The 43,357-nt window shown below is 53.0% G+C and carries 46 protein-coding genes, 1 tRNA gene and 1 riboswitch; of the genes, 11 read left to right on the plus strand and 36 right to left on the minus strand.

Features of this window, described 5'->3' with window-relative positions; all coding sequences use genetic code 11:
* Positions 1-250: 250 nt before the first annotated feature.
* Positions 251-904 carry a 3,4-dihydroxy-2-butanone-4-phosphate synthase gene (ribB, locus tag BS639_RS18400; RefSeq protein WP_055782742.1) on the minus strand — a complete coding sequence of 218 codons (654 nt, stop codon included), beginning with the start codon at positions 902-904 and terminating at the stop codon, positions 251-253.
* Positions 905-1,040: 136 nt separating this feature from the next.
* Positions 1,041-1,225, minus strand: a riboswitch (FMN riboswitch).
* 156 nt (positions 1,226-1,381) lie between these two features.
* Between ribB and ubiK the strand changes: the two genes are divergently transcribed.
* Positions 1,382-1,714 (plus strand): ubiquinone biosynthesis accessory factor UbiK, encoded by a 333-nt coding sequence (gene ubiK, locus BS639_RS18405; protein WP_084983973.1) that lies wholly within the window; start codon positions 1,382-1,384, stop codon positions 1,712-1,714.
* Positions 1,715-1,815: 101 nt separating this feature from the next.
* Here the strand turns inward: ubiK and hldE are convergent, their stop codons facing one another.
* The 3 genes from hldE to BS639_RS18420 all read right to left on the minus strand — a co-directional run bounded on the left by hldE (position 1,816) and on the right by BS639_RS18420 (position 7,617).
* Positions 1,816-3,243 (minus strand): bifunctional D-glycero-beta-D-manno-heptose-7-phosphate kinase/D-glycero-beta-D-manno-heptose 1-phosphate adenylyltransferase HldE, encoded by a 1,428-nt coding sequence (gene hldE / locus BS639_RS18410; protein ID WP_055782735.1) that lies wholly within the window; start codon positions 3,241-3,243, stop codon positions 1,816-1,818.
* A gap of 158 nt (positions 3,244-3,401) precedes the next feature.
* A complete protein-coding gene (gene glnE, locus BS639_RS18415; RefSeq protein WP_084983975.1) occupies positions 3,402-6,254 on the minus strand; it encodes a bifunctional [glutamate--ammonia ligase]-adenylyl-L-tyrosine phosphorylase/[glutamate--ammonia-ligase] adenylyltransferase in 2,853 nt (950 codons plus the stop codon).
* Between the two features lie 55 nt (positions 6,255-6,309).
* Positions 6,310-7,617 (minus strand): CYTH domain-containing protein, encoded by a 1,308-nt coding sequence (locus BS639_RS18420; RefSeq protein ID WP_055782962.1) that lies wholly within the window; start codon positions 7,615-7,617, stop codon positions 6,310-6,312.
* Positions 7,618-7,851: 234 nt separating this feature from the next.
* Between BS639_RS18420 and BS639_RS18425 the strand changes: the two genes are divergently transcribed.
* Positions 7,852-8,472, plus strand: a complete 621-nt coding sequence (locus BS639_RS18425; protein ID WP_055782729.1) for a TIGR04211 family SH3 domain-containing protein — start codon at positions 7,852-7,854, stop codon at positions 8,470-8,472.
* 163 nt (positions 8,473-8,635) lie between these two features.
* Positions 8,636-9,874 (plus strand): multifunctional CCA addition/repair protein, encoded by a 1,239-nt coding sequence (locus BS639_RS18430; protein WP_084983978.1) that lies wholly within the window; start codon positions 8,636-8,638, stop codon positions 9,872-9,874.
* A 92-nt stretch (positions 9,875-9,966) separates the two neighbouring features.
* On the opposite strand, the gene bacA is transcribed toward BS639_RS18430, so the two are convergent.
* Both bacA and folB read right to left on the minus strand, forming a co-directional pair.
* Positions 9,967-10,794, minus strand: a complete 828-nt coding sequence (gene bacA / locus BS639_RS18435; RefSeq protein WP_055782723.1) for an undecaprenyl-diphosphate phosphatase — start codon at positions 10,792-10,794, stop codon at positions 9,967-9,969.
* A gap of 181 nt (positions 10,795-10,975) precedes the next feature.
* Positions 10,976-11,335 carry a bifunctional dihydroneopterin aldolase/7,8-dihydroneopterin epimerase gene (gene folB / locus BS639_RS18440; RefSeq protein WP_055782719.1) on the minus strand — a complete coding sequence of 120 codons (360 nt, stop codon included), beginning with the start codon at positions 11,333-11,335 and terminating at the stop codon, positions 10,976-10,978.
* A 108-nt stretch (positions 11,336-11,443) separates the two neighbouring features.
* On the opposite strand from folB, the gene plsY reads away from it, so the two are divergent.
* On the plus strand, positions 11,444-12,085 hold the full coding sequence (gene plsY, locus BS639_RS18445; RefSeq protein ID WP_055782715.1) for a glycerol-3-phosphate 1-O-acyltransferase PlsY: 642 nt from the start codon (positions 11,444-11,446) through the stop codon (positions 12,083-12,085).
* Between the two features lie 76 nt (positions 12,086-12,161).
* On the opposite strand, the gene tsaD is transcribed toward plsY, so the two are convergent.
* Positions 12,162-13,175 carry a tRNA (adenosine(37)-N6)-threonylcarbamoyltransferase complex transferase subunit TsaD gene (gene tsaD / locus BS639_RS18450; protein WP_055782712.1) on the minus strand — a complete coding sequence of 338 codons (1,014 nt, stop codon included), beginning with the start codon at positions 13,173-13,175 and terminating at the stop codon, positions 12,162-12,164.
* Between the two features lie 347 nt (positions 13,176-13,522).
* Between tsaD and rpsU the strand changes: the two genes are divergently transcribed.
* The 3 genes from rpsU to rpoD all read left to right on the plus strand — a co-directional run bounded on the left by rpsU (position 13,523) and on the right by rpoD (position 17,802).
* Entirely contained in the window at positions 13,523-13,738 is a 216-nt protein-coding gene (gene rpsU, locus BS639_RS18455) for a 30S ribosomal protein S21 (protein WP_001144069.1), read from the plus strand.
* A 259-nt stretch (positions 13,739-13,997) separates the two neighbouring features.
* Positions 13,998-15,743 carry a DNA primase gene (gene dnaG, locus BS639_RS18460; RefSeq protein ID WP_055782708.1) on the plus strand — a complete coding sequence of 582 codons (1,746 nt, stop codon included), beginning with the start codon at positions 13,998-14,000 and terminating at the stop codon, positions 15,741-15,743.
* A gap of 220 nt (positions 15,744-15,963) precedes the next feature.
* Positions 15,964-17,802, plus strand: a complete 1,839-nt coding sequence (gene rpoD / locus BS639_RS18465; protein WP_055782705.1) for an RNA polymerase sigma factor RpoD — start codon at positions 15,964-15,966, stop codon at positions 17,800-17,802.
* A 93-nt stretch (positions 17,803-17,895) separates the two neighbouring features.
* On the opposite strand, the gene mug is transcribed toward rpoD, so the two are convergent.
* Positions 17,896-18,396: a G/U mismatch-specific DNA glycosylase gene (gene mug, locus BS639_RS18470; RefSeq protein ID WP_084983980.1), complete on the minus strand. Its 501-nt coding sequence runs from the start codon at positions 18,394-18,396 to the stop codon at positions 17,896-17,898.
* A gap of 143 nt (positions 18,397-18,539) precedes the next feature.
* Between mug and BS639_RS18475 the strand changes: the two genes are divergently transcribed.
* A tRNA-Ile gene (locus BS639_RS18475) sits at positions 18,540-18,616 on the plus strand.
* Positions 18,617-18,764: 148 nt separating this feature from the next.
* On the opposite strand, the gene BS639_RS18480 is transcribed toward BS639_RS18475, so the two are convergent.
* The 16 genes from BS639_RS18480 to BS639_RS18555 all read right to left on the minus strand — a co-directional run bounded on the left by BS639_RS18480 (position 18,765) and on the right by BS639_RS18555 (position 32,684).
* Complete coding sequence (locus tag BS639_RS18480; protein WP_084983982.1) at positions 18,765-18,983, minus strand: DNA-binding transcriptional regulator; 219 nt, start codon at positions 18,981-18,983, stop codon at positions 18,765-18,767.
* Positions 18,984-19,070: 87 nt separating this feature from the next.
* On the minus strand, positions 19,071-20,219 hold the full coding sequence (locus BS639_RS18485; protein ID WP_084983984.1) for a phage late control D family protein: 1,149 nt from the start codon (positions 20,217-20,219) through the stop codon (positions 19,071-19,073).
* Positions 20,216-20,722, minus strand: coding sequence for a phage tail protein (locus BS639_RS18490; protein WP_055778609.1), 507 nt, complete (start codon positions 20,720-20,722; stop codon positions 20,216-20,218). Before BS639_RS18490 ends, BS639_RS18485 begins: the two co-directional genes overlap by 4 nt.
* Before the next feature lie 12 nt (positions 20,723-20,734).
* On the minus strand, positions 20,735-23,206 hold the full coding sequence (locus BS639_RS18495) for a phage tail tape measure protein (RefSeq protein WP_084983985.1): 2,472 nt from the start codon (positions 23,204-23,206) through the stop codon (positions 20,735-20,737).
* On the minus strand, positions 23,199-23,318 hold the full coding sequence (locus tag BS639_RS18500) for a GpE family phage tail protein (RefSeq protein WP_084983987.1): 120 nt from the start codon (positions 23,316-23,318) through the stop codon (positions 23,199-23,201). Before BS639_RS18500 ends, BS639_RS18495 begins: the two co-directional genes overlap by 8 nt.
* 32 nt (positions 23,319-23,350) lie before the next feature.
* Positions 23,351-23,629 carry a phage tail assembly protein gene (locus BS639_RS18505; RefSeq protein WP_055778598.1) on the minus strand — a complete coding sequence of 93 codons (279 nt, stop codon included), beginning with the start codon at positions 23,627-23,629 and terminating at the stop codon, positions 23,351-23,353.
* A 58-nt stretch (positions 23,630-23,687) separates the two neighbouring features.
* Positions 23,688-24,203, minus strand: coding sequence for a phage major tail tube protein (locus tag BS639_RS18510; RefSeq protein ID WP_084983988.1), 516 nt, complete (start codon positions 24,201-24,203; stop codon positions 23,688-23,690).
* 13 nt (positions 24,204-24,216) lie between these two features.
* Positions 24,217-25,389, minus strand: coding sequence for a phage tail sheath protein (locus tag BS639_RS18515; RefSeq protein ID WP_084983989.1), 1,173 nt, complete (start codon positions 25,387-25,389; stop codon positions 24,217-24,219).
* A 307-nt stretch (positions 25,390-25,696) separates the two neighbouring features.
* Positions 25,697-26,203 carry a hypothetical protein gene (locus BS639_RS18520; RefSeq protein ID WP_084983991.1) on the minus strand — a complete coding sequence of 169 codons (507 nt, stop codon included), beginning with the start codon at positions 26,201-26,203 and terminating at the stop codon, positions 25,697-25,699.
* A 177-nt stretch (positions 26,204-26,380) separates the two neighbouring features.
* Positions 26,381-27,460, minus strand: coding sequence for a phage tail protein (locus BS639_RS18525; protein ID WP_084983992.1), 1,080 nt, complete (start codon positions 27,458-27,460; stop codon positions 26,381-26,383).
* A 50-nt stretch (positions 27,461-27,510) separates the two neighbouring features.
* Entirely contained in the window at positions 27,511-28,356 is an 846-nt protein-coding gene (locus BS639_RS18530; protein ID WP_084983994.1) for a hypothetical protein, read from the minus strand.
* Between the two features lie 10 nt (positions 28,357-28,366).
* Positions 28,367-30,190 carry a hypothetical protein gene (locus BS639_RS18535; protein ID WP_084983996.1) on the minus strand — a complete coding sequence of 608 codons (1,824 nt, stop codon included), beginning with the start codon at positions 30,188-30,190 and terminating at the stop codon, positions 28,367-28,369.
* Positions 30,183-30,794 carry a phage tail protein I gene (locus BS639_RS18540; protein ID WP_084984013.1) on the minus strand — a complete coding sequence of 204 codons (612 nt, stop codon included), beginning with the start codon at positions 30,792-30,794 and terminating at the stop codon, positions 30,183-30,185. The genes BS639_RS18535 and BS639_RS18540 overlap by 8 nt, the downstream gene beginning before the upstream one ends.
* On the minus strand, positions 30,784-31,692 hold the full coding sequence (locus BS639_RS18545; RefSeq protein WP_084983998.1) for a baseplate assembly protein: 909 nt from the start codon (positions 31,690-31,692) through the stop codon (positions 30,784-30,786). Before BS639_RS18545 ends, BS639_RS18540 begins: the two co-directional genes overlap by 11 nt.
* A gap of 4 nt (positions 31,693-31,696) precedes the next feature.
* Complete coding sequence (locus BS639_RS18550) at positions 31,697-32,047, minus strand: GPW/gp25 family protein (RefSeq protein ID WP_084983999.1); 351 nt, start codon at positions 32,045-32,047, stop codon at positions 31,697-31,699.
* A complete protein-coding gene (locus BS639_RS18555) occupies positions 32,040-32,684 on the minus strand; it encodes a phage baseplate assembly protein V (protein ID WP_084984000.1) in 645 nt (214 codons plus the stop codon). Before BS639_RS18555 ends, BS639_RS18550 begins: the two co-directional genes overlap by 8 nt.
* 422 nt (positions 32,685-33,106) lie before the next feature.
* On the opposite strand from BS639_RS18555, the gene BS639_RS18565 reads away from it, so the two are divergent.
* The gene (locus BS639_RS18565) at positions 33,107-33,877 is read left to right on the plus strand and encodes a hypothetical protein (RefSeq protein WP_158086941.1); all 771 of its coding nucleotides are present in this window, start codon (positions 33,107-33,109) and stop codon (positions 33,875-33,877) included.
* Position 33,878: 1 nt separating this feature from the next.
* Here the strand turns inward: BS639_RS18565 and BS639_RS18570 are convergent, their stop codons facing one another.
* The 11 genes from BS639_RS18570 to BS639_RS18615 form a co-directional block, all read right to left on the minus strand.
* A complete protein-coding gene (locus tag BS639_RS18570) occupies positions 33,879-34,337 on the minus strand; it encodes a phage virion morphogenesis protein (protein ID WP_084984003.1) in 459 nt (152 codons plus the stop codon).
* Complete coding sequence (locus BS639_RS18575; RefSeq protein ID WP_084984004.1) at positions 34,330-34,797, minus strand: phage tail protein; 468 nt, start codon at positions 34,795-34,797, stop codon at positions 34,330-34,332. Before BS639_RS18575 ends, BS639_RS18570 begins: the two co-directional genes overlap by 8 nt.
* Positions 34,727-35,005 carry an Rz1-like lysis system protein LysC gene (lysC, locus tag BS639_RS25160; RefSeq protein ID WP_139804143.1) on the minus strand — a complete coding sequence of 93 codons (279 nt, stop codon included), beginning with the start codon at positions 35,003-35,005 and terminating at the stop codon, positions 34,727-34,729. The genes BS639_RS18575 and lysC overlap by 71 nt, the downstream gene beginning before the upstream one ends.
* Positions 34,905-35,318: an Rz-like lysis system protein LysB gene (lysB, locus tag BS639_RS18580; protein ID WP_084984005.1), complete on the minus strand. Its 414-nt coding sequence runs from the start codon at positions 35,316-35,318 to the stop codon at positions 34,905-34,907. The genes lysC and lysB overlap by 101 nt, the downstream gene beginning before the upstream one ends.
* Before the next feature lies 1 nt (position 35,319).
* Entirely contained in the window at positions 35,320-35,826 is a 507-nt protein-coding gene (locus BS639_RS18585; RefSeq protein ID WP_084984006.1) for a lysozyme, read from the minus strand.
* Positions 35,810-36,040: a hypothetical protein gene (locus BS639_RS18590; protein ID WP_055778558.1), complete on the minus strand. Its 231-nt coding sequence runs from the start codon at positions 36,038-36,040 to the stop codon at positions 35,810-35,812. Before BS639_RS18590 ends, BS639_RS18585 begins: the two co-directional genes overlap by 17 nt.
* Before the next feature lie 2 nt (positions 36,041-36,042).
* Positions 36,043-36,246 (minus strand): tail protein X, encoded by a 204-nt coding sequence (locus BS639_RS18595; RefSeq protein ID WP_055778555.1) that lies wholly within the window; start codon positions 36,244-36,246, stop codon positions 36,043-36,045.
* A complete protein-coding gene (locus tag BS639_RS18600) occupies positions 36,246-36,710 on the minus strand; it encodes a head completion/stabilization protein (protein ID WP_084984014.1) in 465 nt (154 codons plus the stop codon). The genes BS639_RS18595 and BS639_RS18600 overlap by 1 nt, the downstream gene beginning before the upstream one ends.
* 95 nt (positions 36,711-36,805) lie before the next feature.
* Positions 36,806-37,468 (minus strand): phage terminase small subunit, encoded by a 663-nt coding sequence (locus BS639_RS18605; RefSeq protein WP_084984007.1) that lies wholly within the window; start codon positions 37,466-37,468, stop codon positions 36,806-36,808.
* Positions 37,469-37,471: 3 nt separating this feature from the next.
* Positions 37,472-38,536 carry a phage major capsid protein, P2 family gene (locus tag BS639_RS18610; RefSeq protein ID WP_084984008.1) on the minus strand — a complete coding sequence of 355 codons (1,065 nt, stop codon included), beginning with the start codon at positions 38,534-38,536 and terminating at the stop codon, positions 37,472-37,474.
* A gap of 60 nt (positions 38,537-38,596) precedes the next feature.
* Positions 38,597-39,448, minus strand: coding sequence for a GPO family capsid scaffolding protein (locus tag BS639_RS18615; protein ID WP_206601170.1), 852 nt, complete (start codon positions 39,446-39,448; stop codon positions 38,597-38,599).
* 145 nt (positions 39,449-39,593) lie between these two features.
* Here BS639_RS18615 and BS639_RS18620 point away from each other — a divergent pair, with 145 nt between their 5' ends.
* Complete coding sequence (locus BS639_RS18620) at positions 39,594-41,357, plus strand: terminase ATPase subunit family protein (RefSeq protein ID WP_084984010.1); 1,764 nt, start codon at positions 39,594-39,596, stop codon at positions 41,355-41,357.
* A complete protein-coding gene (locus BS639_RS18625) occupies positions 41,357-42,385 on the plus strand; it encodes a phage portal protein (protein WP_084984011.1) in 1,029 nt (342 codons plus the stop codon). Before BS639_RS18620 ends, BS639_RS18625 begins: the two co-directional genes overlap by 1 nt.
* A 388-nt stretch (positions 42,386-42,773) precedes the next feature.
* On the opposite strand, the gene BS639_RS18630 is transcribed toward BS639_RS18625, so the two are convergent.
* Positions 42,774-42,962 (minus strand): hypothetical protein, encoded by a 189-nt coding sequence (locus BS639_RS18630; RefSeq protein WP_084984012.1) that lies wholly within the window; start codon positions 42,960-42,962, stop codon positions 42,774-42,776.
* Between the last annotated feature and the right edge of the window lie 395 nt (positions 42,963-43,357).

A 43,357-nucleotide genomic window follows, 5' to 3' on the forward strand; every position in this document is an offset into this window, starting at 1 on the left:
ATTAATACCAATGTAGCAACAAAATGATGCTACAAAGACTAAGGCCTAGCGAGTAAACCGTCTATAAACTCGTCCTTAAAAACAAACTAATTAATTATTATCAAAGTTAATAATGATTAATAATAATTGACTTGGCTATTAATAAAATCTAATAACCCTTAAAGCCCTTATTTAGCGTTGTTTAGGTGTAAAAAAACCGACATAACTCACGTCGGCTTTTTCTTATCACTATCTGAGTAACAATCGCAGATCAACTTGCCTGCTGAGACTGTACTTGGCGATACGCCACTAAGTCGTCAATGGTGACAACCGGCATCTTATGACCGTTAGCGAAGGCAATGGCTTCAGGTGCATGGGCCATGCTGCCGTCGTCGTTAGTCAGTTCACACAGTACGCCGTAAGGACCAAAACCGGCCAGTCTAACCAAGTCGATTGTCGCTTCGGTATGACCGCGACGCGTCAATACGCCACCGTCGCGCGCGCGCAGCGGAAACACGTGCCCGGGACGATTAAGATCGGCAGGCTTAGCGCCCTCGGCTATCGCGGCACGAATGGTGGTCAGGCGGTCAGACGCCGATACGCCGGTAGTCACGCCTTCAGCGGCTTCGATAGTTACCGTAAACGCGGTTTGATAAGCGCTCGAGTTATTCTCGACCATCATGGGAAGTTCAAGATGCTTGCGGTGTTCGTCGGTGATGCACAGGCACACAATGCCACTGCCGTGGCGAATAGTTAGCGCCATTTGTTCAACCGTCATAGTTTCTGCCGCGAAGATCATATCACCTTCATTTTCGCGGTTTTCGTCGTCCAGCACCATGACACCCTGGCCGTTGCGCAGCGCGGCGAGCGCACGTTCAACGCGTTCTGTTGGGGTACCGAATTCGGAAAGTAGAGTCTGATTCATGGTAAAATAACCTCATTAACACTATGAAAAATAAATGGATTACCAGAATCAGGGCGTCTTGCGGAGTAAGCATGGCCGTGCACATAGCAGGCTATCGCTATAAAATAACGTTGCGGGTATTCAAGCCCGATCATTTCGTTACTCTCTCCCATCCGGACTATAACCGTCGGCCCCGGAATTACACCGGATCTGCTGACCTTATATTTCCATAATTTAGAAACATAAGCGCTCGCGGGCTTCCACGATGATGAAAGAGTGTTTCATCAAGTTGTTCTGTGGTTTACCGCCGGTGGGGACTTGCACCCCGCCCTGAGAATAAGCAGGCCAACTATAGCGCCAAAAAAAGGCCGGAGCAATGCGCCCAATGAGCAATTGGAGCTGTGTTAAGTAAGATTAAAGCTGTCGCCAAAGGTTTATAGAATGACATTCTGGCATTACACTAGTAGAACGCCACTTTTCTGAAACAGGTTAACGACTATGATCGACACTAAAAAAATTGAACAAATTGCTCGTCAGGTGCATGAAGCGATGCCTAAAGGCATTCGTGAGTTTGGGGAAGACACAGAAAAGAAAGTGCGCCAGGTTCTTCAGGCTCAGTTCGGCCGTATGGATTTAGTTAACCGTGAAGAGTTTGACGTGCAGACCCAAGTATTGCTGCGCACACGTGAAAAGCTCACGCTACTGGAACAGCGGCTGGCAGACATTGAAAGCAAACTGGCTACGGCTAACAGCGCACCCGCTGCCGCTTCTGCTGCATCAGTTGCGACCGCACCTGCCTCAGCACCGAAAGCTGACAAACCGCAGGAATAAACATTCCCCGACGCTTCGTCGAGTATAAAAAGTAAAAGGCCCGCATTATGCAGGCCTTTTCTCTTTATCACGCGCCTAACCGCCGCGTCACTGCTGCTGGATTACTCCTGCGATTTAATCTGATTGATTATCTTGGTCGTTGATAATCCATCTTCAAAATTCAACACTTTGACTTCACCGCCGTTGGCCCACACTTCATCGCATCCGGCAATCTGGTGCGGCTGATAGTCGCCGCCCTTAACCAGCAGGTCTGGCAAAATACCGGCAATCAGGCGACGCGGGGTATCTTCTTCAAAATCAACCACCCAATCCACGGCACCCAGCGCAGCCAAAACAATCATTCGTTGCGACAGTGGATTAACTGGGCGAGTCTCGCCTTTCAAACGCTTGGTTGAGGCATCGCTGTTCACTGCCACAATCAGCCTGTCGCCAAGTTTGCGCGCATTCGCCAGATAAGAGACATGTCCGGCGTGCAAAATATCAAAAATGCCGTTGGTCATGACCACTTTCTCACCGCGTTGACGCGCCAGCGCTACGGCAGCTTTCAGCTCTGCTTCCGTCATTACGCCAAAACCCGTCTCTGAGCGGCCGTGCACGGCGTTTTCAAGCTCAACGGAAGAAACAGTCGAGGTGCCGAGCTTGGCAACCACCACGCCAGCGGCGGCGTTTGCCAGGAAACAGGCATCTTCAAGGCTGTTGCCCGCGGCCAGCACGGTAGCCAGCACGCCAATTACCGTGTCACCGGCACCGGTCACATCGAACACTTCCTGCGCCTGCGTCGGCAGATGCAGCGGCGCTTTGCCTGGCTGTAGCAGCGTCATACCCTGCTCGGAACGCGTGACCAACAGCGCTGAAAGCTCGAAATCAGCAATCAACTGCATGCCTTTTTCTACCAATTGCGCTTCATCTTTGCACGAACCGACGACGGCTTCGAACTCAGAAAGATTAGGCGTCAGCAGTGTTGCACCACGATAAGGCTCAAAATCAGCCCCTTTTGGATCGATAAGCACCGGCACGCCGGCCTCTTTAGCCAGGGCAATCATCGCCCGCACGTCTTTCAATGCACCTTTGGCATAGTCAGACAGCACCAGAGCCCCCGTGTGCGGCAAAGCTTGTCTGATTTTTTCCAACATCGGTTGCAGATCAATCCCCTCAAAACCTTCTTCAAAGTCGAGACGGATAAGCTGCTGATTGCGCGACAGTACGCGCAGTTTGGTAATCGTCGGATGTGTAGGCACAGCCAGAAAATCACAGCTGACGTTTACTTCGCTCAAACGTTCACTTAAAGCACGAGCCGCATCGTCAACGCCGGTCAGGCCAATCAGCCGAGAACGCGCACCGAGAGAGGCAATGTTCATCGCCACGTTTGCCGCACCGCCCGGCCGCTCTTCAATCGTATTCACCTTAACAACCGGCACCGGCGCTTCCGGTGATATGCGGCTAGTTGGGCCATACCAGTAGCGGTCAAGCATTACGTCACCGACCACCAGAACGCCGGCACGGTGAAACTCAGGCAAAGTCACTTTCATCCCACACTCCAATTACTTTGGATATAAACTTGGAAAACAGGCTATCTGAACAAATCGTAGCCAAAAAAAGAGTTAGTTGGTCGCTAAATCGTGTTGTCATCCCGAAAACAATGCGCGCGATAATATCACAAGCGAAAAAGGTTGGGGCTAAAACCCATTTAGCCCAGCCATCGCTGCCAGCTTGTCTTAATGTGTTCACGCTCGGTGACAAACATATCGACCGCAACTTTCCCATTATGTTCCTGTAATGCCAGATGATGAATCTCATCGCGCAGCGTGACATAGGCATGCGTGAGCTGCACGGCTTCATCCTGCGACATGATTTGATATTTCGCCATCAGCTCGAAAATGCGCACATTATCGGACCAGCGGGTTAAATCTGGCTCACTGCTGGCGTAGCGCAGGACCAGGTACTGAGCGATAAATTCTATATCGGTAATGCCACCAGGATCGGCTTTGAGATCAAACACCTCACCTTTTTTGGTCGCCAGATGGGCCACCATTTTTTCGCGCATTTCACGCACTTCTTTTTTCAACACCTCGCCATCGCGCGGCTGGCAGAGTATTTCACGGCGAATGCCGTTGATCTGTTGGGTCATTTCAGGGCTACCGTAGACCACGCGCGCGCGCACCAGTGCCTGATGTTCCCAAGTCCAAGCGCTTTCCTGCTGATAATCCCTGAAAGCGGCAATGGTACTGACCAGCATGCCTGACGCACCGGATGGCCGCAGGCGATCGTCGACTTCATACAGAATGCCGGAAGCAGTGCGAGTGCTGAAAAGATGCATGATGCGTTGGGCCAGACGCAGATAAAACTGACGTCCGTCGATGCTGCGCGGGCCGTCGGTCACCACGTCCATCGGGCAATCGTGCAGGAAAACCAAATCCATATCTGAGCTGTAGCCCAGCTCCCAGCCGCCCAACTTACCATAACCGATAACCGCAAAGCCGCGCCCAGCATGATGCTGCAAGTGTGACGGCTGACCGTAGCGCGTTAGCATATGGTCCCACGCCTGCTGAATCACCGCCGTCAAAATTGCTTCGGCGAGGTAGGTCAAATGATCGCTCACTTTCATCACCGGCAGCACACCGGCAATATCACCCGCCGCAATGCGCAGCTGCTGCGCCTGTTTAAACTGACGCAGTGCCTCAATTTGCTGCTCTTCGTCGTCGGACGGCACGCGCAGCAAATACTGGCGCAGCTCATCGGGATAGGACTCCGGCGCAATTGGCTGATACAACGTGTTCGGGTCGAGCAGTTCATCGAGCAATATCGGGTGACGCGCCAGCTGGTTGGCAACCATCGGCGAGGCGGCGCAGAGGCGAATAAGCTGTTTCAGCGCCCCCGGATATTCAACCAGCAGCTCGATATAGGTGGTTCGCGTAACGATATTGAGCAGCAAGAGTGTTAACCGTTGCAGCAAAATATCAGCCGTTTTGTAAGTGCACACTTTCGCCAGGATCCTTGGCATCAGCTGATCGAGCTGGTCACGTCCGCGTGGACCAATGGTGCGTTTATCAACATCCTGTCGAAAGTCATTGATGGTGCGCAGCAGGTTGGCGCGCGCCGATTCAGAAAGTTGCTCTGCCAATGGCTGGAGGTCACTGTCGTCGAGTTGGTCGGTCCACAGGCTGTTAAACGGCTCCTGCTGCGGATCATCTCCCGCATCGGGCGTATCGTCGCCAATCAGCTCGTCAAACACAGCGCGAACCGCCAGCATATGCTCGGTAACGTCTTGATTCAGCGCATCCCAATGGGTGTAGTTCATCCCCCACGCCAGCCTTGCGCGGTTGAGGTCATCAGTGGGCAGCGTTTGCGTTTGCTCATCGGCAATGGCCTGCAATAGATTTTCCAGACGACGCAAAAAAAGATAACTGTCAGTCAGTTGGCGAACCTGGGTCTCTGGCAGTAAATTCAGCGCCTCTACAGCCTGCAGGGTCGGTAACAGCGCGCGCTGCTGTAGGGAAGGCTCACGGCCACCGCGGATCAGCTGAAATACCTGCACAATAAACTCAATCTCGCGGATGCCACCGGCGCCGAGCTTAATATTGTCTTTCAAACCACGGCGGCGGACCTCTCGGGCAATCATGCCTTTCATGTTGCGCAGAGACTGGATCACACTGAAGTCGATATAGCGACGGAAAACGAACGGCTTCAGCATCTTGCGTATTTCCTGACTGCTGGCGTCTTCTGCGCCGCCCATCAGCTTGGCTTTGACCATGGCATAGCGCTCCCAGTCGCGGCCCTGCTCCTGGTAATAATCTTCTAACGCTGAAAAACTCATCACCAACGGTCCACTGTCGCCAAAAGGCCGCAGACGCATATCAACGCGATACACAAAGCCGTCGATAGTCGGCTGATCCAAGGCTTTAATCAGACGTTGGCCGAGACGAATAAAGAACTGCGCGTTTTCCAGCTGACGCCGTCCGCCCTGAGTCTGGCCGTTTTCCGGATAAGAAAAAATCAGATCAATATCAGAAGAAAAATTGAGTTCGCCGCCCCCCAGCTTACCCATGCCAAGAATCAACAGCCGCTGCGGGTCGCCTGCTGCGTTAACCGGCGTGCCCCATTCCCGACAACAGGTGTCGTAGAGCCAGTCGCGCGCGGCGACAATCAGCGTTTCTGCCAATACGCTCAGCTGTTGCAGCGTTTGTTCACAACTGCTGGTTTGCATCGCCTGAGACCAGCTGATGCGCAGCATTTTTTCCTTGCGGAACAGGCGCAGCGCCTTCATTAGCCCGGCTTCATCGTGAACCTGCGCTAGGGACGTTGCCAGCTCCGATGAATAATGTTGCCACTCATCCACTCGAGGCGGGTTGGCAGCAATCTCACGCCACCACTGCGGATGAACAATAAAGTTCTCACTGATAAAATCGCTGCTGGCCAGCACGCGCAGCGCGCCTTCGGTCAGTTCAGGCACATCGGAGAGCTGCTGTTGTTCGAGGCTTTGTTTAAAACGCAGATGCAGCTTTTCGGCCTGAGCTTCAAGCAGCGGGGTGAGAGGCAACATTCTTCGGGTTCCTTTCATCATGTCGGCCTGACGAGGCGTCAGGCCGGGCTGTCAGTTAACGAGGTTGTCCGTTTAACCAAAATGCTGGCTGCATCAAAGCATGTTGGCGCGCTGAGTCTTCCCAAGCGTGCTGCTGCTGCACAATGGCCTGCTGGAGTTCGGTCCAGACTGTAATATAAGCCATTGATTCCTCGAGAGGATAGGCGCCTGACAGTAAATGGAAAGAGATGATTTGGCGTTTGAGGCGCGCCAGTTGGTCACGAAAACCCTCTTCCGTCAGCGACTGTGCAAAAGCGTCTTTCAATTCAGCGGCGGTGCGCCCAAGCATGACATCGCAAAAACGCTTGAAGGAGCCGTCGAGTTTCTTCTGCGATTTATCATCTATGAAAGGTTTCCAGGCTTCGTTCGCTATCCATGAAGTAAGCGCTAACTTACACTCAAGATAACGGGCGCTCAGGCAGACTTCTTGGGCATCAAGCCCTTTTTGATCGAGCTTTTCCGCCAGTTCAGTCAGCAGTGCGCGAAGCTCGGTGGAGGCTTTACGCGGGATTAATCCGCCGTAGATAACCAGCGTCTGACGTACGGCCTCAACGCCCTGCAGCACGTTGATACGCACCGCTTTATCACCACGAACCCACAGCTCTTCATGATACTGCCAATGGGCAAGAGACAGCTCCAGCATACCGCTAAGTGCTTGTTCAACCGTTGCTTTCGGCGCAGCGTGGAATACTTTTAAGGGGCGAGGCTCACGCAAAACGTTGCCCTGAGCCAAGTGATAACCCCGCGCTGCCTTGCTCAAACCGCCGAGACGCAGCCCGCCGTTTTTACCCAGTAGCGCAGCCAACGCCAGCAGATCGGCGGTGTTGCCTTCTTTAATTTCCAGCTCAATTTCTGACAGTGACTCAGATAGCTCGCCGGCGGTTACATTGCCTTGGTCCAGGCCAAGTTCAATCTGGCTCTGCTGGTAAGTAATCACCCACTTCTCTCTCACGAAATCGGTACGAAACAGCGGAGCCAACTCGGCCTGTAGCGCACTCACGTCACAGCCCTGTGGCCAGATATCGGCCGGGAACAGGCTCAGGTCCAGTTCAGGCTTGGCGATGCTGACGTTATACTCAGGGCGCTGGTGCAGACCCGCCACCACTTTACCGGCAGTTTTAATGGTCATCTCATAGCTGTCGTCGAAACCACGAATGCGCAGACCCATGTCCAACTTACGCAGGCGGTTGTCCGCCGTCTCGTAATAAATGTTGGTGAGTTTCTGTGGCGCAGAATGTGTGCTGGTAAATGCAGCCAACTGCTCAGGAAGCTCGGCAATGGCCGCTGGGCTGGCAATAAATTTTAATTCGATTTCTAGGGTCATAAGTCTTTGCACCGCATCTTGGCTGATAAGAACGTCTTGAATGATAAAAAATGTTTTGCCAATTCTAACACACACGTCTCGCGCGAGCCGCATGTCGTGGGATTGTAAGATAGTTCCCATTCAGGTTTATGCGTTGCGTCGTCACACTGTTGCACTTACTATCGTTCAACATTTATGTCTATCGCCATATAGGGTACCGAATACCGGCCCGCAAACTACGAAGAATGAACAATAATGAATAAATTACGCCTTTTAGGTTTCGCTTTACTCACTTTAGGCATCACCTGTGGCGCTCACGCCGATGAGAAACGCTACATTTCCGACGATTTGATCACCTACATTCACAGTGGTCCAGGTAATCAGTTTCGCATCGTTGGCACCCTGAATTCAGGTGATGAAGTTACATTAAAAAGCGTCAATAACACCACTAATTACGGTGAAGTCGTTGATGCTAAAGGCCGTAACGCCTGGATCCCATTAGACCAGTTGAGTACCTCGCCTAGCCTGCGCACGCAGGTTCCTAACTTGCAACAGCAGGTTAAAACGCTGACTGACAAACTGACCAATATTGATAATAGCTGGAATCAGCGCACTGCCGAGATGCAGCAAAAAGTCTCTTCGAGTGATGGCATTATCAACGGCCTGAAGAAAGAGAATCAGGACCTTAAAAATCAGCTTATTGTCGCACAAAAGAAAGTTAGCGCGGTCAACGTTCAGCTTGATGACAAGCAAAGAACCATTATTCTTCAGTGGTTTATGTACGGTGGTGGCGTGGCAGGTATTGGTCTAATCCTCGGTCTGGTGCTTCCGCATCTTGTGCCTCGCCGCAAGAAGAAAGATCGCTGGATGAGCTGAGTTTTTACTCGCATCATTGAGGCTGAGTTAATGAAAAGGCACCGAGCGTGCCTTTTCGTGTTGCTGGTGCATAGCGCATTAGTCAGAAATTCCATTAACAAATTTGCTACAATGAAAGCCTGAAGCGCTTTTTATTTTGGTTATATTTCCCAGGAGTTAGCCCGTGAAAATCTATCTGGTCGGCGGTGCCGTCCGCGACAGTCTGTTAAACCTTGCCGTCAGTGAGCAGGATTGGGTGGTGGTCGGATCTACCCCTGAGGCTATGCTTGAGCTTGGCTATCAACAGGTTGGCAAAGATTTTCCGGTTTTTCTGCACCCCGTTAGCCGCGAGGAATACGCCCTCGCCCGCACTGAACGCAAATCAGGCGCGGGATATAACGGCTTCATCTGCTACTCCTCCCCGGACGTAACGCTGGAGCAGGACCTAATGCGCCGCGATTTAACCATTAATGCCATTGCCCGCAGCGCAGACGGTGAGCTTATCGATCCTTACAAAGGTCAGGGTGATATTGAAGCCCGCGTTTTACGCCACGTTTCCGATGCCTTTGGTGAAGATCCACTGCGCGTGCTGCGCCTTGCCCGCTTCGCCGCGCGCTTCGCCCATTTAAGCTTCACTATTGCCCCCGAAACACAGCAGCTGATTACACAAATGGCCGCCAGCGGTGAACTTGAAGCCTTAACACCTGAAAGAGTGTGGAAAGAGACAGAGAAGGCGTTGCAAACGGAAGATCCACAGGTTTATTTCCAAGTATTGCGCGACTGCAATGCACTGAAAGTGCTTTTCCCAGAAGTTGATGCACTATTTGGCGTGCCGGCTCCGGCTAAATGGCATCCTGAAATTGACACCGGCATTCATACCCTGATGACGCTTAAGATTGCTGCCGAGCTTAGCCAAGATGTCGATATACGCTTCTCGGCGCTGTGCCACGATCTGGGAAAAGGGCTAACGCCGCCTGAACACTGGCCAAGCCATCACGGCCACGGGCCTGCCGGGGTCAAGCTGGTTAAGCGACTTTGTGAACGGCTGCGCGTGCCGACCGCCATTCGTGATTTGGCCGTACTGGTTGCCGAGTTTCATGACCTTATTCATACGGTTGAACGACTTCGCCCCGAAACGTTGCTCAAACTGTTCGACAGCATTGACGTCTGGCGTAAACCACAGCGCCTTGAGCAGATGATCCTTACGAGTGAAGCCGACGCACGTGGCAGAACCGGATTCGAGCGTAATCCGTATCCACAGGGTGATTATTTGCGTGCGGCGTTTGCTGCCGCCAACGACGTGTCTGTTAAAGACGTGGTGGCGCTGGGATTACAGGGCATGGCAATACGCGAAGAGCTGGGCAAACAACGCATCGCTGCCATAGCACAATGGCGCTCCACGCAGAGCATAATGCCGCGCTAGCGACGTAACGTCATTACAAGAAAAGAGCGTTCTGCCAACAAAAAACCCGCCGAAGCGGGTTTTTTGTTGTTTATTGCACTTTCAATGGCGAACTAACTGATGAATACCCAGTAAACCAGCGCAGCCACCACGAAACGATAAATCGCGAAAGGAACAAACGAAATACGTTTAATGAGCGACAGGAAGGTTTTAATTGCAATCAGTGCCACAATAAAGGCAGTCACGAAGCCCACGGCAAACATCGGCAAATCTGACCAGCTCAGGATGGAGTGGTTCTTATAAAGATCGAGCGTACTGGCGCCTAACATCATCGGAACGGCAAGCAGGAACGAATATTCCGAAGCCGCGTAACGACTCACGCCCATCAGCAAACCGCCACCAATCGTTGCGCCAGAACGCGAGAAACCAGGCCACAGCGCCAGACATTGGAAACAGCCAATCATAAAGGCCTGCAGGTAGGTAATATCATCAATACCCACTGCTTTAGGAAACTTTGGCTTTACCCATTCAGCAACCAGAATATATATACCGCCAACCACCAGCGCATACATGACATATTTAGGTTCAAACAGCGCTTTAATATTGTGGCTAAACAGTAAACCGATCACGACGGCAGGGATCATACCAAGGAGAATATGCAGCAAAGTAAGGTGACCTTTACCCACGCCTTCGTGCTCGACTTTCTTACCAAAATGTATGCCAATCAGGCCGAAAAGGCGCCGCCAGAATACCACCACCACAGCCAAAATGGATCCTAACTGTATGATAACCTCGAAAACCTTCGACTTATCATCGGTAAAGCCCATTAAATGACCGGCGATGATCAAATGTCCGGTTGACGACACCGGCAAGAATTCCGTCAAGCCCTCAACGATACCTAAAATCAGCGCGATTAATAGCTGATGACCTTCAGTTACCATAATTTCCATGCCCTAAATAGAGTGTTCACTTAACAGCGCAATATGCTCTAACGTCTTAAGGCAAAATTAAGATTTTGCCTACTTCTACCCAATACCACCATCCCAGAGTAATAGTAGTAATGTGTTATTATGACAGCCGTTTTTCAATTTATACGTAATAAGCGCTAATTTAAATGAAAATTTATTTAATAAGCTTTCCACGCTCGATAATGACACCCACGTTGGCGGCATGTGCAACGGCGCCAGGCTTGCTAAGCTTAATTTTTACCCACGGCGTATTGAAGCGCGTCATGAGTAAACTGGCCACTTCTTCCGCCACACGTTCGACCAGCGCAAAGCTTTGCGACGTGACGTGTTCGATAACCGCATCACTGACGTCGGCGTAGCTTAAACAGTCATTAACGTCGTCGCTTTTGGCTGACTTACGATTGTCCCAGGCAAGTTCGATATCAAACACCAGCTTCTGCTGAATTGTTTGTTCCCACTCAAAGGCGCCTATGGTGGTGATTACATTCAGTTGCTCAATAAATACGATATCCATCACGCAGTCTCCTGTTTTTGGCCTTGCTGGATACCACTTCCAGCTGAAAGTGCGTATTATCCATAGAAGTAGTGATTTAAACGACCTCTAATAGACGGAATTGCTTTTATGAGTGCAACCGCGCTTGGAATGATTATTTTCGCCTACCTATGCGGCTCAATTTCCAGTGCTATTCTGGTTTGCCGCCTGGCGAGACTCCCCGACCCACGAACCCAAGGTTCTGGTAATCCGGGTGCCACCAACGTGCTGAGGATCGGCGGAAAAGCCGCTGCGGCTACGGTGCTCATTTTCGACGTGCTGAAAGGCATGTTGCCGGTATGGGTGGCGTACAAATTTAACGTGACACCGATGTATTTGGGACTGACGGCCATTGCGGCCTGCGTCGGCCACATCTATCCGGTATTCTTCCGCTTTAAGGGCGGCAAGGGCGTGGCGACGGCGTTGGGCGCGATTGCGCCGATCGGCTGGGATCTTACTGGATTAATGACCGGCACTTGGCTACTCACCGTATTGCTCAGTGGCTACTCGTCATTGGGTGCTATTGTCAGTGCGCTGATTGCGCCCTTTTATGTCTGGTGGTTTAAACCGCAGTTCACTTTCCCGGTAGCGATGCTCTCCTGCCTTATTCTTTTACGCCACCACGACAATATTCAGCGGCTGTGGCGAGGTCAGGAAACCAAAATCTGGACGCGGCTCAAGCAGAAGAAAGCCGCCAGAAAAGCCGCAGAAGCCGCGAAGAACAATAAATAGCAGGCATAAAAAAACGACCTTCTGAGGTCGTTTTTTATTTCTAGCGCTTTATCATCAGCCTGCGTGAGGCATTCAATTAAACGGGTGCCAGCTCATCGAGAGGCCAGCGCGGCCTAACGGAAATACTTAAGTCTGCGTTCGCGCTGGTTTTCAACCGCACCATGCCTGCATAGGCAATCATCGCGCCGTTATCGGTACAAAATTCGGGACGCGCATAGAACACTTCACCGCCGCGTTTTTCCATCACTTCAGCCAATTTGCTGCGCAATGTGCGGTTTGCACTGACGCCACCGGCCATGACCAGACGTTTGAATCCGGTATGATCCAGCGCGCGTCTGCACTTGATGGCCAACGTATCAACCACCGCATCTTCAAAAGCACGGGCGATATCGGCATGCGTTTGTGCGTCACTTTCATTGCCACGAATAGTGTTGGCAGCAAACGTTTTTAATCCTGAAAAACTGAAATCGAGGCCGGGACGGTCGGTCATTGGGCGTGGGAAGGTAAAACGCCCCGCGACACCCTGCTGCGCCATTTTCGACAGCAGCGGCCCGCCAGGGTAGTCAAGGCCCAGCAGTTTCGCCGTTTTATCAAAGGCTTCGCCGGCGGCATCGTCAACCGATTCGCCGAGCAGCGTGTATTCACCGATGCCGGTCACGCTGATAAGCTGCGTGTGCCCACCGGAGACCAACAGCGCCACAAAGGGGAATTCCGGCGGATTATCTTCAAGCATCGGCGCTAAAAGATGCCCTTCCATATGGTGCACGGCAACGGCCGGAACGTTCCAGGCAAACGCCAGCGATCGCCCGATGGTTGCCCCCACCAGCAGCGCGCCGACCAGTCCAGGACCGGCGGTATAAGCCACGCCGTCGATGTCCTGTGCCGTTAGATTTGCCTCTTTCAGTGCTTCCTGAATAAGCGGCAGCGTTTTACGCACGTGGTCACGTGACGCAAGTTCAGGCACAACGCCGCCGTAGTCAGCATGCAGTTTTACCTGACTATACAGTTGATTAGCTAACAACCCGTTTTCAGAGTCGTAAATTGCAATCCCGGTTTCATCGCAGGACGTTTCAATACCCAGTACTCGCATCACTCTTTCCATCATGTTTTTGCGCTAACTCGCGGCGCGTATTCTAGCATACAACCTCGCATCGGTATCGCTTACTCAAGGCCAAAACGCGGGGTTAATGAGCACAAACGCCAGCTTTTTGTGCAAAAAAGTGATTAATGTCGAGCAATTCGAATTGATTGGTATATAATCGCCGGCCGACGCAAAAGCGAGCGCACAGTCCATCATTGAAAGGATTGTAATGCGCCTGTTTCAATTTGCCATTGGGCTTTACAAGGCTAGGCGAATTGGAGTAAAATTCCGCACCATTTTGAAATGAGCTGGCACCACGCTAGCGAACAAACCGATTTTATCGAGGTGAGAGGCACATGCCTGTAATTAAAGTACGTGAAAACGAGCCGTTCGACGTAGCTCTGCGTCGCTTCAAGCGTTCCTGCGAAAAAGCAGGTGTTTTGGCAGAAGTTCGTCGTCGCGAATTCTATGAAAAACCGACTACCGAACGTAAACGCGCTAAAGCATCTGCAGTAAAACGCCACGCCAAGAAACTGGCTCGCGAAAACGCACGTCGCACTCGTCTGTATTAATTCTTCGGGGGCAACCCCACCCGCGTGATACTGTTTTTCTAAAACGCGCAGACCGAGTAGTTGCATACGAAGGCCGTGCTTTCCGAAAGGAATGCGCGGCTTGTTCTCGTTTATAGGCTATATCCAAAAGATTTCGTGATGCGGCAAGGCGGCAACCGAACGAACGCCCGGGAGCTTACCTCGGTAAGTGGCAGGGTTGAGCGAGGAGAGCCAGCGCAGCAGCAGTGCGAAAGATGAAGGGTAAGTGAGTAAGGGGCTTATGGCTGGGAGAATTCCGCGCGTATTTATCAATGACTTGCTGGCTCGCACCGACATCGTCGACTTAATCGATGCTCGTGTGAAGTTAAAAAAGCAAGGCAAGAATTACCACGCGTGCTGCCCATTTCACCATGAGAAAACACCCTCATTCACCGTAAACAGCGATAAGCAGTTTTATCATTGTTTCGGCTGTGGAGCACACGGCAACGCCGTCGACTTCCTGATGAACTACGACAGACTCGAATTTGTCGAATGCATCGAGGAACTGGCTACCATGCAAGGTTTGGAAGTGCCGTATGAAGTTGGCACCGGCCCGACCCCTATGGAACGCCACCAGCGTCAAAGTCTTTACCAGCTAATGGAACCGCTCAGCGAGTTCTACAAGCAGTCACTTAAGCAGCCTACCGGTGCTCCCGCTCGCGAGTATCTGACGCAACGCGGTTTAAGCGACGACGTTATCAACCATTTTGCCATTGGTTTCGCCCCTGCGGGCTGGGACAACGCGTTAAAACGCTTTGGCAAAACCGCCGACGACAGAACGTCTCTGACCGACGCGGGTATGTTGATTACTAACGAACAAGGACGCAGTTACGACCGTTTTCGCGAACGTGTCATGTTCCCTATCCGCGACAAACGCGGCCGGGTTATTGCGTTTGGTGGACGAGTATTGGGCGACGCACTCCCCAAGTATCTCAACTCCCCAGAAACAGAAATTTTCCATAAAGGCCGTCAACTGTATGGCCTTTATGAAGCACAGGTGAATCACCCGACACCCGCCCGACTTCTGGTGGTTGAAGGCTATATGGACGTCGTCGCGCTGGCGCAGTTTGGCATTGATTATGCCGTCGCCTCGCTGGGAACCTCGACCACGGCTGAACATATTCAGCTGTTGTTCCGCGCGACAGACACCGTAATTTGCTGCTATGACGGCGACCGTGCAGGACGAGAAGCAGCCTGGCGTGCGCTTGAGACTGCACTGCCCTATTTGCAGGACGGCCGACAGCTGCGGTTTATGTTTTTACCCGACGGCGAAGACCCTGACACATTGGTGCGTAAAGAAGGCAAGCAGGCGTTTGAACAACGTATGGAAGAGGCGCATTCAATCTCGACTTTTCTGTTTGATACGCTGATGCCGCAGGTAGATTTGAGCAGTCCCGAAGGGCGAACCAAACTGAGCATGCTCGCGCTGCCGCTGGTGAGTCAGGTACCGGGCGAGACGCTGCGACTGTATTTACGCCAGCAGTTAGGTAACAAACTCGGAATTTTAGACGATAGCCAGTTAGAAAAACTGATGCCGAAGCCGGCGGAGAGTGTAAATAGCTACCAGGCGCCCCAGCTAAAACGCACAACCATGCGTATACTGATAGGGTTACTGGTACAAAATCCACAACTGGCTACACTTATACCCTCGTTGCAAGGTTTAGAGCAATCGAAACTTCCGGGTCTGGACCTGCTGAAAGAGCTGGCAGACATCTGCAACGCCCAGCCAGGCTTGAAAACCGGACAGTTGCTGGAGATGTATAGAGATAATAAATTCGGCCCACAGCTTGAAATATTAGCAATGTGGGACGATATAGCAGATAGGGACATTGCAGAAAAAACATTCCTAGACGCGCTGGACCATTTATTTGACTCGGCATTGGTGCAAAGACTGGAAACATTGATTGCCCGCTCACGAACCGACGGCTTGAGTGCCGAAGAGCGGGAAGAGGTCAAGGCCATTACCGAAGCGCGCAGAAAACGTTAAAGCAGTTGTACGACTAAATTTTCCTGATGCCTCCGTCGTGATAAATGGATGAGCAAGGACCAAGAACACCAACGGCTTAAGTGCCGATATATAGCGGGATGCTACCCCGCAAAATGCCGCCATAGTGGGCCGCGGCGAAATCAAATACGCCCCAAATGTTATTGTTGGCGGTTTCGCCGACCGACACCAACCCAATACTCTGAAGTGTGGATACCGTCTTATGGAGCAAAACCCGCAGTCACAGCTTAAGCTACTTGTCACCCGTGGTAAGGAGCAAGGCTATTTGACCTTTGCTGAGGTCAATGACCATCTGCCGGAAGATATCGTCGACTCCGACCAGATCGAAGACATCATCCAGATGATCAACGACATGGGTATACAGGTACTTGAAGAAGCGCCTGATGCCGATGACTTGATGCTGGCCGAAAATAGACCTGATACCGACGAAGATGCAGCAGAAGCAGCAGCGCAGGTGCTCTCAAGCGTAGAATCTGAAATCGGCCGTACCACTGACCCTGTGCGCATGTATATGCGTGAAATGGGTACCGTAGAACTTCTGACCCGTGAAGGCGAAATCGACATCGCTAAACGTATCGAAGACGGTATCAACCAGGTGCAGTGCTCGGTTGCTGAATACCCAGAAGCTATCACCTATTTGTTAGAGCAATATGACCGTGTTGAAGCGGGCGAAGCTCGCCTGTCCGACTTGATCACCGGTTTCGTTGACCCTAACGCAGAAGAAGATGTTGCACCGACCGCGACTCACGTAGGTTCTGAACTGACTAATGAAGAATTAGACGATTCAGACGACGATGAAGAAGAAGATGACGATGCAGAAGACGACAACAGCATCGACCCTGAGCTGGCGCGTCAGAAGTTCACAGAACTGCGTGAACAACATGAAGCCACGCGTTCTGTTATCAAGAAAAACGGTCGTAGCCACAAAAGCTCTGCAGAAGAAATTCTGAAACTGTCTGAAGTTTTCAAACAGTTCCGTCTGGTGCCAAAACAGTTCGATTTCTTGGTTAACAGCATGCGTTCCATGATGGATCGCGTTCGTGCTCAAGAACGTTTGATCATGAAACTGTGCGTTGAACAGTGCAAAATGCCGAAGAAAAATTTCGTCAACCTGTTTGCTGGCAACGAAACCAATCAAACTTGGTTTGATGCGGCACTGGCCATGGCTAAACCATGGTCTGAAAAACTGAAAGAAGTGACTGAAGATGTGCAGCGCGGCCTGTTAAAACTGCGTCAGATTGAAGAAGAAACCGGTCTGACCATTGAACAGGTTAAAGACATCAACCGTCGCATGTCGATTGGTGAAGCGAAAGCGCGTCGTGCCAAGAAAGAGATGGTGGAAGCCAACTTGCGTCTGGTTATTTCTATCGCCAAGAAATACACCAACCGCGGCTTGCAGTTCCTCGACCTGATTCAGGAAGGTAATATCGGCCTGATGAAAGCCGTTGATAAGTTTGAATATCGCCGTGGCTATAAGTTCTCGACTTATGCGACCTGGTGGATCCGTCAGGCTATCACCCGCTCTATCGCCGACCAGGCGCGTACCATCCGTATCCCGGTACATATGATTGAGACAATTAATAAACTCAACCGTATTTCCCGTCAGATGCTGCAAGAGATGGGCCGTGAGCCAACGCCGGAAGAGCTGGCCGAACGCATGTTGATGCCGGAAGACAAGATCCGCAAAGTGCTGAAAATTGCCAAAGAACCTATCTCCATGGAAACGCCAATCGGCGACGATGAAGATTCGCATCTGGGTGACTTTATCGAGGATACCACCCTCGAGCTGCCGCTGGATTCTGCAACTTCCGAGAGCCTGCGCTCAGCAACGCACGACGTGCTGGCTGGCCTGACTGCACGTGAAGCCAAAGTTCTGCGTATGCGTTTCGGTATCGACATGAACACTGACCACACGCTGGAAGAAGTGGGCAAACAGTTCGACGTTACCCGTGAACGTATTCGTCAGATCGAAGCTAAAGCGTTGCGTAAACTGCGCCACCCGAGCCGCTCAGAAGTTCTTCGTAGCTTCCTCGACGATTAATCTTTCTGATTAACCGCGCGTTGAAAGCAAAAGCCCCGTCTGGATTTCCCGACGGGGCTTTTTTATTGCCATCAATTGCTTAACCAAAACGCCTCAGCGCCCGTTTAGGGCTTCGTGCAACTGTTGATAGCTTTTAACCAGCTCGTCCAACGTCGCGCGGTTAAGGCCGCTAGGATTAGGCAGTACCCAAACCTCGGTGTCACCCAGCATTATCTCCTGACGCCCCCACGCCACTTTGCGGATGCCAAACGCGCTGCTGAACGCCTGCTTGCCCAATACCGCCAGCGCCCGTGGCTGATACTGCATCATTTTGGCCTTCAGCGCCTCACCGCCGTCGCGAAGCTCATTGCGCGCCAGTTCGGTTGCCTCGACGGTTGGGCGTTCAACCAACATCGTAATCCCGCAGCCAGTATCCAGCAGATGCTGTTCCTCCTCTGGTTTGAGTAAACGATCGGTAAAACCCGCCTGATAAATCACTTTCCAAAAGCGATTATTCGAATTGGCAAAGTGAAAACCATGATGAGCGGTAGATAACCCAGGATTGATGCCGCAGAAAACCACCCGCAGATCGGAGCTGATGATGTCAGTGATCATGTTTAAGCCTTAAGCCGTTTTTAATGTTGCTATCCTAAAAACTCGCAGCAATAACAACAAGCTAAAAGTTGAACATAAAACAGGCATACGGTCGTTTGAGGTGTAGACCTGGAGTCACTAACTACCGTATAATCCTGCACCGCGGCCCCTTAGCTCAGTTGGTTAGAGCACGCGACTCATAATCGCTTGGTCACTGGTTCAAGTCCAGTAGGGGCCACCAAATTTTCCCTGTTAAATCAGTACATTAAGCCACTTTACGAAGTGGCTTTTTTGTTTCCTAAATTCAGAGTGGCGATGAAATGGCGACGGATTTTTTGAGCGGCAATATTCAGGGCGTAAAAAAACCCGCATATTCGCGGGCTTTTCTTTTAAATCCACAGGGTGCCTTGGTTCATTCTTGAGGGGTGCGGGGGGACTGGCTTAACCTCCCCTGGCGTTACAATAAAGTCTTCTACTGTTTCAAGGGACTTGAAAGTGCAACTGCAATTAATGTTTTGGCACTGGTGATAACGTTCTTTCGTTGTCGCACTCAAGTATCTACTTGTTCTTGCGTGTGCAGCGTGTTGACATTTTGGACAATGCATCATAATAGTGTTCCCCCGAGGATTCAGAACACTTAATACACCAAAAGTGAACCACCCTCAACATAAATGCTCAATTTGGTATTTTCAATACTATTCAGATTCTTCATAGCTCACATCTGATAACAACACTTCTAAATTCAGCGTGGTAATAAACCCGCTATTACTCAAACTGTGCTGCACCTTGCTGATAATCCATGACTGCGCATCAATCACCGCCTTAAACCCCCTAACGGCCACCGGTGTTTCTGGGAAGATATCCGCGCGCCCCATAGCCAGCGTTAACGAGAACTCTGCGACGCCCCGCTGCAGCTTTTCCCACTTCGATTTTGCGGCGTGCATGGCGGCGGCTTTAGTGGCGTAAATCGTCGTCATGGCAAACACGTTATCCTCGGTTCCGGCCATGTACTCGCCCTCTTTTTCCTCCGGTGTTTTCGTCACTTTTTTCTTGGTGACTTTTGCGCTTGGATGCTGCAAGGCGCGCAGGTGCTGTTCCTTTTTCTTGCGCTGCACCTTCAACTTTTTCGGGGTCGGGTCTTTGGTGTGTAGCCAACTGGCCGTTACGCCGGTATACGCGCCACGGTCAGCAATACTAAAGGTGTGCCGGTCGCCGTCTTTGCGGGTGATGGTCATTTGAGGTATGGCTTTTCCGCTGGCCGTCACGCCGCTGCCTGGCTTGATAAATAACAGCTTCCCCTGTTTAACGGCAGCAACTGCGCCGTGCAACGTTGCCAGGCGCGTAATGAATTTAGCGTCGGTCTCCTGCGTCTGGTCGAGGTGAGTAATCGGGATACCCGCCAGCCCCTCGGCTAAGGCAGCTTTGAGCTTGTTGCGTTCTGCTATCTGCTTAACAACCTCACCTAATGTCGTATCGTGATATGACACCGCACGGCGGGAATTCAGGCTACCCCTGAAATCAGCGCTGCGGGCGCGGATAGTCAGCGTGTCCGGCGCGCCGTGGTGCTCCACTTCATCAACCGTAAAACTGCCTTTGCCAATCAGTGCCGACCCTTTCCAGCCGAGGAAAATTGACAGCACCGCGCCACGTTCCGGCATCGCCAGCAGCCCGTCGGCGTCGTCCAGCTCAATGTCTAACTGGTCAGCCTCAAAGCCGCGATTATCCGTCAGGTTTAATGAAATAAGCCGCGACCGGATATTTTGCGTAATGTCTTTCTGGTCGAGGTTAATCATAAAGTCCGGCGTTATTTCTGCCCCAGCTGGCAGGCTCAGATTGGTTATCATGAAAATAACCCTCCCGCCTGCGATGCCAGACTGCCCATTACCGATTGAACGCTCGAAGTGAGATTGCTGCTTTTTCCGATAAGGTCGTTAGCCTGCTGTTTCAGGTCACCAAACATGGCCGTCAGTGACTCATCAACGCGCAGAAGATTGAGCGTGAAGTCGATACGGCGGGCGCTGCCGTCGGAAAAAAACTCTGTCGAGTTAGTGTTGTAATCCGTGACTACATACATGCCGTAGATTGTCCCGTCACCGCCAATTAACGGCCAGGCGCGCCCGAGGTCTGCCAGCGCCTTGAGCGTGACCAGGGAAATTTTACCGCCGGTGATTTCCGGCAGCAGCACGCCGGTGAGCGTGATTTTTTCATCACCTGGCCCAAGAAATTGCGCGGTCGCCCGCTGGCCAACGCGGCTATTTGTCGGCCAACGATAATCAACGTTGTGCTGCAATCCCTGATAGGGCAGCGTCTGGCGCATAAATACCATCATTCCTAATGTCATCATCATGGCTATGCCTCCTTAGTCATTTGCCATCTGGCTACGTTGACGCGCTGCCCGTTCGCGCTCCTGCCGTTGCCTGTCCTGTGCCATCAGGGCCAGTGCATCGTCCTTACTCATGCCTGGCGGAATGCTTATCTGATAATGATTGGTCGTCTGGCTTTTATCGACGAAACCACCGCCCGCACCTGCCGTCACCGGCGCGTAAGTCATGCCGCCGCCAAAGGCAAAAGGCATGCTTTCATTGGGGGCCATTTGATAGCCACCGCCACCGAAAGCCGCGCTGCCTGGCTCACCGTTTTTCGGCACCTTGTCAGCCAACCCGTTTGATTTGCTATCTATCAGGCCGAGCTTGTCGAGCACCCAATCAATGCCCTGGCGCAGTTGGTTCAAGGCATCAAGCGGAATGCGCAGTGCGCTACCAATCCACTCGCCAAACTGCTTGCCCGCACTGCGGCAACTGTCGAGCGATTCCTGCGTGGCTTTGACCGGTGCAATTAACTCCTTAAACCATCCCCACGCGGCTTTTACCTTATCGGTAATCCAGCCGAACTGGTCAGCAAACGGGGCCAGCGCATCACCGACCGGCAAAAATGCCGCCTTGATACCGTCCATTACCCCACCAAAGAACGCCGCAATAGGCTCCCAGTATTTACGGATCATCAACACGGCACCAACAATCAACGCCACGGCGGCAACTACAGGGAAACTAATCGCGCCAAACACTGTGCCAATAGTTCCGCCTGCAATACTAAACGCCGTTCCAAGCATGCCCGCCCCTGCCATCAGGAGGTTAAAACCCGTAATCACCGGCCAGGCGACTAACCCAATAGCGCCGAGCACGCCGACCAGAATCAACCCTGCAGAGGCTGCTTTCGCGATACCGCCAGCTAAAACAGGGTTTTTCTTTATCCAGCCATCAAATTTAAGCAGTAGCTCCGTCACATCCGTCGTTAACTTTCGCAGGCTGCTTTCTTGCTGGTCAAAAAGGTCAATCCCTATGGCCTCATAGGCAGATTGAAATTCTTTAAAATCGCCCCCTAGATTGTCCTGTTTTATTTTGACCAAATTTTCCGTACTGCCGTCAGAATGCTGTAGCGTTTTTGTCAGCTGGTCTAACTTCCCACTACGCGCATCCTCCAGGAGGATCGCTGCCGAGGCTGCTGCTTCCTCCCCGAAAATGGTTTTCATGTACTCGGCCTGCTGCGCCGTACCGAGCTTGTTTTTATCAAAGGATTTTTTGATTTCCTTCAAGATAGTGAACATGGGCCGCATATTGCCCTTGCCGTCGGCGGTCTTCACCTTTAGCTCTTTAATAGCCTTAAATGCCTCGCCGGTGGGTGCCTGGAGACGCATCAACATTGCACGCGTTCCGGTTCCGGCCATGCTGCCGGTTACCCCTTTATCAGCCAGCGCGCCAACCATTGCCGCCGTTTGCTCGACACTGACACCGGCATTTTTCGCCACCGGTGCGATATAGGTCAGCGCATCACTCAGCCCGTCAAAGTTCGCGGCCGTTTTATTCAGCGTCGAGGAAATCACATCTCCCAGGTGCGCGACCTGTTCATTCGCCAGACCAAAGGCGTTTTTACTGCTCATTAAGAGGCTGGCGTTTTCCTCCATCGACCGCTCGTTAGCCAGAGACATATTGAGTGTGACCGGCGTCGCGGCCATGATCGCTTTCACGTCACCGCCGCCCTTGGCAATGATGTTTTGCGCCGAGGCTGCATCATCCGCGGAGGCCGCCGTGTTATCACCAATTTGGCGCGCCTGGGTGCGAAGGGCCTGCATTTCTGGCGACTGTTTTTCTAATCCGAGCGTCGCCTGCAGCGTTGAGTTTTTTTGTGCAAACTCATAGCCTGGTTTGAGAATCGCCATCTCCGCCACCGCGCCGACCGTTGCCATGCCGATACCGGCCGCGCCCGCGCCGCGCACTTTGCCGGACAGCTCCTGCCCCTTCCGGTAACGCTCGCTGACGCGGTTTAACTGTTCCTGCTTTTGGCTCAGGCTTGCCAGCTGCTGCTTTTGCCTGGCAAGGCTGTTGCTTGCCGTGTCGGCGCTGGCCTTGAGCCGCTGCTGTTCCGAGCTGAGTTTTTTGGTCGAGATACCCGCCGCGTCGAGCGCTCCGCGTTGCTGCTGCACGGACAACCGAAGGCCGTTCTGTTTGGTCTGCAGCTCGGCCGTTGCCCGCTTGGCTGATTCCAGTAATCGCACCTGGGCTTTGCTCGGGTTCTCGGCGTTTCTGACCTCCATCGCCAGCGCGGCGGTGTCCTCTTTGGCCTTTTTCAGTGCCTGACTGGTAACGGCGAGCTGTGCGCTGGTTTTACGAAAGCCGTCGATTTTGGCGGCCTGCGCATTCAGCGCCTTGAGGTTTTCTTGCGTGCCGCGTATGTCGCCGGAGAGGGTTTTCGTCGCGTTTTGAATGGCTTTAAAGGGGCGGCTTGCCTGGTCAACGGCTTTAAGCAAAACCTGCAGTTTTAAGCTGTTACTCATCAGTTTTCCCGCTTCGCAAAAGGGCTTTGTGACGCCACTCCAACACCTCGGCTAACGTCATGTCGAACATTTCAGAGGGCGGCCAGTGAAATAAAATCGCAATGTCGGCCATCAGGTCATTGACCGTCAGGCCGCGAGGCCAGTCTATCTCTCCGACTTCGGCGATAAAAAACCAATCACCGCGCCCGCCAGTGCCACAAGGTCGGACAGGTCCATTTTGCTCACTTCATCTTTGGTGAGGTTTGGCAGCGTGATGCGCGGCAGGACAATCAGCAGCGCGTCAACGTCGGCATTTGCCACGGCGGCCAGCCCGACGCCGCGCAGTGCTCCGGCGTTGGGTTTGATGATTTCTACCTGGCTGATTTCGGTTTCTCCGCGCTTGATGGGGGTTTCAAGCGTCACAACGTTGTCTTTCTTTTCCATGATTTATGTCTCTTTTCTACAAGGGGTAAGGCCAGCGGCGACCCGCTGGCTGTGAACATTACAGGCCGATGTTTTTGCGGTGTTCGGCCAACACATCCACGCCGTTAACCTTTTCAATCAGGTTGACGGTATCGACCTCAATCAGCTCTTTGCCGCCCATCGTGAGTTTGTAGTAGGTGCACACCGTAGAGATTTTGGTTTCGGTGTCCTCGCCCTGTTTGGCATCGCCGAAATCAATTTCCTTGTGGCGCCCGCGCATGACAATTTCCACCGCCACGGTCTCGCCGGTGTCGTCACGCTGGTAGGAACCGGCAAAACGCAGCGGGACGCCTGCAATCTTGGCGCTGCCCCACTGAGACAGCACCAGTTCATCAATGCCGCCCATCGACCACTCGACCGAGAGCGCATCGTCGTCCAGCCCGAGGTCAACCGGTGCCACGCCGTTCATGCCTGCGCCGCGATAGTTTTCAAGCTTGCGGGTCAGCTTGGGCAGCGTGATGGATGACACGATGCCCTGATAGCTGTTGGCATCGTTGAATAGGTTCATGAGTTTTAATTTCTTTGGCAAAGCCATAATTTACAGCTCCTTAATTGCTGGCGACGGACGCGGCGAAGTTCACCAGATACGAATCGGTGATGCGCTGGCGCAGCGTGAGGTCTTCGAGAGGGGGAACGGGCGTGTAGTCATAATCAATAAACAGCTTGCCCGCCTTGAGGGTGTCTTTATCGTTGGCGGTGTCGTCATACCAGCAGTTCGCTCCCAGCAGATAACCGCCGTTCACCAGTTCACGGAATTTGGCATTGATGCCGTCAATCAAATCCTTAACCAGCGTCGGGGTCATGGGCTTGTCGTTCGCCCACATGTGCGCCTCGGCCATCGTGTCGGCGATAATCTGCGCGGTGCGGGTGTAGCTTTCAAACTGGAACAGCGGATCGTCTGAACAGGTACGGTTACCCCAGAAGCGAAAGCCGTCTTTGCGAATAAGCGTGGTGACGTCTGCCTGGTTAAGCAAATCCGCATCGGTGCCCACGGTCTGCAAATCCCAGAAGACGCTTGCCGACAGGCCGGTGACGCCGTTCACGCCGACGTTGGACAGGGTTTTATGCCAGCCGGTGTCCTGGTCGATTTTGGCGCGCAGTCCTAACGCGCGCGATACCGCAAAGGAGGTTTCCGATTTGTTGGCCGTGGTGTTCCAGCTGACAAAGTTCGGCCAAATCAGCATTAACTCGCGCTGGCTGAAATTTTCGCGGTAGGCCATGACCTCGGTGATGGTTTTACAGCCCCACGCAAAGACATACCCAAAGGCGCGCAGCTGCTGACAGACGGACGCCAGCGCGGTCGCCACTTCCTGAGTGTCCAGACCTGGCACGCCGAGGATGCGCGGTTTTACGCCGACCTCCGCCTGGGCGCTTAGCAGCGCTTTCATACCGGTATAGCGCCCGTTTTCGTCGGTCTTGCCAATAATATTGGAGGTCGTTTCCGCATCGGTCGTGCCTTCGGCCACGCGCACAACCACGGTCACCGGCTTGGACTGTTCGGAAATGGCAAGCAGCGCAGCAGAAAGCGTGCCCTTTGTGCCTGCTTTAGCGGTCGCGCTCAGCACATTGGTGATAAGCACAGGAGTATTGAGGGGGAATGTTGCGGCGTCGGCATCTTCGGCGGTACACACCATGCCGATAACTGCCGTTGAAACGGTCGAGATAGTGCGCGTGCCGTCGTTAATTTCTACAACTCGCACACCGTGATGAAAATCAGGCATCTGTATTGCTCCATCATGAGGGGTGCGGTTAGGATGCCGCGCCCCCTCATGTGAGGCACCTTGTTCGGGATGTTTCAGCAGTGGCACAACGAAAGATAGAGAGCGGGGTCAGGCGGTGCGATACCAGCCCATCAACTTGATAACGCTGTTGGTGATATCAACTCACCGCTAGGTACATGCAACCAGCCTTTACGAATATGTCAGCCAGCAGCAACGGCATTTTGAGTCCTTAATAGACAAGTCCGGCTTTACCCCTGATATCACTGCGAGTTATTCTGTTATCAGGCTGCATTAAATACGAGCGTACTCAATCCAATATTTTTATGTCTAAGAAGTTATTAACTTTCGCCATTTTCACAGCATCATTTTTAATATCATTTAGCCATTGCTGCAATGCATCTAGCATTTCATTTCCAAAATTATCAACCTGCAACTGAAGTGTTTGGTTGTCTTGAATCATATGTCTAGAGTTCCCCCGAACCCCTGGCATAACAAATGCAAATTCATCCAAAACCTCTCGCGCCCTTTGGGATGTTATATCGCCACTACCTTCATGAAGGAGAGCGCACCTCAAGGCATAAAAGTCATTGCCACTTAAGAAAACATGTTCCATCTTGCCGTCTGGACCTAAATTGTGGGTATATTTAGGCTTTAGGTATTTATTGAACCAGTTATTTGTTCTCCTTTGTGAAGACGTACACTTTGGCTCATCTACTTTTCCACAGATATCTGGAAGAGTTAAAGATATAAATAAAACGCCATACCAGTTTTCGGTCTTTAATGCAGTATCTAAAGCTTTGATAAAGTTATTCATGTATACCTCTAAGGAAATGATTGAAAACTTCCTATCGTCCGTAAAATTAGCATAGCATCAAATTAGATGGACACTCACTATTTTAATGAAAAGCTTGAGGTTTCCGTAAACTCAAAATCGATATATGTCTGTAACTTCGCTTGCTATAACTTGGCCGCTATGGCTTTCCCAAAACAATCAGGCGGTGCGATACCAGCCCATCAACTTGATAAAGCTGTTGGTGATATCAATGCTGCTGCCGTTACCGAGCGCCGACGTTTTGCCGTTTATAATATGTTCATGCGGGCCAATATAAACGTCATGCTCATGATCGGGCGCGGCGTCCGTATTTCTTAAAGACACATCAACCTGATTGTTAGAACCAATAGGCGTCTTTGAGTATTCATTGCCAGGCGCGAGCAACCCGCCTTTATGAATATGCCCGCCAGCCGCAGCGGCCTTTTTGGTTCCCAAATCGACAGACTCGGCCTTACCGCTGATATCAATTTGCACATTCGGCAGATTATCTTTACCCAACTGGATGCTGTCCGCGCCGCCCGTGGTGAGCACGTCGCTGCCATCCTGTTTTCCCAGGCGAAGCGTTTTGTTTTCGCCAAGATAAACCCACGTTGACCACGGCCATTTAACATTCGGGTCTATCTTTTGCTGAAATAATCGCACCGTGCCTACTGGGTTATCGTCTTCCCACACGTCGCGGATAGCGGTTTTCATTGCATCAGCCAGGGCCGTCTTTAAGGTTTCGGTCAGCGTACCGGCCACGCCGTCGGTGTAGTCCTGCGCGGCGTCCTGTGCCTTTTTCAGTTCGGCGGCCGTGGCAACAATTACGGACGGGTCAGCATTCAACTGCACGCTGGCCGCGCTGCTGACCGCAAGCCAAATGCGGATCACCTGGTGACGTCCGGCCCCCTCGGCCAACAAAGGCTTATAAGTTTCGGGGATGCTGGCGACAGCCAGACACGCCCCCACGTCGTCGAACAAAGCCGCCTCGCGAAGGGTGAAGCCGCCCGCCTGCGAAGGAATAATAATTTCTGCCTGGATAATATTGCGACTTTTATCGACCAGCGTCAGGCTGTTGAGCGCCGACCGATAAACCTCGTTAACCAGCCCGACCGGCGTCGGGTCAAGCACGGGAACGCGGCCGCCCCCGTCCCCGACGGCCATAAAAGCGAACCCCGCCGGTGAGCCAGAAATAGTGGCCTGAGAAATCTTCTCCTCGCCAACCGCTGTCAGCTTCGACATAAAACGCTTTTCAGCCATGATTACCTTCTTATTGCTTCTCAGTCAGGGGACAATTTGCCCATGCGGGATTAAATACGTGAAATTGAACGCAGGTAGAGCAGCTCGGCCTCACCTTTCATTTCATCGGCGGTCAGCACCTGGCGCGGCCAAAACTCACCTATTGCGATTTCACCGCTGGTCAGCGTGCGGGAGTTCATCGACCCGTAGGTTACCGCCGCCTCGGTGGCCGTCTCAGCGGCGAGGTTCGTTGCCTTCGCAAATTTAAACTGCGCGGTCAAAGGCTCCGCATTCCCCGCTTTTACAACCAGCGTGACCAGTCCGGCGGCGTCGCGAGAGACAACGGCGTTAATGATATCGCCCGAGGCAAAATCAACCGGCACCGAGCACTGTTCTGCGAGGTTATCTTTTGCATCGGCAATGCTGCCCGACCAGGCACAAATGCGGTGATTGTTGCTGTCGTCAATGTACGCGGCAATGCAAAGCATGGGGGCCGACGTCAGCTCAGCGCCGTTCTGCGCGTAATAAAACGTCGCAATAGGATAAGTGCGGCGGAAAGCCTCTTTAACCTTGGTTATGTTCCTGAAGGAAACGGCCAGGCTAACCGGAATACCGTCGGCAATCATGTATGACACCGGCACGGCCGAACGGATACCCGTTGCACTCACGCTATCCGCACCTGGCCCGACAAAGGAAAACAGGCCTTTTTTAAAGGTCAGTTTTTCCGGCGTTCGGGTGAGCACGGAGGTGATTTGCTTTGATACCGCGTTATCCACGTTATTGAGCAATGACGTTGCGCTGTCTTTCCCGTAAAGGCCACGGTAGGCCATATTGACCTGTTGAGAACTTTTCAAAAAAGAAAGGTCTTTTAATACAGAGGTGAAATTCGTCGGGACGGTAATGTTTAATCCAGCCATTTTATAATCCTTACTTGTACCAGTTTAAATTTAACAGATGCGATTTAATCACATTCTCGACAACGGCTTTATGGGCGGCCATATTTAAATGCGCGGCGTCCAGTGACAATGACGTCGCCTTATATCCCTGCGCCTGCATTGTCAGGTCGGATGGCGTGGGCGTTATTCCCGCATCAGTCCATATTTGCGCGCTGCACATATAATCCTGCGTATCGACATATAGCGGGCCAAACTTTTCCTTGCAGCGGCGATTCATTTCCGCGAGACGCGTTTTATAAATATCGTTGCCGTATGCGCTATCATTAAATACGCCAATAACTACTACACGCTTAACCATTGTCGAAACGTGCATGACAGTTTTCACCACGTTATTAAAAATGGTATCCATCGTTATTTCAGGATTGGTGACCGCATCAAACTTTAAATCGTTTTTATACATCCACAGCAGCACGACGCCATCGCGATACGTCACGGGCAGGCTAGGAATAAAATCCTCCGGCCCTGATAGCGCGACGGCATCACCGGCGGCAGCTCGGGTAAAGCTCAGGGATTTTAACTGGTTGTCCCATTTCAAATTCCCCGCCACGCCGTGCAGCGTGCCGTCGTAGCTTTTCAAATAATTGCTGTAGTAATTGCTCGGCAACTGCTGGCACGCCACGGCGACACTGCCGGACGCAGGCAGCGTGTTGTCTGGAAATTTCAACGTAAACGGCACCGCACCAAATCGCGCCGCAACGTGAAACGAGGTTTCGCCGCCTTGCCCCTGATTGTTCCAGTCTGTTACGCCCAGCTCTGCCGCAAGGCTAGTGAAATTCACCCCGACGCCGCCCTGGGTGAAGGAAGACGATCCCCAGCCGGACATTTTCAGCATGTCAGGATTGACCGGCGATAAATTACCGTCGGTATCAAAATAGCGGTCATGCAAATTAAGCGCCTGGGGTGAAGAGGACTCGCCGCCCGTTACGATTTCTTCGGCATAAAGTTTTTTGATATACAATTCACTGTCTGTCGTGAGCGCGGCGGCAAAACCATTTTGTCCCATAACACTCCATGCCAGCCCGTAAGGATTATCGGTTAATGCATTACCGCCGACCGACGTCGAAACGGTATTAAGTACCCCTTCCTTTGTCAGCGCGAGGGCCAAGCCGTTTGCACCTAAAATAATAAAAGGCAGCTCGGACGATGAAAGTACACCGGCATTTTTAACGGATAACGTTCTTTCTGCTTCAAGCGCTTGAATAATTCCCCCTAAATCACCAATGTGAAAAATAACCCCGTTATTCCCTTTAATGGCAAAAGAGCCATCCGGCATTAACCCAAACATTTGCTTTAGGTTGTCGATTTCTTCCTGCTGCGGGTCGGGTGCCTTTTCCCAGGCACCGTTACTCCAGAAATATAAACTGCCGCTGCTCGCATCCATTGCCAGCGCGTGGGCCGTCGTGGGGACAAAGGCCAGCAAAGTGGCAACGTCCTTAAACGCCATCGCCGAGCCTGCGGCATTGCTGTAGGCCACGGCAACGGCCTTGCCCCCGTCATTGCGGTAGTTAATAAAACTGATAAACCCACCGACGCCTTGCGCGACTCGGAACAATTGGCCTTTCGTGGTGGCGGCCAGCCCGGCACGCGTGCCATCCGGATCGGACTCCGTGATATAAAACGTGAAGCCTCTCAAATCAGGATTATCATCAATCGCCGCTTTCAAATACTGCGTGCGGTTTGCCAGCTGCGCCGCCTGCACGTTTGCTACGCCATCCAATCCGCCCACAACGCGCTCGCCACGCTGGATTTGATGAATATTTTTTTCCCATAATGCCGACTCGTTAATGTTAGTCATCTAGCCTCTCCGAATACTGATAATTTGCATCGTAAGATGCTGTTCCGTTGTAAGAAATACTGTCATCAGGCTGATAATCTGACGGGTAAACAGTAAGAATATCGCCATCAAAACTGGCGGCTCCGATGTAGGCAAAGCCCGCCGTTCTCACCGAGAGGGTAAGCTGCGAGATATGGCGACTCACCGGCCTTGCATCGCCTATCAGCCGCTCCAGCTCGTTAACCATTGCGGCGGTAATGCCTATCTCGTTAACGTCAATGCTCAGGCGAAACGTGCCTGCGGGGTCGGCAACCGTCCACCACTCCTGAATTGTCATGGCGTAGCCGAGGTTTTCGATAACGCGCCGAATGGCCGCGACCGTTCCCTTGCGCCGGTGAATGTAAAACGCGTCTTTTACCGCCTGGCGTTTTTCCGCAGCCGTCCACTTTTCATCCCAGCGATCGACAGAAAAAGCCCACGCCAGATAGGGCAGGAATTTCACCGGACACTTTTCAGGGTTCCACAGGTCACGCAGCGGCACGGCCAAATCACTGACGCCCGCACAGGCTTCGGCGGCGCGTCGCTCAAGCGGCGTTGAACCGGACGGCAGCAAGTCACTCATCAGAGCCGCCGGACGTGATGGTGTAAGCGGTGCAGTTTGCCGCCTGCGTCTTATCCAGCACCACGTCGTCAGACGGTGAGGCCAGCTCAACGCGCTGCACGCCCTGCGTGGTCAGTGCGGCATAAATTGCCGAGCGGCGAATGTCTCGCCCGAGGCGGCGCATCTCGTTGATGTAGGCCAGCAGGCGTTTTTTGGCGTCCGCTAAAATCGGCTCAATGGCTGGCCCTGGGTAAACGAATACCGTCGCCTCAATCTGATAATTCACAATCTTCGCCGACTGCACCGTGACGCGGTCAGCGACGGGGCGCACCTCGTCGTCATTGAGCGCGGCGCTCACCGTAGCCAGCAGCGCGGGGGTGGCGGTGCCGTCTCCGTCACGTGAAAGGATGGTTACCACCACCTCAGCCGGTGCCGGACTGATTGCGGACGCATCGGCAACCAGCCCGCTGGCGCTGGCGGCGTGGTATTCGTAAGCCCCCGTCGGCCCCGCAACGCTCATGCCCTCAAACGCGGCAGGGATGCGCTGGCGCAAATCGGCGTCGCTTTCCATCACGGCGGCAACCGGCGGCACGGCATCAACATCGGCGGGGGTGATCATCAGGCGCTGTACATTATTGTTGGCGGCCAGCTGCTCAAGGTCATTGCTGAGGGCATAGGCCACCATCACCGCCTGCGCCGCTTCGTTTACCCGCTGGCGCAAAAGCACCTCACGGTAGGCGTTCTCCTGCAGCAGCTTCACCATCGGCTCGGATTCCAGCGTAAGCGTGCGCGCAATGGCCGCCTGCTCACTTTCGGGATAGAGGGAAACCAGCGTGGCTTTACGCTCGGCAAGGAGGGTTTCGTAATCCAGCGTTTCCACCACGTCCGGCGCGGGTAACTGGCTAAGGTCAATGGTTGCCATGCTGTCAGCTCACAGGTAAGGAAATGGAAAAGGCCGCCGCCGTATCAACGCGGGTGCCGGTCAGCTCAACCACCATTTTTCCGGCTTCGGTTGCGCCGTAGGTGATGCCGGTCAGGTTCACGCGGGGTTCCCACTTGAGCACGGCCATATAGCAGGCGGCCATGATTTGCAGCGGCAGCGCGGGATTCATGGGCATATCAATCAGGTCAGACAGCATTGAGCCGTATTCACGACGCATCACCCGTGAGCCAATCGGCGTGCCGAGAATGTCGCTTAACGACTGGCGAATGTGGTCGAGATCTTCGATTGCCAGCCCGCTGTTGCGATTCATGCCGAGGTATTTTGCGTTAGCCATAGGTGCCCTCTGTTTTGTCTCCGCCGCGCATCACGCCGCCGTGCGAATGGTTATCAACCTTCACGCCGTTTGAGGCGAGCGTGCCGCCCGAATGGTTGATATCGCCGCGCATCTCGCCGCCGCTGGTGACCTTAAGTGTTTTGGTCACCAGCTCGTGGGTGCATTCGACCGTGGGGGAATCCAGCACGATTTTTTGCGAGGCCGTCACCGTCACCAGCTTGGCGGTGGCAGTGATGGACTCGGATGCTTCGATGTTCGCGGAAGTGATCCCGATAGCCTTTAGCGCGCCGGTTTTCGGCTCGTACTCAATTACCGCGCCGTCGGAAAAAGCGAAGTGAAGCGCCTCGGCAGAGGCCGAGGGGGCGGGGAAATTGTCGGAGAAAATACCAGGCAAAACGAAAGCGGCATTCAGCTCACCGCCCAGGGAAAAAATAAGGACTTGCTCGCCAACGGACGGCGCGAACCAGGTGCGGGACTCGCCCGCACGGGCAGAGAGCCATTGCAGCCAGTCAGTGGTATTTTCACCCGTGAGCACGCGACATTTTCCTGCGAACAGGTCAATCTCGGTCACGGTGCCAATGCGGATCAGGTTGCGAATGAGTCGCAGGGTTTCGTTTAGTTCTTCATGTAGATTCATACTCCTATTACAATGATTGGGGTGAAAAAAATCCATGATATGTGTATGTGTAGTTGCAGAGACAACTGATATATTTATCTATACTGCATTTTAAAATCTAACCAAGGTTACATATGAAATTCTTTCAAGATGATAAAATGAAAGAAGTAATATCTAATTACACACAGGAATTGGTGTCATTTCAGAATTCTCAACATACCAAGCCAATTAGTGATTTCTCCAAGATGAGAACCGATTTAGTTATACTTATCCTTAATCATTTCATTTCAGACCAATCATCATGGGATGAATCGTGCCCATACAACATTAAACGAATTTCAAATAAACTCACAAAGGAATTAGAATATCAAGAGTTTGATGAGGATAGTTTGAGTTTGGTTTTTTAAATATGTTTTCGCTTTGTTATGGAGCGATATATGCTAATGCCACAAGAAGCTGATATTCCTTATTACAACATTACAGAGTTCGCCACGAATAACACCACACAATTCTCTAACGATGCCTTTAAAAATATAGATTTCGCTACCCGACTAATGCCGATAGCTTTATTCAAAGAAATGATGACAAGCCAAAGAGTGAATAGTCTAAAAGACTTTAATACAACCTTGGATGATGTTTTAGGCTTGAAATCTGATTGGGACGCTGAGTTGGAAGTTAAAGTAGAAGAAGTTAATAAATTAAAAGAGCATCTTGATCAGCAAGTCATCGCCTTTAATTTTGTTGGGTTATTTAAAGGCTTCAACAACCTTAGTAGAAGCAAGTGGTGGGAAATATTTTGGGCAAGATTACTCTTATGTTTTCTAGGCCTCATGGTAATATCCCCTTTATGCTATGAAATATACAAATCTGTAACAATTGAACCTGAAAAAATATCAATAGCACTCTATCTTTCAGTTATCCCAATATTGTCAATAACTATTATACTTGTTTACTTTTTCAGAATTTCATTACATTCTTTGAATTCATCAAAATCGCAACTGGACCAAATTGAATTGAGAAAAACGCTTTGCATGTTCATTCAAGACTATGCAAAATACTCCGTTAGTATCAAAAAAGAAGACCCAGATGTATTGGCAAAATTTGAAAGTTTGATATTTTCAAACATTCTTCCTCATGGCGCAGATATCCCATCTGCATATGATGGGATTGAACAGTTATCCAAATTAATTTCTTCAGTGAAAAATGGGAAATGATTTAACCCATATTCAAATAACTCATCATTATGGAGTTAACCAATTTTAAAACGTTTTCATTAACTCCTAATAATAATCGCGCATCATACTTCACATCTTTTTCTTTACTGTTCTTAGACGGCCTGTCACGCAGGCCGTAATGATGCACCCTCGCCATGCGTTGCACGCTTCCTGCAAACTCCACCGTGGCGTCGTTGCTGGTGCCTTTCGCCTTCATGTATTTATTGGTGCGCAGTTTGGCAAACATCTCACGCTTCACTCGCCCCTTTTTGGCCCTGATAGGCTGTTTCTTTCTGGCAGCAAAAGGCGTGCCGTCCGGTGCGCGCTGCGCCTTGATGTTGGCTTGCTGACTGGCGCGCAGCTGTTTCGCAATCTCGGCGGCCATTTTCTTACGAGAAGCGGGTGAGAGGCTGGCAATCAGCGCCGACAGGCGCGCATCAAAGGCGCTTAACTCACTCATTCCAGTCACTCACCAACTGGCCGCCCGCATAGAGTCGTGTCGGTGTCGGGTCGTTCTCAGGCTCATGCGGCTCCGGTACGTGGTCAACGTGTAGCGCGCCGTCAATGTCTTTAACAATTACCCGCTCGGTCAGTTGCAAATCAATGCTGAGGTCAATCGTGTTATCACTGATCACATCCGCCTTGAAGGTGTAGCCGGTGTCACGCTTTTCCTTGGTGGCCATAATGTCCGGCTGGTTCACGCGCAGCCAGGCGAGCACCGGCACTATCAGTAAATCGACGTCTCCGGCGTAGTCGGTGATCACAATGTTGAGCTGATACTGATACTCAAAAGACAGCGACGCGGCCAGCGTGGACACGATGCGCCCGTGCTCAACAAACATATTGAAACTATCGGGGTTGCGCTGCAGGTAGGGGGACGTTTTGGTTAACGCTTCGCGCAGCTGCTTGGGCTTCAACATCGTGTTTCTCCTGGCATTGTTTTATTGCTTCAACCTGCAGGCCGCATGAGGCCAGCGCGCTTTCGAGCTGGCGATTATCGGCGGTCAAATCGCCGTTGGTTCTGGGGTTACTGGCCGGAAAGGGGCAGCTTGTTACCCTCGGACACCCAACGTAAATAATCATTGGCGTTGGCAAAGGCGGGGCGCTCCTGCAGCCTGATAACAGCATCAGGCAAAGCAGTGTTAACCCAATGTCTAAGCGTTTCATTTTCATTGATAAGCCTCTGAATTTTCGCCTCACGGGTCAGCGCCACCGTTCCGGCATTATTGAGGGAGACACGCAGCGCCAGCTCGCTTTTCTCCCGCTCTGCCGACTCGTGTTGCAGGCGGGCAATCGCCGCGTCGCGGCTCTCAATTCCGGCAGACAGCGTGCCGATTATCTTATTGGCGCTTTGCAGGTCGCCGCTGAGTTTGTGGCCGTACCCACCGGCCCCCGCTAGCGCCAGCAGGGCGAGAACGAGTAAAGCCATCGCTACGCGCATATCACACCCCGCTCAGGCACAGTTTGCGCTCAGCCTGGCGGCGACGTTCCAGCCCTGCTGACACTTCCCCGTTGACGTAAACCCAGCGCGGTAGCTGGTTGCAGGCTTTTGACCACTCGCCCTTATTGATAAAAAAGGCCAGCTTGGATTTGCAGGCGGCGGTAATGCCGACGTTAAACGCAAAGGCCACCACCGCGTCGTAAACCGCCTGCGGCATGGCAACGGCCATGCAGCGCGCTATTGCCCTCTCGACTATCAACACGTCGGCAATCAGGTTGCTCGCCGCCTGGCGTTCGGTGATATGGCTTCGCGAAGTGACGCCCGCCGTGTGTCCAATGCCGTTTGTCCACGTTCCCGCCTGACACTGGTAGGGGGAAAGCTGGCAGCCCTCAAAATCGGCAATCAGGCGCAGACCCGCCTCGGAGGTGTGCAACTGCTGATAGTCGGGCAGCGTGGCGGCGATAATCAGCACCGCCGCCGCCAGACAGCGTTTAACGAGTGTATTCATTGGCGGCCTCTCTGCTCATCCCCTGCGCCTCAAGCAGTGCCAGCGTTTTACGCCGGTAGTGCCAGTTAACAATCGCGCTCACTAGGTTAATAATCAGCGTGCCCACCGCGACCAGGCTACCGACCATAAAGGCGATATCCTGCGGTGAGTGGCGGCTGAACCAGGCGAGCAGCAGCGAGACAAAATAGGCAAAGGCCGTTTGTAGTCGTTCCATGTTTAATCCCAGAGTTGGACGGTTTCGCGCACAGTGGCGTCGGTGATTTCCGGCATCTCCACCGCGTAGCCGTGGGGTAACATCACCCCCACGTCTGCCAGACCTGGATTCGCCAAAAGAACCTGTTCAAGCACAGATTCAGTGCGGCCGTAATAGCGCCAGCACATCAAATCAACCGTATCCCCCTGCTGTGCATAGGCTTTCATCACAGCAGCCCGATAATGCAGGCCGAGCGACCGGCGATTTTGCTGATACTGAACCGCGCATCACGCCACAACTCATCGGCAGACACGTTGATTTCTTCCGCCTTGCGGGTGCCGCTGGCGTCATACCCGCGATAACGTTCAACGATGGTCGCGCCCGTCAACGCACACACGGCGGCCTCGTAATGCGTCAGCTTGATGCTTTCGCCGTCTATCCTGTCGGCGGGAACCTCGGCAAGCGTGAGATAGCCCGCGTCCATTTGCTCGGTGCGGTAGTCGTACAGCTCGGCGTTCACTTCTGAAATCGCCGTTTTTACCGCCTGGCGCAGACGCTCGGCCGTCACGGTGCCCTCATAGCGCAGGGAGGCACGCAGGCTTTTCAGGTCAACGTCCGGCCAGAAATAGGTGTTTTTAATCGGCAGCTCGTCAGCGTCTGACGGCTTTGGGGCCGGTATTACTAGCGACATAATGACCTCGTGATAGGGGGGACGGTGGACGACGGCATTAACGCGGTAAAAACCGGTCGCAGCCGTCGTGCCGTCCTGCTCGGGGAGCATTCTTTTTAGCGGCTGGCCTTGTTGCGTAACTCACGGGCCAGCCGCTCAATATCCTTGACGACGCCGCAGCGGTCGTGCAGCTGCAGCGCCCGTTTTAAATGCTCTAACGCCTCCAAAGCCCTGCCCGCATCGCGCAGCACATACCCGATAATTTTGTGCAGCTTGGCGCGCACCTGGTCGGGCATATCTTCTGCGTTCGTCAGCTCCAGCGTGGCCAGCAGCGGCGCGGGGTCTACCGCGTCCTTTGCCGTCCAGGCGCGGGTTGCCGCTTCGGCTACGTCCTCGGCCAGCAAATAGGCCGTGCTGTTGCGCTTGTAGCTGTCCGGCGGCACCAGACCAAAGCGCAGCGCATAGCGGGCGATAGCCAGCGCGCCGGTAATGTCTCCGGCATCAAGACGCCAAATCATGACGGTCATCAGGATGGCATCTTGCGCGCCGCGCCCCTCGCTCAGGACGCCGTTCACCCAGGGCGCATAGTCGGGCAGCAAGCGCCGTTTGATGTCGGCCTTCTTCTCCATCGACCGCACTTTTTTCAGGGTGCGCTTGTCCTCATTGAGTTTCAGCATCATCAGCTCGTAGCCGTTGGCGTGGCGCAGCGGGCCAGATACCTGCTGCGAGGCGTCAACCGCTGACTGGCGCATTAAGTGACGGCGGGCAGGACTTAACATGGCTTACTCTCCGGCTGGCACGGTCGCGGCTGTAAACTCACCCAACTGGATATTTTCAACCAATGCGCCGCAGCCGTAGTCCTCGATCACGTAGTCTTCATTGATTGATTCGTAGTTTTCGATGCGGTCACGCTTCGCCACTTCATCGACCATGCGGCGGTTGGTGCCCTCTTGCCAGTAGATAGACAGGTTATCGAGACGAGTGATTAACAGTGCGTTAGCAGGGAAGTACGGCACGCGCACGGCTGGCAGGTTGCCGATGCGTTTCTGGCTGACAATCATGTCTCCGGCCAGCGCTTCCGTGTTGGCCTGGGCTTTGTTGATGATAGGAAAATACTTGTCAGCCAGCAGCTGACGCCCGCAGATCACAACCAGCTCCGGGTCTTCCTGATACCACGGCTCAATCAGGTGGTTGGTGGCATCCATTACCAGTGCGTCGAGATTTTCATAGTCGCCGTTTATACCGACGCGGATTTTTTCAGAAACCACCGCGTCATTTTCATCCAGAATTTTGCTCATCACGCGCTTTGGCGCATTGGTGCGGTACTTCTGCAGCCAGCCCACGGCCACGTCTTGTAACAGCGGATTAACGGCACGGTTGGAGGTTTTGGCGCGGCTTGTGCCGTTGAAGCCAACCATAATGCGGTCGAGCGCCTGGCGCTGGATAATCGCGTCACGAAGGCGAGTCTGAAAATCTTCATAACGCGCCCACAGGTCGATAGTGTTGTAGCGAATGTGGAAATCGTAGTTAACCTGCTGGCACTCGTAGCCTTCGCTGTCGAGCGAGGCAAAGTCCGCCGTTTCGCGCTCATCGCCGCCCGAGGTGTCCGTGGTGCTGGCAATGGAGCCGCTGACGCCCACGCCGATTTTTTCACCCTTCATTTCGGCAACCGGCACGATATTGATGCGGGTCAGAAACTCGGAGGACTCCTGCACGCGGTTCATCAGCGTTTGGGTCACGGACGGCTCGACGCTGAATTTCTTATTCAGGTCGCCGGTGTCTACGCCGTTCAATTCCGCCAGGCGGGAGAGGAAAGCATTAAATTTAAATCGGGTTGCTGGACGCATGTTTATTTCCTAATTAGTTCAAAGTTTTTCAGGGTGTGCCTGGTATTCAGCGAGCCGCTATCAGCAGTCGGTCAGCACTTCATTTTTGCCGCTGCCGCCGTTGGAGAACGGGCGTCGTGCCTGAGTGCCGCTGTCCGTGTGGGCAAGCTTGTTGCTCAGCTCGACCAGCTCAGTGCGGTCAGCGGCGGCGGCCTGTTCAATCTGGGTAAGCCGCTCGGTCAGCGCCTGCTCGGTCGCGGTCAGTTTGGTTTCGACCTGCCCGACCTGTTCCTGGGCAAAGGTGGCGACCACTTCAACCGCCGCATGCACATCGGCAAAGCGCGCTTCGTCCGTGGTTTGTTTCGCCGCAAACATCCCCTTGATGCGGGAAAGCAGCGTGACGCCTGGCTCCTGCACGTCATCAAACGTCATCTCGACTTCGGTCGCGGCAGAGAACAGGTTTTCAGGGTCGGCCTTGCGACTCGCCAGCGGGTTAACGGACGCCTTGGCGCTGAATGCGAGCATTTCGGTGCCGAGGCTGGCGGGGTCATCGGTCACGGCAAGGCCGACCAGGTAGGCTTTGCCGGTCTTGGCAAAGTTGGGCTGAATTTCCATTGAGGTGTAAATCTTTTGCTTCTGGCCGACCATCGCTACCAGGTCATCGGTCGGGCTGATTTGCGCATAGAGTGCGCGCTTGCCCTTTAGCGCCGAATCGTCGTCAATGGTGTCAGCTTTGAGTGCGGTCACGTCGCCGTAGCGCTTAAACTGGCTGTCGGGCAGCAGGCCCTTATAGTGCTCAAGGTTGACGCGGCAGCCGTAGACGCGGGGGTCAAACCCTTCTGCCATCTGGTCAATATCGGCGGCGCTGATTTCGCGGCCGTCGCAGGTATCACCGGCAACGCCGATGCGGATAAACTTCGATACTTTTGGCATGGACAGGATTTCCATTCGTTGAGTGTTTCAGGACAAGGGCCAGTTTCCAGACCTTGCCCCCTCGCCACAACGAAGGCCGGTTGTGCGCCTTTTCACACAACACGCACCACGGGCGCGGGCGTGCGCGCCTCGGTAGCCTGTTGCCATGAATACAACCCCGAGCCTCATCATTAGCGACCCAAGGCGGCAAGCGGCCCTGCTTTACTGGCAGGGTTTTTCCGTGCGCCAGATTGCGGAAACGCTGAACCAAAAAGCCCCGACCGTGCAGAGCTGGAAGAAGCGAGACGCATGGGACGCGATTGCGCCCATTAGCCGCGTGGAAACCAGCATGGAAGCGCGGTTAATTCAACTCATCGTGAAAGACGCAAAAGACGGGAGGGACTTCAAAGAAATAGACCTGCTGGGCCGACAGATAGAACGCCTGGCGCGGGTGAACCGCTATAGCCAGTCCGGCAACGAGGCGGATCTCAATCCCAACGTGCGCAACCGCAATAAGGGCGAGCGCGCGCCGGTTGAAAAGAATCAGTTCAGCGAAGAAGCCGTGGAGAAGTTAAGCGATATTTTTCTGGGGGAATCGTTCGGCTACCAAATGGGCTGGCACAAGGCGGGACTTGAGCACCGTATCCGCAACATCCTCAAATCGCGACAGATTGGCGCAACGTTTTACTTTGCCCGGGAGGCGCTGATTGATGCGCTGACCACGGGCAGGAATCAGATTTTCCTCTCGGCCAGTAAAGCGCAGGCGCACGTCTTTAAAAACTACATCATCGACTTTGCGCGCCAGGTAGACGTTGACCTGAAAGGCGACCCGATTGTGTTACCCAACGGGGCGCGCCTGATTTTTCTCGGCACCAACGTGCGCACCGCGCAGAGCTACACCGGCAACCTGTACCTGGATGAATATTTTTGGATACCGAAGTTTCAGGAGCTGCGCAAAGTGGCCTCGGGCATGTCGTTGCACAAGAAGTGGCGCACCACCTATTTCTCGACACCCTCCAGCCTGGCGCACAGCGCCTATCCGTTCTGGTCGGGGGAGTTGTTCAACAAGGGCCGCCGCGATAAATCGACCCGCATTGAACTGGATTTAACCCACAGCCACCTCGCAAAAGGCGTGCTGTGTGACGATGGGCAGTGGCGGCAGATTGTGACGGTTGAGGATGCGCTGTCAGGCGGCTGTAACCTGTTCGACCTTAACCAGCTGTCGATGGAATACAGTCCGGCAGAGTACGACAATCTGCTGATGTGCGAATTCGTGGACGATGCCGCCTCGGTGTTCCCGTTCGCCGAGCTGCAAACCTGCATGGTGGACAGCCTGGAGGAATGGCTCGACTTCAACCCTTACTCTTTGCGGCCCTTCGATTACCGTCCGGTCTGGATTGGCTACGACCCGTCGCACACCGGCGACAGCGCGGGCTGTGCGGTGATTGCGCCGCCGATGGTCAACGGCGGTAAGTTCCGCGTACTGGAGCGCCATCAGTGGCGCGGCATGGACTTTGCCGCGCAGGCGAAATCCATTGAAGACCTGACTAAAAAATACAGCGTTGACTACATCGGCATCGACTCGACCGGCCTCGGTCAGGGCGTGTTTCAACTGGTACGCCAGTTCTTTCCTGCCGCGCGTGAAATCAAATATTCCCCCGAAATCAAAACCGCAATGGTATTGAAAGCCAAAGACACCATCACCAGCGGACGTCTCGAATACGACACCGGCAGCACGGACATTACTCAAAGCTTTATGGCCATTCGCAAAACCATGACCGCCAGCGGCAACCGCTCGACCTACGAGGCCAGCCGCAGCGAAGAAGCCAGCCACGCGGACGTTGCCTGGGCAATTATGCACGCCCTGTTAAACGAACCCCTCACCGCCGCCAGCGGGAACGATAGCCCGAACATTTTGGAGTTTTACTAATGAGTAAGCGCAAGGGCCGCAAGGCTTTACCCCAGCAACACACCGCCGCCCAGCCAGAACAGCAGGCGCAGGCGTTTACCTTTGGTGACGCGTCGCCGGTGATGGATAAGCGGGATATTCTGGATTACGTGGAGTGCATCGGAAATAGCCGCTGGTATGAGCCGCCGGTGAGCTTTGACGGACTGGCCCGCAGCCTGCGCGCCGCCGTGCATCACAGCTCGCCGATTTACGTGAAGCGTAATATTTTATCCTCGACGTTCATCCCGCACCCGCTGCTCAGTCAGCAAGAATTCAGCAAGTTTGCGCTGGATTATCTGGTGTTCGGGAATGCCTTCGCGGAGCTGCGCCGAAATGCTTTAGGACAACCGCTGCGCCTGGAAACGTCACCGGCCAAATACACGCGACGCGGGGCCGAGCCTGGCGTGTATTGGTTTACGCAATACGGGAAGGAGGCGCACGAATTTGAGAAAGACAGCGTGTTTCACCTGATTGAGCCGGACATCAACCAGGAGCTGTACGGCCTGCCGGAGTACCTCAGCGCGTTAAACAGCGCCTGGCTGAACGAGGCGGCGACGTTGTTCCGCCGCAAGTATTACCAGAACGGTGCGCACGCCGGATACATTCTCTACATGACCGACGCGGCCCAAAGCAGCAGTGACGTGGACAAAATGCGCCAGGCTATGCGCGACACCAAAGGGCTGGGCAACTTCCGCAACCTGTTCATGTACGCGCCCAACGGCAAAGCGGACGGCATCAAGATTTTGCCGCTTAGCGAAGTGGCAACGAAAGACGATTTTTTCAATATCAAAAAGGCCAGCCGCGACGACCTGTTAAGCGCGCACCGCGTGCCGCCGCAGATGATGGGGATTATTCCCGACAACGCGGGCGGGTTCGGGGATGTTGAAAAGGCTGCCAAGGTCTTTGTGCGCAACGAGCTGACACCGATGCAGGAGCGGATGAAAGAAATCAACCAATGGTTAGGGGTAGAAGTGATTCAGTTCCAGCCTTACCAGCTTGACGCCTCGTAACACCTGCCCCCCTTCGAAGAGCCGTCCATCTGGGCGGCTTTTTTCAGCCTGCCGCTTAGCCATTCCGCAAACTTAACTCACCCGAAAACACACCCCCACCTAAAGCGCCTCAGACGCACGACACGACGCGCGCACGCCGATTCACCCCTGAATCTGATTTTCGATGCCGCCACCCCCTGCGTGCGGCTGACTGCGTCTGCGCTGAACGTCCACAGGGGTCAGCGCGCAATACTTTCCCCGCCGCGCCTGCCCGCTTTATAGGCCGTTTTTAATGCAGTTGCATGATCGTAAAAAAACCAGGCGGGGCCTGGCTCTTTAGGGGATATGCGGTCCTATTCGAATCATGCAAATTCATGCGCTGTATGCATGCAAGGTCAAAAACTCAGGTTTAGCCGCTATTTTGCTGACTTTTCCCCGCTAATGCGGCCTGTAAAATCTCAGTAATGCTTACCCCTGAAAGCTCCGCAATCCAAATCAGAGCAATGTCTTTATCGTTTTTTTGGCTCTCGCAGCCCGATGAAAGCCGAGCAATCAGATTGATGCGCTCAAGCGTTACTATCTCGTCTAAATCTGACACCTTTTTACCTCCCTGGTGTTTTTATACTGTATGCATAACCAGCATAATGCCAGTGCGAGCGAAATAATTCTACATATATCTATACGTTATCTTGAGCTTACGCGACGTCTAGAAACTCATAAAATCAATCACTGGCATCTAATGCTGTGCCAAAAATCGCTCCCTGATTCTAATTTTGGTGAAGCTGAGTGACTGGATCTCTCGATATATGCATGTTCGAAAGCAGCGTATCAGCCAGGAACATTGCTACAAGTAAATCGACTAGCGGTTTTGGGTAAGTCGGGGATAAAAGTGATCACCCTTAATCTCACATTAGTCAGTAAGTATAGAAAGAATTTTCATTAAATACTTTTCCAACTCTAGCCTGCCAAAACATAACTTCATAATATTTAATG

The sequence above is a fragment of the Rouxiella silvae genome (assembly GCF_002093625.1).
Classification (GTDB): Bacteria; Pseudomonadota; Gammaproteobacteria; order Enterobacterales; family Enterobacteriaceae; genus Rouxiella; species Rouxiella silvae.

Excerpts from the sequence above, each read along its gene's own strand:
- ribB (WP_055782742.1), bottom strand. The coding sequence starts at position 904 with ATGAATCAGACTCTACTTTCCGAATTCGGTACCCCAACAGAACGCGTT.
- ubiK (WP_084983973.1), top strand. The coding sequence starts at position 1,382 with ATGATCGACACTAAAAAAATTGAACAAATTGCTCGTCAGGTGCATGAA.
- hldE (WP_055782735.1), bottom strand. The coding sequence starts at position 3,243 with ATGAAAGTGACTTTGCCTGAGTTTCACCGTGCCGGCGTTCTGGTGGTC.
- glnE (WP_084983975.1), bottom strand. The coding sequence starts at position 6,254 with ATGTTGCCTCTCACCCCGCTGCTTGAAGCTCAGGCCGAAAAGCTGCAT.
- BS639_RS18420 (WP_055782962.1), bottom strand. The coding sequence starts at position 7,617 with ATGACCCTAGAAATCGAATTAAAATTTATTGCCAGCCCAGCGGCCATT.
- BS639_RS18425 (WP_055782729.1), top strand. The coding sequence starts at position 7,852 with ATGAATAAATTACGCCTTTTAGGTTTCGCTTTACTCACTTTAGGCATC.
- bacA (WP_055782723.1), bottom strand. The coding sequence starts at position 10,794 with ATGGTAACTGAAGGTCATCAGCTATTAATCGCGCTGATTTTAGGTATC.
- folB (WP_055782719.1), bottom strand. The coding sequence starts at position 11,335 with ATGGATATCGTATTTATTGAGCAACTGAATGTAATCACCACCATAGGC.
- plsY (WP_055782715.1), top strand. The coding sequence starts at position 11,444 with ATGAGTGCAACCGCGCTTGGAATGATTATTTTCGCCTACCTATGCGGC.
- tsaD (WP_055782712.1), bottom strand. The coding sequence starts at position 13,175 with ATGCGAGTACTGGGTATTGAAACGTCCTGCGATGAAACCGGGATTGCA.
- rpsU (WP_001144069.1), top strand. The coding sequence starts at position 13,523 with ATGCCTGTAATTAAAGTACGTGAAAACGAGCCGTTCGACGTAGCTCTG.
- dnaG (WP_055782708.1), top strand. The coding sequence starts at position 13,998 with ATGGCTGGGAGAATTCCGCGCGTATTTATCAATGACTTGCTGGCTCGC.
- rpoD (WP_055782705.1), top strand. The coding sequence starts at position 15,964 with ATGGAGCAAAACCCGCAGTCACAGCTTAAGCTACTTGTCACCCGTGGT.
- mug (WP_084983980.1), bottom strand. The coding sequence starts at position 18,396 with ATGATCACTGACATCATCAGCTCCGATCTGCGGGTGGTTTTCTGCGGC.
- BS639_RS18480 (WP_084983982.1), bottom strand. The coding sequence starts at position 18,983 with ATGATGCATTGTCCAAAATGTCAACACGCTGCACACGCAAGAACAAGT.
- BS639_RS18485 (WP_084983984.1), bottom strand. The coding sequence starts at position 20,219 with ATGATAACCAATCTGAGCCTGCCAGCTGGGGCAGAAATAACGCCGGAC.
- BS639_RS18490 (WP_055778609.1), bottom strand. The coding sequence starts at position 20,722 with ATGATGATGACATTAGGAATGATGGTATTTATGCGCCAGACGCTGCCC.
- BS639_RS18495 (WP_084983985.1), bottom strand. The coding sequence starts at position 23,206 with ATGAGTAACAGCTTAAAACTGCAGGTTTTGCTTAAAGCCGTTGACCAG.
- BS639_RS18500 (WP_084983987.1), bottom strand. The coding sequence starts at position 23,318 with ATGGCCGACATTGCGATTTTATTTCACTGGCCGCCCTCTGAAATGTTC.
- BS639_RS18505 (WP_055778598.1), bottom strand. The coding sequence starts at position 23,629 with ATGGAAAAGAAAGACAACGTTGTGACGCTTGAAACCCCCATCAAGCGC.
- BS639_RS18510 (WP_084983988.1), bottom strand. The coding sequence starts at position 24,203 with ATGGCTTTGCCAAAGAAATTAAAACTCATGAACCTATTCAACGATGCC.
- BS639_RS18515 (WP_084983989.1), bottom strand. The coding sequence starts at position 25,389 with ATGCCTGATTTTCATCACGGTGTGCGAGTTGTAGAAATTAACGACGGC.
- BS639_RS18520 (WP_084983991.1), bottom strand. The coding sequence starts at position 26,203 with ATGAATAACTTTATCAAAGCTTTAGATACTGCATTAAAGACCGAAAAC.
- BS639_RS18525 (WP_084983992.1), bottom strand. The coding sequence starts at position 27,460 with ATGGCTGAAAAGCGTTTTATGTCGAAGCTGACAGCGGTTGGCGAGGAG.
- BS639_RS18530 (WP_084983994.1), bottom strand. The coding sequence starts at position 28,356 with ATGGCTGGATTAAACATTACCGTCCCGACGAATTTCACCTCTGTATTA.
- BS639_RS18535 (WP_084983996.1), bottom strand. The coding sequence starts at position 30,190 with ATGACTAACATTAACGAGTCGGCATTATGGGAAAAAAATATTCATCAA.
- BS639_RS18545 (WP_084983998.1), bottom strand. The coding sequence starts at position 31,692 with ATGGCAACCATTGACCTTAGCCAGTTACCCGCGCCGGACGTGGTGGAA.
- BS639_RS18550 (WP_084983999.1), bottom strand. The coding sequence starts at position 32,047 with ATGGCTAACGCAAAATACCTCGGCATGAATCGCAACAGCGGGCTGGCA.
- BS639_RS18555 (WP_084984000.1), bottom strand. The coding sequence starts at position 32,684 with ATGAATCTACATGAAGAACTAAACGAAACCCTGCGACTCATTCGCAAC.
- BS639_RS18565 (WP_158086941.1), top strand. The coding sequence starts at position 33,107 with ATGCCACAAGAAGCTGATATTCCTTATTACAACATTACAGAGTTCGCC.
- BS639_RS18570 (WP_084984003.1), bottom strand. The coding sequence starts at position 34,337 with ATGAGTGAGTTAAGCGCCTTTGATGCGCGCCTGTCGGCGCTGATTGCC.
- BS639_RS18575 (WP_084984004.1), bottom strand. The coding sequence starts at position 34,797 with ATGTTGAAGCCCAAGCAGCTGCGCGAAGCGTTAACCAAAACGTCCCCC.
- lysC (WP_139804143.1), bottom strand. The coding sequence starts at position 35,005 with ATGCTGTTATCAGGCTGCAGGAGCGCCCCGCCTTTGCCAACGCCAATG.
- lysB (WP_084984005.1), bottom strand. The coding sequence starts at position 35,318 with ATGCGCGTAGCGATGGCTTTACTCGTTCTCGCCCTGCTGGCGCTAGCG.
- BS639_RS18585 (WP_084984006.1), bottom strand. The coding sequence starts at position 35,826 with ATGAATACACTCGTTAAACGCTGTCTGGCGGCGGCGGTGCTGATTATC.
- BS639_RS18590 (WP_055778558.1), bottom strand. The coding sequence starts at position 36,040 with ATGGAACGACTACAAACGGCCTTTGCCTATTTTGTCTCGCTGCTGCTC.
- BS639_RS18595 (WP_055778555.1), bottom strand. The coding sequence starts at position 36,246 with ATGAAAGCCTATGCACAGCAGGGGGATACGGTTGATTTGATGTGCTGG.
- BS639_RS18600 (WP_084984014.1), bottom strand. The coding sequence starts at position 36,710 with ATGTCGCTAGTAATACCGGCCCCAAAGCCGTCAGACGCTGACGAGCTG.
- BS639_RS18605 (WP_084984007.1), bottom strand. The coding sequence starts at position 37,468 with ATGTTAAGTCCTGCCCGCCGTCACTTAATGCGCCAGTCAGCGGTTGAC.
- BS639_RS18610 (WP_084984008.1), bottom strand. The coding sequence starts at position 38,536 with ATGCGTCCAGCAACCCGATTTAAATTTAATGCTTTCCTCTCCCGCCTG.
- BS639_RS18615 (WP_206601170.1), bottom strand. The coding sequence starts at position 39,448 with ATGCCAAAAGTATCGAAGTTTATCCGCATCGGCGTTGCCGGTGATACC.
- BS639_RS18620 (WP_084984010.1), top strand. The coding sequence starts at position 39,594 with ATGAATACAACCCCGAGCCTCATCATTAGCGACCCAAGGCGGCAAGCG.
- BS639_RS18625 (WP_084984011.1), top strand. The coding sequence starts at position 41,357 with ATGAGTAAGCGCAAGGGCCGCAAGGCTTTACCCCAGCAACACACCGCC.